Below are 56,492 nucleotides of genomic sequence, written 5' to 3' on the forward strand. Positions count from 1 at the left end.
GCCAACTGGCCGTTGCGTCCGAAGATCTGGCCACCCGCACAGAACGTCAGGCCGCCAACCTCGAGCGGACTGTCCACGAAGCCGACGCGATCGCCCAACAGGTCGCTACCTCCGCCGATGGCGCGCGCCAAACGGCACAGGCTGTGGCCGAAGCCCGCGCCGACGTTCAGGAAACGACCGGCATCGTCTCAAATGCGGTGCAAGCCATCCACGCCATCGCCGACTCGTCTCAAGAGATCGCTCGCTTCACCAGCCTGATCGACGAGATCGCGTTCCAGACCAACCTTCTGGCCCTGAACGCCAGCGTCGAGGCTGCACGCGCAGGCGACGCAGGCCGTGGTTTCTCGGTCGTTGCGCAAGAAGTCCGCGCATTGGCCCAGCGCTCGGCGGCAGCATCGGGCGAAATCCGCGGCTTGATCTCTACGTCGTCGGCACACGTATCGCGCGGCGTTGATCTGGTTGAAAAGACCGGCGAGGCTCTGGAGCGCATCGGTGCCAAAGTCGTCGCCGTCGACGGTCTGGCAGGCAGCATTGCCCAGTCGGCGCAGGAACAGGCCGAAGCGCTCAACCGCGTCCGTCGCGCCATGAGCGAAATGGACGACATCACCCAGCAAAACGCGGCCATGACTGAAGAAGCCACGGCTGCGGCCCGCCAATTGGCTCAGGAAGCCCACGTCCTGACACAGCAGGTCAGCCGCTTCAAACTGGACGGTGGAGCAGTTCCGGTGCGCCTCGCGGTCCACAATAACGCGGCATAACCGCACTCAAAGAACAGGGCTTGGGTTTCGCGCATAGCGCGGGTACCAACCTCCCCTACAATCGTAGGAGAGTGATTTGGCCGACGACCGTTTTACCCCCGCAACGGCAACCCAGCCCGTTCCGACCCAGCCGCGACACGACTGGACGCTGGACGAGGTAGAGGCCCTGTTTGCCCTGCCGTTCATGGATCTGGTCTATCGGGCCGCCAGCGTGCACCGACACTGGTTCGATCCCAGCGAGGTTCAAAAGAGCCAGCTTTTGTCCATCAAGACCGGCGGCTGCGCTGAAAACTGTGGCTATTGCTCGCAATCGGCCAGCTTCAAGACCGGCCTTAAAGCCGAGAAACTGATGGACTCCACCACTGTCATCGCCGAGGCTATGGCCGCCAAGGCAGGCGGTGCGACCCGGTTCTGCATGGGCGCGGCCTGGCGTGAACTAAAGGACCGCGACACCCCGAAACTGGCCGCCATGATTTCGGGCGTGAAAGCACTGGGGCTGGAAACCTGCGCGACCTTGGGGATGCTGAGTGCAGATCAGGCACACCAGCTCAAAGAAGCGGGTCTGGACTACTACAACCACAATCTCGATACCGGCCCTGACTATTACGATCAGGTCGTCACCACCCGCACCTATCAAGACCGGCTGCAGACTTTGGAGCACGTCCGCGAGGCGGGCATGAGCACCTGCTGCGGCGGCATTGTCGGTATGGGCGAAAGCCGCCGAGATCGCGCGGGACTGTTGCACGCTCTGGCCACCTTGCCGGTTCACCCCGACAGTCTTCCCGTAAATGCTCTGGTTCCGGTCAGCGGCACGCCACTGGGCGAAGAGGTGCTCAAGAACGGCGAAATCCACCCGATTGAGTTTGTGCGGACGGTAGCTGTGGCCCGACTGGTTTGCCCCAAATCCATGGTTCGTCTGTCCGCAGGACGCGAAGGCATGAGCGCGGTGATGCAGGCGCTGTGCTTCCTCGCCGGGGCGAACTCTATCTTCGTGGGGGGGCAAGTTGCTGACGACGCCCAATCCCGAAGAGGATCAGGACGCCGCCTTGTTCCGCATGCTGGACCTGAGGCCGATGCCTCTGTCGGCCGAGCGTTAGACGGCGATCAGGCCGCGCGCCCGCGTCGCGTCATGGCCGACGCGGGTGCCAGCTGGATGCCACGCTGGTCCAGACCCGCCACCCAGCGGGCGGCGGTCTCGACCGTAACCGGATAGCTGAAGGCGCTACCGAAGGCCGAGCCATCGGTCTTGGCCTGCACTTCCAGTGCGTGCAGCTGGCGCAAGATGGCAGCCGGCGACTGGTCTTCATCCACGATACGATCCGCTGTCGCCCGAGCGAATGCTCCCGGCTTGCGCTCCAGTGTACCATCATCCAGCAGGGCCAGGCCCCGCTGACGCAGTTGGACCATCAAGGCGTTCGTGGCACCGTCGGAAGTCACAAAGCGATCGCCGAGATAGTTGCCGACCCCGAAATAGCCCACTGCGCGAGACAGCAGCCAATCCAGCTTCACCGACACATCATCGGCCGAACTGCTGGCCAGAAGGGTATAGGGACCGGGATCGTTGTCGGGATAACCGGTCGGCTCCATCGGCAGCTCGAGAATGACCTCATGGCCGTAGGATCGGGCCAGATCGATCCAACGCTGAAGGCCGTCCGCATAGGGAACGAAGCTGAGGGTCACTTCCGGTGGAAGGCGCTCGATAGCCGCACGGGTCGTGACAGCGTTGAGGCCCAGCCCCCCCACCACCAACGCCACTGTTGGCTTGCCATTGGCACGGAATGGTCGGGCATAGACCTGCGCAGGGACGCGTCCATCCGCCGCGATGCGCGGCAGCGGCCCTTCAGGGCCCGGCTGGTGCAGACCTGCAATAGGCGCAGCGGGCAAGGGATTGGGTTGCCGCACGGGAGCGGTAAAGGTGCCCGTCGAGGACACACTTGCACCATCCGGCAGGGTGATGACCGCATCACCGAAGCCCGCAGCCCCTTCGGCGTCGAGGCCTTCGAGCGTGGCGTCCTGATAGAGATCCATACCCGCCAGACCGAAAACTTCCTGGCCGCTGGCAACCTCGATAGGGGATTTGTCGGCAGTCAGGCGCGCACGGGCGGACGGCATACCGGCCTTGGGGTCACCCGTCAGGGCGACGACCAGCGCCACAGCACCGACCACACACAGGCCCGCGGCCCCGGCAATCACTTGCGGGCGGGCCAAAAGGGCTTGGCCGATGCGTTCCATACGCGACTGCGAGGGGTTTCCCGCCGCAGCGGCAAGCGCAGATTGTCGCTTTGCGAACATGGTCACGGCAATGCTCGATCAATCGTGGGGGAGCTACCGCACAGGCGGTAACCTTCACTCTGGATCAAGCCACGTCGGGGTTAAGAAACCCTAACGTTTGTTCACCACGATTGCCAAAAGATCGACCTGTGTTCGTTAGTCTTCAGGCGTGGCCGTCGCTGCAGGCTCTTCACCCGTATGCACGACAATGCCCGCAGGCGGCGCTTTAAGCTTGGAGAGGTCGCCGCCAGCTTTCAGGACATCCTTGGCGCGCTCGAGTTGATAGTCGACGTTCTTGTCGAACTCTGCGCCCGGTGCCTCGTGCGGGGTGTGCGGGCCGCGACGCTCTGCGCCAATGGAGGAATCCAGCGCCGTCGCATAGGCCGCTTCCGAATAAATGAAGCTGGAGCGCGAGATCGCCTTGGCCTCACCCTCGGTGCGGGCGACTTCGAGATCAGGTTCAATGCCGATCTTCTGGATCGAGCGACCCGAAGGCGTGAAGTAGCGCGCCGTCGTGATCGACACAGCGCCATCCTGACCGCCACGCAGCGGAATCACGGTCTGGACCGAACCCTTGCCGAAGGACGTCAGGCCCACAATCGTCGCCCGCTCGTGATCCTTCAGAGCACCGGCCACGATTTCAGATGCCGAGGCCGAGCCGTAGTTGATCAGAACGGCCAGCGGAAGACCGCCAGTCAGATCACCGGCCTTGGCCCACCAGCGCTCAATATTTTCTGGCTTGCGGCCACGCTGGCTGACAATCTCGCCGCGCTCTAGGAAGGCGTCGGACACGGCAACTGCCGCCGTCAGCAAGCCACCACCATTATTGCGCAGATCAAGGATGAAGCCCTTGAGGTTCGGCTTTTCGGCTTTGAGCTTGTTGATGTTCTCGATCAGCTCGCGCTCGGTATTTTCGTTGAAGGTCGAGATACGCAGATAGCCATATTCGCCCTCGAGGCGACCGGTGACCGAGTTCACCTTGATGACTTCACGCGTCAGTTCGACTTCACGGGCATCCTCGCCATCTCGCAGGAAGGTGACCTTGATCGAAGTCCCCGCCGCACCGCGCAGTTTGTCGGAGACGTCGCTGACCGTCAGGCCCGCCGTGCTCTGACCATTGATCGCGCTGATAACGTCGCCGGCCTGCACACCGGCACGCGCGGCAGGGCTCTCGTCCATCGGGGAGATGACCTTGATCAGGGCACCGTCCGCCGAAATGGTCAGACCCACGCCCGAATACTGGCCCTCGGTGCGTTCGCGCAGATCGCCATAGGCCTTGGGAGGCAGATAGTTGGAGTGCGGATCCAGCGCCGTCATCATACCCGACAGCGCCGCCTCGATCAGCTTCTTGTTATCGACCGGAACGACATACACCTGCTCCACGATGCCCAGAACATCGCCGAACAGTTCCAGCATGCGGAATGTCTCGTTGCGCGGGGTCTGGCTGGCCACAGCCGCCGCAGATCCACCCAGAACAAGGGCAGCGCAGCCCACGAGAAGCAGTTTACGCATTCGTCTTCTTTCCTGCGGCCGTCACTGGGGCGGCCGAAAACCATTCAACTTGATCCTGACGCGCATTCCGCCCGCTTACAATCGGTAGTCACCGGAATTTTTCCAGGTTTCGGTTCTTACGAGAACGCAACTCGTCCGGATCAGTCCAGCCAAGGCGCTGGATCGATGGGACGCTCGCCACGACGAAGCTCGAAATAGGCTTCACCATCTTCACCGGTGCGCCCCAGGGTCTGGCCCTCGGCGACCCGCTGGCCCACCTCGACCTCGACCCGGTCCATGCCCGCCACGACGGCGCGCCACCCCGGCCCGAGGTCCAGAATGACGATCTCGCCCCACTCTTTCATCGGTCCGGCGAACAGCACGCGACCGGCCGCAGGAGCCGACACCGCGCTGTTGCTGGCATGCCAGCGCCAGCCCGCAGAGCCCGAGCCATAGGTCTGGGCTGGAACCGCCTGTACTGGACGCACCAACCGGTCGCGTCCGCCCGGATTGCGCGCCACGACTTCGTTGGTGGTTTCTCCCACCGTCGGGACTGCCCCGCCCACTTCGCGTATACGGGCCTCCAGCGCGGAGGTCGCACGTTCGGCGCGCGCGGCCTCGGCGCGCAAGACCGATCGCAGGGCCGTCTTGCGGTTGGTCAAATTTTCGATCTCGGCGCGGCGCTGGTTCTGGGCGCTTTCCACCGTGAACAGGCGCTCGCTCGACAGGGCTGCCAGTCGGCGGATGCGGTTGATCTCTTCCTGACGATCCACCAGCACCTTGGTCCGCTTCTGGATTTCAGGCGTCATAGCGCGGATCATGATGTTGGCCCGCACCGTATCGCGCGCACGCTCGGCCGGTATCAGCAGCGGCGGCGGAGGATTGCGCGACATCATCTGCAAGGCTGACAGCAGCCTGCCTTGCGCTGCGCCTTCACGCGACATCTGGCCCAACAGCACAGCTTCGCGCCCGCCGAGTTCTTTCAGTCGCGCCCGCTGGGCTTCCAATTGGATATCGTCGGCGGCTTCTTCACCGCGCAGTTCATCCAGCTGCGCATCCAGCTCCACCAGATCCTCGGCCGCCTGAGCCGCCTCGGCCCGCAGGCGCCGCGCGCGGGCCAGTTCGTCACGGTATTCGGCAGTAAGACGTGCCAACTCCTCGCTCTGTGGCTGGCGCTGACTATAGGCCACGCCCGCACTGGTCAAAACCAGCGCGCCTACCGTCAGAAAGATGAGCGAGGTTCGGGTCATTAATCCCGATGATAAGGTGATCCGGCCAGGATCGTCACGGCCCTATAAACCTGCTCGGCCAACATGGCGCGTGCGAGAGCATGCGGCCAGGTCTGCGGACCGAACGCCAGCGTCGAGCGGGCCACATCGCGCACCCGTGCGTCGAGGCCGTCTGCACCGCCAATAACGAACACCAGCTTGCGTTCGCCCTGATCGCGCAGAGTGGCAATATGGTCGGCGAAAGCGCGGCTGGAATAGGCCTTGCCACGTTCGTCACACGCAATCAGATGCGCGCCCTCGGCGGCAGCCAACAAAAGGTCGGCTTCCGGTCCCTTGCCCGCTTTACGTGGCTCGAGGTCGATGAGTTCGAGGGGACCTAGTCCCAGCGGGCGCCCTGTAAGGGTCGCCCGCCGGGCATAGCCGTCAGCCAGAGTGGCCTCGGGCCCACGGCCCGGTTTGCCGATGGCGGCAATTGCCAGCTTCATGGCTTATCTTCTCGGTTAGATCAGTTACGGCCAGCGCCGCGGTGGGCGCTGTCGACAGCCCAGATCTTTTCGATGTTGTAGAAGGTGCGAACTTCCGGACGGAACAGGTGAACGATGACGTCACCGGCATCCAGCAGCACCCAGTCACAGTGCGGCAGACCTTCGACCTTTACCTTGCCAAGGCCCATGTCCTTGAACAGGCGCAGCAGGTGGTCGGCCAAGGCACCGACGTGACGGTGCGAGCGGCCCGAAGCCACGATCATGGCGTCGGACATTGGGCTCTTGCCACGCAGGTCGATCAGGACAATGTCCTGCGCCTTGTCGAAATCTAGTTTGGCCAGGATGGCATTTTCCAACTCGGTCGCACCGGTCGGAAGCGGCTGGTTGTCGCCAGCGTCATCCTGAATGGACTCGTCGTCAAACTCGCCCGCGTCCGAATGGAGGGGATCGAGGGCGTCTTCACGCTCTGCCGATTGGGCAGTGACGTCGTGCGCTTCGTGCGCGGGATGGGGGCTCAGCGGAGGGCTCCAATAGGGTTTACCAAACCCTGACTATAGCACACCCCGCGATTGACGTCACCCGTCCTGCGCAGACCGCTTGCGTGAAGCGCGTATCGCGGTCGAGGAACGCGGGTTCAGAGGGGCCACAATATAGGTCCACGCAGGCGCCTGCAGACTAGGCAGCAGACCCGCCTCATTTGACGGGATGCGGTTGCGCCCGAAACGTACCGCTGCGGGCGCAGAACGGCTGTCCAGCAGGCTTCCGGGGCGGGCGATGACTGCCATCGGCATCAGCCGCATGATGTCGGTCCAGCCTCTCCAGCGATGGAAGTCGGCAAGATTGTCGGACCCCATCAACCAGACAAACTTCACCCCTGGGTGACGGGCGACCAAAGTTCTAAGCGTATCGATTGTCCATTGGGTGCCGATACGGGTCTCGACATCCGAAACAATCATGTTCGGGCCGACGGTACGGGCCACCTCACGCGCGGACTGCATCCGTTCGGCGAGAGGGGCCATCTCGTGGCTGGATTTCAGCGGGTTCTGCGGCGAGACCATCCACACCACGCGATCCAGACCCAGGCGGCGCATCGCTGTTTCGGCAACGTGGGCATGTCCGTCGTGGGCTGGATTGAACGACCCGCCAAACAGACCGACCTTCATCCCCGGCGTTAGATGCAGGCCATCGCGCAGCGCGCCCCCTCGGGGACCGCTGCCTTTAGGTGCAGGACCGGCATGGAAAAACGACAAGGGCAGCTCGGCTAAGGGATCGACAGCGGCTTATGCTCAACCGTGCCCTAACATGCAGCATCGGCTATGTCGCGAGATAAAAGCGCGAAAGTTTACCCGAGGGCAGTTAGAATTCGCGCCAGCTTGAGCCCGGATCACGCTCGCCCGGCTGGGCCAGTTGCTGGCCCCACGTGACCATCATCAGCGCCTTGTGGCTGCGGATCTTGTACTGGCCGATCATCGGGGTCACAGCCCCCAGCGGCAAGCCCGTGCGGGTGTCGTAGATAAAGCCCGAGAACTCGGCCACGCCCATACGGTCGCGGTTCGAATAGATCGACACTTCGGGGATGGAGACGACGTTCAGCGCGTCGTTGATCGGCACGCGCATATCCGGAATGCCGAAAACGCGACGCATCTGTTCCAGCGACAGCGCCGTTGCGCGGACCTCAAAGACCGCATCGGACTCGCCGCGCTCGCGCACCAGCGCATAGCCCGCTTCGGACAGGGCCGCGCGGATAGCACTGATGGCGTATTTGGAGTTTTCGGCGACGAAATAGGTTTCATCGACATAGACACGCGCGCCTTGCGGGATCGGCAGGGTCAGGCCCTCGACGGCTCGCTCGGCGGCGCGGTTCACCAACAGCATGTCGGTGGCAGTTCGTGCAGGGTTAGTCTCGGTGACCGAGGCACATGCGGAAAGGCTGGCCACAGCGGCGGCCAGTGCGGACACCACCAGAGCTTTGCGGGCAATCCCATGTGCCATGGTCATTACCAGCTGCCCGTGTTCGGCATAGAGGCCCAAGGCTCGGCCGGAGCGAGGCGTTCGCCCTTTTGCAGCAGTTCAACCGAAATACCGTCAGGCGAACGGATGAAAGCCATCCAGCCATCGCGCGGCGGACGGTTGATGGTCACGCCACCAGCCGCCAGCTTTTCGCAAGCAGCGTAGATGTCGTCGACCTCGAAGGCGAGGTGACCGAAGTTTCGGCCACCGGCGTAATCTTCGGTGTCCCAGTTATAGGTCAGTTCGACTTCCGGCTGCTTTTCGGCGCGGGCGCGGGCCTCGTCTTCCGGCGCGGCCAGATAGATCAGCGAAAAGCGACCTTCTTCGCTGTCCATGCGGCGGGTCTGAACCAGACCCAGCAAGTCGCAGTAGAAACGGAGCGAGGCATCGAGGTCCTTCACGCGGACCATGGTGTGGAGATAACGCATGTTAGGCCTATCGTGAGACGGGGGAGAAATCGAACGACAGCGCTTTAGTGCGCTTCGGGCGGACGGGCCGCCGGATCGAGATACTCGCTCTCGTCGTGATGATGGGCCGACAGCACAAAGCGACGGTCGCAATAGGTGCACTCGACAGAGGTGTCCTCGCCCATTTCCAGATAGACCAGCGGGTGGCCCAGCGCACCGCCGCCGCCATCACAGGCAACGCGCTTTTGCGTGACCAGAATTTCTTCAGCTTGCGGGACGATGGCGTCAGAGTGGCGCGGCGGCATGATGTATCCTCGGGAAGGCGTTTGGGCCTTCCTAAGCTCACACCGCCACAAGGTCAAACCATCGGCAATGGCTCGGCTTTTGACCCCGTGAACCGCAAAGCCCTATCGACCCGAGCGGTTGAATGCCGACTTTGCGCGGCCAAACCAACGCGCAAGCTTTTCTCGACGGCGGGTGTAAAGGCCAAGCCCCAGACAGGCCGCGCCAATCCAGAGCCCCGCCTCGCCGATCACCCCGAAGATGCCCGCCAGCGTGAGGCCGAAGGCGGTGGAGATATATCCGGCTTTGATGGCGAAGAAGGCCCCGACAAAGCCGGCGTAGCCCAGCACGCAAAATCCAAATGCGACCAATCCGATAGTCTTAAGTTTGCGCGAGCGTTGCGGGGTGGCGGTGCCGAGGGCTTGGGTCGAGTGGGTCATGGATATGTCCAGATCGCTTGTCCTAATGTCAATGAACCTTTACACCCCGTGTCGCACGCATGTCAAGCAAGCTTGTCAGAGGTTTTTATGGTGTTCCGGCTTGGCGAGCGGCCCGTTCATCCCTACCTATCGGACCGACCATCATTCTTTTCAGTCAAAGCCGACCGCATGACCGCATCCTCTGCTCTGCCCGATAACGCCATCGAAGTTCGCGGTCTGAAAAAGACCTACAAGGGCAATGGCAAGGCTCCGGCCAAGGTCGCCCTGCGGGGCGTGGATCTGACCGTCAAGCGTGGTTCGATGTTCGGCCTTCTGGGCCCGAATGGCGCGGGCAAGTCCACGCTGATCAACATCATTGCCGGTGTGGTCAACAAATCCGAAGGCTCGGTCAAAATCTGGGATCGGGACATCGATACCGAAGCGCGCGATGCCCGCTCGGCTTTGGGCGTGGTGCCTCAGGAAATCGTCGCAGACGTTTTCTTCACCCCGCGCGAAAGCCTCGAGGTACAGGCCGGTTTCTATGGCGTGCCAGCGAACGAGCGCCGCTCTGACGAACTGCTGGCGGCGCTGGGCCTTTCGGACAAGGCAAATGCCTATGTGCGCCAACTCTCCGGTGGTATGAAGCGTCGCCTGATGGTGGCCAAGGCGCTGGTACATAATCCGCCTGTCCTGATCCTCGACGAGCCGACCGCGGGCGTGGACGTCGAACTGCGCCGCCAGCTTTGGGATTATGTGCGCAAGATCAACGAGGAAGGCGTCACCGTCATCCTGACGACCCACTACCTCGAAGAAGCGCAAGAGCTTTGCGACACGATCGCCATCGTCAATCGCGGCGAGGTCATCACCTGTGAGCCCACCCAGCAACTGCTGCGCCGTTTGGATACCCGCAACGTTGTTGTCGTGCCCGAGAATCCGATCGATGCCCTGCCCGAGCTGACCGGCTTTACGGTCATGCCTCGTCCCAACGGCGCATTCGCTGTGACTTATCGTACGGGCGAGTCCAGCGTCGAGAATGTTCTGGCTGCGGTACGTGCTGCCGGTATCTCGATCCGCGATATCACGACCGAGGACCCCGATCTGGAGGACGTCTTCCTCGCTCTGACCTATGGCGACAACAGCCGTCCGGATCCCACCAAGGACTGATCCGTCAGATCACCATAACGGTGCCCAGCAGCACCCTTGCCCCTGCCCTTCCCAGAACGCGATCCGCAGCCTGCTGAAGGGCGCGGGTCAGGGCGTTCAGGTCAGGCACCGCGTCTGGCAGCATCCGGCTGGCCTCAACACGCACGGCGTCGGCGAAGGCTGCATTCAGGCGCGGCCGTGACAGCTTGGCTCGCTCCAGCAATGCGCCATCTGCAATCACCAAGGTGCTCTCGACCGAGATGATCGCTCTGCGTCCCTGAGGGCGCAGAACCGTGGCGGTCGACAGCGGCATGTCCAACTCCCCTCCCGCAGGTGCGGAGGATTGCCCCTTGGGACTGGCCGCTGCAGGAACAGCCTGAGCCGACAAGCCCAGAGCCGAAAAGCCAAGAGCAGCGAGAATAAAAGCGCGACGTTGCATCGTCCCAGGATGCCGCATTCAGTTTAAGGTTCGGTTACACAGGCACTGGCACTCGCACCATCAGCGGTTTAGCGTTGTCCTATGACGAGAGATATCAACGCCTACCGCCCCAATGTCGGGGTCGTCCTGTTCAACGCCGAGGGCAAGGTCTGGTTGGGACGCAGAGCCCATACACCGGCCCCCTACAACTGGCAGTTTCCTCAAGGCGGGGTGGATGACGGCGAAGATCTAGAAGCGGCCGCACGCCGCGAACTTCGCGAAGAGACCGGCGTCACTTCTGCCGAGCTTCTGGCCCGCACCGACACTTGGGTTTTTTACGACTTCCCCGACCATCTGCAGGGACCCAAAGCGTGGCGCGGCTTCAAGGGGCAGCGCCAGATGTGGTTCGCCTTTCGCCTGACCGGACCCGACAGCGAAATCGATCTGTTCGCCGATGACGAGGTCGAGTTCGAGGAATGGCGCTGGGGCGATCTGGGCGAAGCGCTGGACCTTATCGTGCCCTTCAAGCGCGAAGCCTATGAAGGCGTCGTCAAGGCCTTCAAGCACCTCGCGTCCTGAACGCTCCCTAGCCAACAAAAAGGCCCCCGCCATCAATGACGGGGGCCTTTTCTATTTTAGTCCGGATCGAGCCTTAGGCGACGATTTCCGAAGCCTCTTCAGCGAGGATCGTCAGACCCTCACCGTTGACGTCGGCGAAACCGCCTTTGACGTCGAAGCGACGGCGGGCGTTGCCTTCGTAGATCGTGATCACACCTTCGCGAAGGGTGGTCATGAACGGGGCGTGGCCCGGAAGGACGCCGAAGTCGCCCTCGACACCCGGTGCGTCGACCTGATCGACCTGGCCCGCGACGATTTCGCGTTCCGGAGCGACGAGGGAGAAGTTCAGCTTGCCGGTCATGGATTAGGCCTCAGCAGCCATCTTCTCGGCCTTAGCGACGACTTCGTCGATCGCGCCAACCATGTAGAAAGCAGCTTCCGGCAGGTGGTCGTATTCACCAGCCACGATGCCCTTGAACGAGCGGATCGTGTCAGCCAGTTCAACGAAGGCACCCGGGGTATTCGTGAACTGCTCAGCCACGTGGAACGGCTGCGACAGGAAGCGCTGGATCTTACGAGCGCGGGCAACGACCAGTTTGTCGTCTTCCGACAGTTCGTCCATGCCCAGGATGGCGATGATGTCCTTCAGCGCCTTGTACTGTTGCAGGGTTTCCTGAACCTGACGGGCAACGGTGTAGTGTTCTTCACCGATGACCAGCGGGTCCATGATACGCGAGGTCGAGTCCAGCGGGTCCACGGCCGGGAAGATAGCTTGAGCCGCGATGTCGCGGTTCAGAACGGTCGTCGCGTCCAAGTGGGCGAAGGTACCAGCAGGTGCCGGGTCGGTAAGGTCATCGGCCGGGACGTAGATGGCTTGAACCGAGGTGATCGAGCCCTTCTTGGTCGAGGTGATGCGCTCTTGCAGGTTACCCATTTCGGTCGCCAGCGTCGGCTGATAGCCCACTGCCGAAGGAATACGGCCCAGCAGTGCCGACACTTCCGAACCCGCTTGGGTGAAGCGGAAGATGTTGTCGACGAACAGCAGCACGTCCTTGCCTTCTTCGTCGCGGAAGTATTCAGCGATCGACAGGCCGGTCAGAGCCACACGAGCGCGGGCGCCCGGCGGTTCGTTCATTTGGCCGTAAACGAGGGCGCACTTCGAGCCAACGGTCGAACCGTTGTTTTCCTTCGGGTCGACGTTCACGTTCGACTCGATCATCTCGTGGTACAGGTCGTTACCTTCGCGGGTACGTTCACCCACGCCGGCCAGAACCGAGTAACCGCCGTATGCCTTAGCGATGTTGTTGATCAGCTCTTGCATGGTGACGGTCTTGCCGACGCCAGCGCCGCCGAACAGGCCGATCTTACCACCCTTGGTGTACGGGCAGATCAGGTCGATGACCTTAATGCCGGTGACCAGGATTTCAGCCGAGGTCGACTGTTGGTCGAAGGTCGGCGCGTCCTTGTGGATCGGACGGTATTCGGTGGTTTGCAGCGGACCGGCTTCGTCGATCGGCTGACCGACGACGTTCATGATGCGGCCGAGCGTGCCCGGACCAACCGGAGCCATGATCGACTTGCCGGTGTCAACGACGGCTTGACCACGGGTCAGGCCTTCGGTGGTGTCCATCGAGATGGCGCGAACCATGTTCTCGCCGAGGTGCTGGGCAACCTCGAGGACGAGGGTGAACGGCTCGCCGGTCTTTTGGTCGACGTTCTGGGTTTCCAGAGCGTTCAGGATGGCCGGCAGTTGGCCTTCGAACTGAACGTCGACAACGGCGCCGATGACCTGGGCGATCTTGCCCTGGCCAGCAACGGCGGCGGTAGCAGCGACGGTCTTCTTGGCTGCCGGCTTCTTGGCGGCGGGTTTCTTCGGTGCGGTGGCGTCGGTCATGGGTGTGTCCGGTTCGGAATGGGGTCGTTCGGGATCAGATGGCTTCGGCGCCAGCGATGATCTCGATCAGCTCGGTAGTGATCTGGGCCTGACGTTTACGGTTGTACTGCAGGGTCAAGGCATTGATGAGGTCGCCCGCGTTACGCGTTGCGTTGTCCATCGCTGCCATCTGCGAACCGAAGAAGCCTGCTTGGTTTTCCAGCAGAGCCGCCAGGATCTGGGTGGTCAGGTTGCGCGGCAGCAGCGTCTCGAGGATTTCCTCCTCCGAGGGCTCGTACTCGTACAGAGCCGTGCTGTTGTCCACCGACGAAGCCGTTTGGACTTCAGCCGGAACCAGCTGTGCGCCGGTCGGAACCTGTTGGATCACCGACTTGAACTGGCTGTAGAACAGCTGGACCACATCGGCCTCACCGTTCTCGAACATTTCGGCGATCAGTTCGGCAATCGGCTGGGCCGAGTGCAGACCGACGGTCTTGTGTTCCGACAGTTCGAAGGTGCGAACCAGCTTCTCGCCATAGAGGCGCTGCAGCTGGTCGCGGGATTTGCGGCCAACGGCGATGATCTTAACGTCTTTACCCTGGGCGATCAGGCTGTTGATGCGCTCGCGCGCGGCCTTGATCACGTTCGAGGAGAAGCCGCCTGCCAGACCCTTGTCGGCAGTGGCCACCACGATGAGGTGACGTTGATCTTCACCGGTCCCGGCGAGAAGGCGCGGAGCATCCGCACCTTGCACACCGGCGGCCAGGTTAGCGATCACCGAAGCCATACGCTGGGCGTAAGGACGGGCATTTTCAGCCTGTTCCTGGGAACGCTTCAGCTTGGCCGCGGCGACCATGTTCAGGGCTTTCGTGATCTTCTGCGTCGACTTGACGCTTCCGATCCGATTGCGCATTTCCTTGAGGCTGGCCATCCGGCGTTACTCTCGCTTCGGTTGGTGCTCTTAGGCGAAGGTCTTGAGGAAGGCTTCCAGAACGCCCTTAAGCTCGGTTTCGAGCTCGGCGGTCAGGTCCTTCTTGGTACGGATGCCTTCCAGCAGCGACGCGTTGTTAGCGTGCACGCGGGCCAGCAGTTCCTTCTCGAAGCGACCAACGTCAGCCACTGCGATACCGTCCAGGTAGCCGCGGGTACCGGCGTAAACCGACACAACCTGCTCTTCCATGGTCAGCGGAGCGTACTGCGGCTGCTTCAGCAGCTCGGTGAGACGGGCACCACGGGCCAGCAGCTTCTGGGTCGAGACGTCGAGGTCCGAACCGAACTTAGCGAAGGCAGCCATTTCGCGATATTGAGCCAGCTCGCCCTTAATCGGGCCAGCGACCTTCTTCATCGCCTTGGTTTGAGCCGACGAACCCACGCGCGAAACCGAGATACCGACGTTAACAGCCGGACGGATGCCTTGGTAGAACAGGTCCGATTCCAGGAAGATCTGGCCGTCGGTGATCGAGATCACGTTGGTCGGGATGTAGGCCGACACGTCGTTGGCTTGGGTTTCGATGATCGGCAGAGCGGTCAGCGAGCCCGAACCGTAGTCGCCGTTCAGCTTGGCCGAACGTTCCAGCAGACGCGAGTGCAGGTAGAAAACGTCGCCCGGGTAGGCTTCGCGGCCCGGCGGACGGCGCAGCAGCAGCGACATTTGACGGTAAGCCACAGCTTGCTTCGACAGATCGTCGTAAACGATCAGGCCGTGCATGCCGTTGTCGCGGAAGAACTCGCCCATGGCGGTACCAGCGAACGGAGCCAGGAACTGCAGCGGAGCCGGTTCCGAGGCGGTTGCAGCAACCACGATGGTGTATTCCAGAGCGCCCGACTCTTCGAGGGTCTTAACGATCTGGGCAACGGTCGAACGCTTTTGGCCGATGGCGACGTAGATGCAGTACAGCTTCTGCGACTCGTCGTCCGACTTGTTCAGCGGCTTTTGGTTCAGGATGGTGTCGACGGCGACGGCGGTCTTGCCGACCTGACGGTCACCAATGATCAGCTCTCGCTGGCCACGGCCGATCGGGATCAGGGTGTCGATCGACTTCAGGCCGGTTTGCATCGGCTCGTGAACCGACTTACGCGGGATGATGCCCGGAGCCTTAACGTCAACGCGGCGACGCTCGGTGAACTCGATCGGGCCCTTGCCGTCGATCGGCTCGCCCAGCGGGTTCACAACGCGACCCAGCAGACCCTTGCCAACCGGCACGTCCACGATTTCGCCCAGACGGCGTACATCGTCGCCTTCCGAGATTTCGGCATCGGTGCCGAAGATCACGACGCCGACGTTGTCGCGTTCCAGGTTCAGGGCCATGCCCTTAACGCCAGCCTTGGTGAATTCCACCATTTCGCCGGCTTGGACATTGTCCAGACCGTGAACGCGGGCAATGCCGTCGCCGACCGACAGCACTTGGCCGACGTCGGAGACGTCAGCTTCAACGCCGAAATTGGCGATCTGCGACTTGAGAATGGCCGAAATTTCGGCGGCGCGGATGTCCATGTTGAGCTCTCTGGCTTTCGTACTTCGGTGCGGGCCTTGCGGCCCGGCAAATGTCTTCGGTTTCGGGCTTAGGCGCGCTTCAGCGCAAAGGTCATTTGGTCGAGCTTGGTCTTCAGCGAGGCATCGAACAGCTTCGAACCCACTTTGACCTTAAGCCCACCCAGGATCGACGGATCGACACGGGTAGTCAGTTCCGGATCACGGCCAAGTGCGGCGCGCAGCTCCGATTGAATCTTTTTAGACTGTGCAGCAGTCAGTTCGACCGCCGAAACGATCTCTGCGGCTACGATGCCGGTCTTCTGGGCATACAGAGCCGCGAAGCCAGCGATCACGCCCGGCAGGTCCGCCGCACGGCCATTCTTTGCCAACAGACCCAGCAAATTGCGGGTCACAGCATTGAACTGCGCCTTTTCAGCTACGGCGACCAGGCCCTTGGCTTGATCTTCCGAGCCGATCACCGGCGAGGTTGCGAGACGGCGCAGATCCGCGCTTTCAAGCCAAGCGGCCTTCAGCGACGCCAAATCAGCGCGTACGGCGTCGATGACACCGTTGTCTTCTGCGAGGTCGAACAGTGCCTGAGCATACCGTCCGCCGACTTCCGTCGTCCTGAAATCGTCCGCCACTAAGTTTGATCCGCATATTGAGCGTTTGCATCAAAACCGGCCGCAGTTTCCCACGCCGATCAAGGGCTTGATATGCTTGTAGAAAGCACATTCAGGACGCATCTCGCGATACGCCCTTCTTCAAAGCCGCGCGGCCAATACCACGCAAGGCCGAAAGTCGCAACCAACGGAGTCGGAACGTTCGGTGCAGATACGCACTCTAATCGCTGAATCTTCGCTAAAACCGACAAAAGTCGGGGGCTATGTCTATGACAGCTATGGGTGGGGGTGCGACGTTGCGGCATACTGCCGCCTCTTGATGCACACTCACAGGCCGATTAGGCGTCTCGCCGTATAATTAACCGCAGGACCTGCAATGCTCGAAAGCATAACTCCCCTTTTGACCGATCCGGCCGCCTGGGCGGCCCTTGTGACCCTTGTGGTCATGGAAGTGGTCCTCGGCATCGACAATCTGATCTTTATCTCGATCCTGTCGAACAAACTACCGCCCGAGCACCGTCAGCGCACCCGTCGCATCGGTATCGGCCTTGCACTGATCATGCGTCTGGCACTTCTGGCGACCATCGGCTGGATCGTCGGTCTGACCCAACCTGTGTTCGACCTCGGTTGGTCGGGTGCCGGCTTCGAGACCTCGTTCTCGTGGCGTGACCTGATCCTGATCGCGGGTGGCCTGTTCCTGATCTGGAAGGCGACCAAGGAAATCCACCACTCGGTGGACACCACGCCTTCAGACACCGGCCTGCTTGAGAAAGAAAAGAAGGACGCCGTGATCAACAACGTTGGCTCGGCCATCGTTCAGATCATCCTGCTGGACCTCGTGTTCTCGGTCGACTCGATCCTGACCGCCGTGGGTATGACCGAGCACGTGCCGATCATGATGGTTGCCGTGATTATTGCGGTTCTCACCATGCTGCTGGCCTCGGACCCCCTTGCCAACTTCATCGACAAGAACCCGACCGTCGTCATGCTGGCTCTGGGTTTCCTGCTGATGATCGGTGTGGTTCTGATCGCCGACGGCTTCGGCGCTCACGTGCCGAAGGGCTATATCTATACGGCTATGGCCTTCTCGGCTCTGGTCGAGGGCCTGAACATGTGGTCTCGTAACGCCAAGATTAGAAAAGAGGCGGCCGAGGCTGCTTTGAAGGCGAAACAGACCCCACAGGTCTAAAAGCCTGTAAATATGTCAAAGGGCCCCGTCATCCGGCGGGGCCCTTTTTCTATGTCCTAGAGGAAGCTGTAGGGATCGACATCGACCGTCAGCCGAACAGAGGCGGGAACCTTCACCCGTGATAGCCAAGCCCGCAGGAAAGCCTGAAGGTTTACGTCACGATCAGCACGAACCAGCAGGCGTTTTCGTCGACGCCCCCGCACCAGTGCCAGCGGCGCATCAGCTGGACCGTAAACTTCCAACCGCTCGGCGTTCGGGATGGCGGCTGCCAACTCACGCGCGGTCTTTTCCAGAGCATGGGCGTTTTCGCTAGACAGGATCAGGGCCGTCAGCCTGCCAAACGGCGGCATAGTGCCCAGTTCCCGCTCGCCCATCTCGGCCTCGACAAAGGCATCGCGGTCATTAGCGGCTAAGGCTTCGAGCACCGGATGTTCAGGCGTCCACGTCTGCAACAACGCACGCCCAGGTTTGTCTGCACGGCCGGCGCGGCCCGTGGCCTGCGCCAGCAGTTGATAGGTCCGCTCAGCCGCCCGCAGGTCACCGCCGCGCAAGCCCAGATCGGCATCCACAACGCCTACAAGGGTGAGAAGCGGGAAGTTGTGGCCCTTTGCGGCCGCCTGCGTAGCGACGAGAATATCGATCTCGCCATCGGCCATCGACTGGATCAGCGCCCGCGCCGCCTCGCCGTCCGGCACCGTGTCCGATGAGAACACGGCTGTGCGCGCCTCGGGGAACAATTGGCGCACTTCTTCTTCCACACGCTCGACCCCCGGTCCGACAGACACCAGCGTGTCTTCGGCTCCGCAAGACGGACAGGCCTTGGGCTTGGGCATGGAAAAGCCCGTCAGGTGGCAAACCAGTCGACCTGTGTATCTATGCTCGACCAGCCAGCTATCCGTATCGGGGGCTGTCAGGCGATGTCCGCAAGCACGGCACAGTACCACCGGCGCATAGCCACGACGGTTAAGGAACAGCAGCGTCTGCTCCCCCCGCGCCAAATTGGTGCCGATCTCTTCGCGCAGGGTCTGGGACAGCCACGTCTGGGGATCGGGCGGATTTTGGCGCAGGTCCACCAGCGAAATATCCGGCAGCACCGCCACCCCGTGACGTGACTTCAGCTGAAGCCAGCGATAACGCCCCTGACGGGCATTCCACAGCGTCTCCAGCGACGGGGTCGCCGAAGCCAATACCACCGTCGCACCCTCGATACGCGCCCGTGCCACAGCCAAATCGCGGCCATGATAGACAAGGCCCTCTTCCTGTTTGTAGGACCCGTCGTGCTCTTCATCGACCACGATCATGGCCAGATCGGTGTAGGGCAGGAACAGCGCCGAGCGGGCACCGACGACGATATTACAGCGCCCTGCCCGCACCCCTTCCCACACCTGACGACGGCGCGCAGCTGAAACGCCGGAATGCCATTCCGCCGGAGCAGCGCCGAACCGGCGGGTGATTCGCTCGATCAATGCCTGCGTCAGCGCGATTTCCGGCAGCAGGATCAGAACCTGCGCATCGGGCTTTGCCGCCAACAAATCCGCGGCGGCTTCCAGATAGGTTTCGGTCTTGCCCGAGCCGGTGATGCCATCCAGCAGGAAGGGCGAGAACCCACCCCCGATGGCCGCCGCCGACATGGCCTTGGCCGAGGCCGCCTGATCGGGATTTAGGGTGGCGGGCGCATGCGCAGGGCGTGGCCGGTCAAAGGCTGCCATGGCTTCGACCTCGAAGACCTCCAGCACCCCTTCATCCACCAGCCCTTTGATCACACCGGACGAGACACCTGCCGCGCGCGCCAGATCGGCTGGCGTCATGGCGCGATCGCCCAATGCCTCGATGACCGATGTACGAGCCGTGGTGGTACGCAGCGGCTGGCGCATCTCGACCCGTCGCACCCGTCGCTCAGGACGGGGGCGCGGCGCACGAAGGCCCCGAAGTGCGCGCGATGCCATCTCTCCGGGCGGGTTCAGCGTCCACCGCGCGGCCCACTCGACAAAATCGACGGTCGCCAAAGGCAAGGACGGGTCGCTCGCCTTTTGAACAATCGCCTTCAACTTGCGGTTGGAGCCGGTCGTTTCAAAGACGTCCGAGACGATCCCGCGTAACAGGCGCGGCCCCAGCGGCACATCGACCTGATCGCCGCGCGCCACTTCGATCCCCTCGGGCACCTCATAGTCGAACGCCTCCTGCACAGGCAGGGGCACAAGCACAGACGCCACTTTCACGCGAACACCACCCGCGCTACCTTGGCGGCCATGAAAATCTTCCTCGATACCGCCGACGTCGCCGTCATTAAGGACATCCTGCCCACAGGCATGGTCGATGGCGTCACCACCAATCCTTCTCTGATCGCTAAGTCGGGTCGGAACATTGCTGAGGTCATTGCCGAGATTTGTGCTCTCGTCGAGGGGCCTATTTCGGCAGAGGCTGTTGCTACCGATTATGACACCATGGTCAAGGAAGGCGAGAAGCTGGCTGCGATCCACAAGAATGTGGTCGTTAAACTGCCGCTTACGTGGGATGGCCTGCGCGCCACCCGCACCTTCACCGACCGCGGGATCAAAACCAACGTCACCCTGTGCTTCTCTGCAGCCCAGGCCATGCTGGCGGCCAAGGCTGGCGCGACCTTTATCTCCCCGTTTGTCGGGCGTCTGGACGATCACGGTGCCGACGGTGGCCTCCTGATCGAAGAGATTCGCGCCCTGTACGACATGCAGGGTTTCGAGACGCAAATCCTCGCCGCATCCTTGCGCAACACGGCCCACGTCGAGGCTGCGGCCATCGCCGGTGCGGATGCTGCGACACTTCCGCCTGCGGTTTTGAAGGACTTGGTAAAGCACCCATTAACCGAAAAGGGGCTTGATGCCTTCCTTGCGGACTGGGGCAAGACCGGCCAGTCCATTCTGTAATCTGCGATCATGATGGAGTGGTCCCTTCAATGTCTCAATCTCTGGACACCTCGGCGGACCACTCCGACATGACGAACGACCTGCACTGGCCCCAGGTCCGACTGTGGCTTGAAACCAATGGCCAGCACCTTCTGGAAGACCGCGAGCTTCTGGAACAACTGGGCCTTAGAGCCGAGGGGCGCAATGTCGTCGATTTTGGCCGCGCTGCCCTGCACAAGATGGAAGCCAACGCCCAGCGCGAAGCCGGTGCCCGCCGCCTGATCGAAGAAATCTCGCGCACCAATTTCGCCGCCCAGACCCAGACGCATGTCGCGGCACTGGATCTGATGGAGGCCACCAGCCACATCGAACTGGCTCGCCAACTCGATATGACCACCCAAGCCCGCTTCGGTCTTGCGGGTGCAGCCATCGCGATTGAAAAGCCCGGCATCGTTCCGTTCGGCTGGAAGGCCCTTGAGCAGGGCCGTGTTGACGCGCTTCTGGGCGAAGATGGCCGCAACTGGCTTGGCCCGAACTTTACCGGCCTCGATCTGTTTGGTCCCGCCGATGGCGAGGTCCGTTCGGTGGCACTGGTACGTATGAACATCCGCTTTGCCGACGAGAGCGAGCCGCGCGCCGCCCTGTGCGCCTTCGGGTCGGTCGAGGACGAGGGCTTTACGCCCGCCATGGGCTGCGAACTGATCGCCTTCGTCGCCCGCGTATTCGAACGAATGGCAGGCCGATGGGCGCTGCCGGAAGCCTGACCGCAGACGAGGCGCTGCGCGGGTGGCTGGACCACCTAGTCCATGAACGCCGCCTGTCGCCGCGCACCCTCGAAGCCTATGGCCATATTGGTCGCTTGTATGTGGCGTTCCTCGAACGCCACAGGGGCGAAGCCTTACGCCTAAAGGACCTTGGAACTGTCACCGCTGCCGAACTTCGCGCCCATCTTGCGGAGCGTCGCAGCGGAGATCATCCCCTCAACGCCCGCTCACTCAGCCAGACATTGGCGGCCATTCGCGGCTTTCACAGCTATCTGGACCGCCGCCACGAGGTCGATGCCCCGCAACTGGCACTGGTACGCGGACCGAGGGTCAAGGCCTCTTTGCCGCGTCCCGTCACAGAAGACCAAGCCATCGGGCTGCTACAGGAGCCCGAAGCCGATCCGGACATGGAGCCATGGGAGGCGGCGCGTGATCGCGCGGTTTTGACGCTTCTTTATGGATGCGGTCTTCGTATCTCCGAAGGGCTGTCGCTGCTGCGCAAAGATGCGCCGTTGGGCGACAGTGTGCGTATTGTCGGCAAGGGCTCCAAGACCCGCATCGTTCCTGTCCTGCCACAGGTCTCGAAAGCCGTGGACGACTATATCGACCTGTGCCCTTGGCCGCTTGCCCCCGACGAGCCGCTCTTCAGGGCCAAGCGGGGTGGTCCGCTCTCGCCGCGTCAGGTCCAAGCCACGGTTCAGCGGCTGAGAGGACGATTGGGTCTTCCCGCCTCGGCCACACCCCATGCGCTGCGGCACAGTTTCGCAACCCACCTTCTAGGCGCAGGCGCGGACCTCCGCTCCATTCAGGAACTCCTCGGTCACGCCAGCCTGTCGACGACCCAGAAATACACTCAGGTCGACGCCGCCGCGCTGCTCAAAGCCTATGCTTCGGCGCACCCCCGTCGCTAGCCATTGCCATATAAATAACATCGTTAGACAAGTAACTGATCGGGCTGGAGGATCACTGGCCTATGCAGGAACGGCCATTACGCGCGGATGTCTGTCGACGAACTTGCCTGCGGTTGCTGGCAAGCGCGGCATCGCTTGGCGTAGGCGGTCTCTCCGTTAGCGGGCAGGCACAGGACATCGCGGCTGCACCCGCCGGTCCTGCACCCGTACCGCTCTACACCAATCTGTTCACGCGCCTGGCGGCACCGGTGGAAATAGGACGGCGCAGAAGTCTGTTTGTGCTGGATACAGGCGCCGAGGCGACTGCCATATCGGATCAGTTGGCCGCCGAGTTGCAACTGGTGGCAGGTCCCCGCGTCACTGTGCACAGCGTAACCGCCTCGAGCGTCGTTCCCAGTGTGCGCATTCCGCGCTTCAGGGTCCAATCCGAAACCTTCGAGGACGTTCTAGCTCCGGTATTCCCGCTTGAAGAACTGGGTGCGGAAGGCTTGCTAGGGTTGAACCATCTGCAGGCCTTCAATCTGCTGCTGGACATCCGCAACCGTAGCGCAACGCTGAACCCGAACCAGACACAGGGCGTGCGGTTCGAAATGGGCGCATCGGAGTTGGCGACCCGTATCCAGCGCCGTCTGTCTGCCGTTCCATCTTATCAAAAGAATGGATTGCTGTTCATGGACATCCGTGTGGGCGATGCACCCGTCACCGCCTTTCTGGATACCGGCGCGCAACACTCGGTCGGCAACGAGCAGCTTCTGGCCCAGCTTGGCTATCCCGCCCGCCAGCTACAGACCGTCGCCGTCCATGGCGTCAGCGGTCCCGCGATCGTGGGCCGCTCCGGCCCCACCGTGGATATCGAACTTGGCCCCAAACGGCTGCAGCGGGTGCCCCTGCTGTTCAGTGACCTGCATATTTTCCAGATACTGGGACTGGCCGACCGCCCCGCCCTGCTTATCGGCGCGGACCTGTTGAGCCGGTTTGACCAGGTACGGATCGACTACAAGACAAACCGCATCGCGTTGGGCAGCATTATGCGCGGGAGAGGCGTGCCTCGGAATTCCGTGCGTTGAGGGACAGGTCCCACAGGAAGCTAAGGATAGCTTCGCTCACTGCCTCGGGCGCTTCCTGCTGGACCCAATGGCCTGCCTTTGGAACCACCGTCATACCGCGAAAATCTGTCAGCCAATTCGACAGTTCGCTTTCGAAATGCCCTGGATAGCGCCGCACCGGATCACGCTCGCCGACCAGAAACGCCGATGGCACAGTGATCTTGCGGCCCTGAAGCCAGCGCGTCCGCGCCCAGTTGGAATCGATCATCCGATACCAGTGGACCGCCCTCTCGAAGCCCGATTTCTTGAAAGCCTCGACATAGGCAGCGAAATGATCCGGCGTCAGCCAGACCGGAAGGACGGCCTCGTCGGGGATGATATCGACGAAGTTGCGCCCTTGAGGAATACGCCCGTCTGCCTGATAGACAGGCTGTGTCGCCCCGTCGAAGGCCCAGAACATCTTGCGCAACGCCGTCTCGGGATCGGCATCCATCGGCAAATGGGACTCCGGATGTGCAAACGTAGCCAGATACAGCAGGTCCTCGCCGTTCTTTTCGGCCAGGTATTTCATAACCGCCGTCGGGGGCCCCTGACGTCTGCGCGGCTGGAACGGTACCGCTATGCCCATGACGGCATGGAACATGTCCGGCCTTAGCAGGGCCGCCTGCCAGGCGACGGCGGAGCCCCAGTCATGTCCGACGATGGCCGCCTGCTCGTAACCGAGCGCCTCGACCAGTGCGACCAGATCACCCACCAGCGTATAGATGGAATAGGACGACGCCCCCGGTGGCCCGCCTGTCTCGCCATAGCCGCGCATATAGGGTGCTACGACGCGGTAACCCGCTTGCGACAAGGCCTTGATCTGGTGATGCCAGGAGATGGCGAGATCAGGAAATCCGTGCACCAGAACCACAAGTGGTCCCTCTCCAGCCTCGATGACCTGAATGTTCAACTCGTCGGTCTGGATCCACCCCATATCCACTCCGGCACCCTCACAGAAAAACCTCACCGCAAGGTCCAGAAACGACAGATCGCCCCCGCAGGCAAATCACAAACCTAGGGTATTTTAATTTGATAGTACGATTGTGCAGGGCACCTTTGGGTTTCGCCGCCGAGTTGATTATGTTGGGAGGGTGAGTGCCACCATCGACACCCCTGTAGCCAAGGCCGATATTTCGTTCGACCTGCCGCCCGCGCTGGCGACCCCGCCCGGGGCCGGTGCGGTGTGCGACGACGAGGGCGCACGCAAGATCGGTCGCGGCGCTGCCGAGGGCTATCTGCTGGGGTCGTCGATTATCGTCGCCCACGCCAGCATCACCGCGCGTCGTCTGGGCCTTGAGGCACCCTCCCGCTCACCCCTTATTCTGGATGCGCTGGAGCTGTTCGCCTTTGTGCGGCCCGCCAGGTTCTGTGCTCCTTCGCCGACGGGTCTGGCCCTGTCTCTCGGTCATGCCGAACCCAGGGGACCCGAAGCACAGGCGCAGGCGCTGCGATCAGCCGCGCAGGAACTTTTGTTGGAGCTGGCCGATCCAGCCTATCCCAAGCGCGAAGAGGCCTATGGTGTCGCCCTGACACTGGAGCGCGCGGGCTGGAGTTGGGGCAATCGGGTCATTCAAGCGCTGGAGGCGGGCGGCATCCGCAACCGCACCTCGCGCGGCTCGGGGCTCGATGTCTGGGCACGGCTGCCCGAATGGGAGGATGAACCTCCGCGTGGCGAGGCGGGCTCCGCCCCTGTCGACAGCGAGAGTGCGCGTATCCGGCTGGAGAAATTGCTGCGATCGTCGGGTCTGGATGAGACCCGCCCGGCCCAGTCCGACTATGCCGCCGAAGCGGCCTTTGCTTTTTCTCCCCGCAATGAAGAGGGTCGTCCGCGCGTCCTGCTGGCCGAGGCCGGCACAGGCACGGGCAAGACCATGGGCTATCTGGCCCCTGCTTCCGTCTGGGCCGAACGCAATCATGGTGCGGCATGGATTTCGACCTACACCCGCGCCCTGCAACGTCAGATCGACCGCGAGAGCAAGGCTCTGTGGCCTGACGAGGCCGAGCGTCGCAAAAAGACGGTCGTGCGCAAGGGCCGCGAGAACTACCTGTGCCTGCTGAACCTTCAGGACATGGTTCAGGCGGCACAACTGGGTAATGGCGACCTGATCGGTATGGCACTTGCCACCCGCTGGGCTGCCCATACCCGCTATGGCGACATGACCGGCGGCGACTATCCCGGCTGGCTGTCCGGCCTGTTCGCGGTCCAGCCGGCGCATCAGGCCAGCCCCGCCAATCTGGTTGATCGACGCGGAGAATGCGTTCACGCCGCCTGCCCGCACTATCGTTTGTGCTTTGTTGAAAAGACCATTCGTGCCAGCCGCCGCGCAGACCTTGTGGTCGCCAACCATGCGTTGGTGATGACGCAGGCCGCGTTCGATGGGTCGCGCACGGCGCGTGGCCTGAAACAGGATGGCGAGACAGCGGCCCTGAAACGCATTGTCTTCGACGAAGGACACCACCTGTTCGACGCCGCCGACAGCGCCTTTTCCGCCAGTTTGTCGGGACAGGAAGCGGCAGAGCTTCGCCGTTGGATACGGGGCCCAGAGGGGCGCGGGCGTCGCGGTCGCGGATTGGAAATCCGCCTTGGCGATTTGTGCGCTGACAACGAAGCGGCGAGCAAGGCACTGAAAGATGCCGTCGCTGCCGCAGCCCAACTGCCCGGTGAAGGGGTATCGGGCCGCATCGCCCCGGCTTCGGGTGAAGTGAACCCTATCGGCCCGATCGAACGCTTCTTGGTCGCTGCGCTTGAGCAACTGCGCGCCCGCGCTGCCGAAAGCGGTGGGACCGAGTTCGGGCTGGAGTGCGCCCTGCGTCCCGTGACCGAACCCGTCATCGAAGCTGCCCGCGAGGCAGCACAGGCATTGGCCGCTGTCGAGGCTCCGCTGCTGGCCCTTTCGCGCCATCTCGAAGACATCCTCGACGAGGAAGCCGCCGAACTGGACCCGTCCGCCCGTGCCCGCATCGAAGGGGCGCTGCGCGGAATGGACCGCCGCGCGCGTATGACCTTGCCCGGTTGGCGCTCCATGCTAGCCGCGCTCGATGAAGCCGGAGCCGAGCCCGATCCCGACTATGTCGACTGGCTGTCGGCAGAGGCTGCCTTTGGCCGCATCCACGATGTGGCCCTGCGTCGCCACTGGATCGATCCCACGGTGCCGCTGGAGGCCGCGGTCATCATGCCATCCCACGGCGTGTTGGTGACCAGCGCCACCCTTTCCGACCCCTCGGCCCAAGACCCGTTCGATATGGCCCGCGTACGCTCCGGTGCTGCCCGCCTGATTGATCCTGCCCGCACGCTCAAGGTCGAAAGCCCGTTCGACTATGCGAACAACAGCCGCATCATCGTGGTCAACGATCTGACCAAGGACGAACCGCGCCAGACGGCGGCGGCCATGCGCGAGCTGTTCCTCGCCGCAGGGGGTGGGGGCGTTGGCCTGTTCACCGCTATCCGTCGTCTGAAAGCGGTCTATGAGCGGTTGGGGCCGGACCTCGCCCGCGCCGGTATTCCGCTTTACGCTCAGCATGTCGATCCACTGGAAGTGGGCGCACTGGTTGATGTCTTCCGCGCCGAGAACGATAGCTGTCTGCTGGGCACCGACGCTGTGCGTGACGGGGTGGATGTGCCGGGCCGTTCGCTCCGTATCCTCGCCTTTGACCGTGTGCCGTGGCCACGGCCGGACCTGTTGCACAAGGCCCGCCGCGCACGCTTCGGCTCCGGCCACGGGGGCCGCACCTATGACGATGCTCTGGCACGGGGCCGGATTGCGCAGGCGTTCGGTCGCCTGATCCGCCGCGCCGACGACAAGGGGGTGTTCGTCATGCTGGACGCCGCCTGCCCGACGCGCCTGTTCTCGGGCCTGCCCGAAGGGACCGAGGTGATGCGGATGGGTCTGGCCGATGCGGTGGACCTGACCAAAGAATACCTCAAAGCGGACGAAGCCTGATGGCCAAGACCACGCCTGCCACCGTCGCCCTGTCCAAGGCCGGTGTCACTTTCGACCTGTTCCCGTACGACTATGACCCCGATGCCCCGCGTGTCGGACTTCAGGCCGCAGAGGCGCTGGGCAAAGACCCCGAGCAGGTGTTCAAAAGCCTGATGGTCTTGGTCGATGACAAGCCCGCCTGCGTGGTTCTCCCGTCGGATTGCGAGGTCAGTATGAAAAAGCTGGCCGCGGCGCTGAAGGGGAAACATGCCCAGATGATGAAGCCCGCAGATGCCGAACGTCTGACGGGCTACAAGGTCGGCGGCGTAAGTCCTTTTGGTCAGCGCAAACAGGTGCCGACCGTCATCGATGAAACGGCACAGTTGTTTGATCAGGTGCTGATCAACGCCGGTCAACGCGGGCTTTTGCTGGGTATCGCCCCGCCAGATGCGCTCACTGCCTCGCAAGCGGTCTGGGCCGACATTACCGCCTGAAATCTTCGGGTTGTGCGAGACGCCGACCAAGCCCTGTTCTATAAGCCGCCCATGACCTCTGCCCCCTTGCCTACCGAACGCCACAGCCGCCGCGGCCTGTTCATTCCCTTCATCATCGTCGGGATCGCGCTGGCACTATGGACGGTCTGGTGGTTCTGGCTCGCCAATGAAGCCAAGAGCCAGTTGCAAACCCGTCTGGATCGGCTGCAAGCCTCGGGCTGGAGCGTTGAACATGCCGGAATATCCGCCAGCGGCTGGCCCCTGCATACGCGCCTGACGGTGAAAGAGGGCCAGTTCATCGCCCCGTCCGGTCACGGCATCAAGGCACCGTCCATCGCCGCAGAGGCCAACACCTATAATCCGCTACACTGGGTCGTCGTGGCCGACAAAGGCCTGACGCTCGTGCGGGCTGAAAAGGGCGAGACGCTGGTGGCAGCAAAGGCCATCCGGCTTAGTCTGACCGGCATTCGCCAGCGTTGGCCCAATGTTGCGTTCGAGATCGCCCAGCCGGTCTTCACGCCTGCCGAAGGGGCCGAGCCCTTCCCACTGGCCAATGCCGAACTGATCCAGCTCTACATGCGTCCCCACTTGACCAGCAGCACGACGCCCGGCGATGATGTGGACATCATGTTCCGCCTCATTCAAGCCCACGGCCGCGAAGGTGGTCCGGTGCAGGGCTTTGCGCAGAACGGCGAACTGACCCTTCAGGTCGAAGCCGTGGTCGAGAAGTCCTCGGCTCTGCGCCAGCCTGCGGCCGCCGCCGGCCTGTTGTCGGCATGGACCGCAAACGGTGGCCGCTTCGTCAATGTAAAGGGCGAGATGAAGGCCGGTGAAAGCCAAGCCGTTCTGACCAGTCCCGTCCTCAACGCCGACGACAAGGGCCAACTGGAGGGCGAGGTGCAGTTCAAGGCCGTTAAACCTTTGGCCGCTCTGGTCGGTCTGGCTGGTAGCCATCAGGGACAACCCGCCGAGAGGGCCGCGGCTGCCCGCGCCGCCGCCTCTGCTCCGCAAGGCGGTGAGGGCGAGGCTGCTCAGGACGTCGAGCTTTCGGTCCTGTTCCGCAAGGGCCGCACCTATCTGGGTCCGTTCGCGCTGGCTCCGGCACCGAAACTGTTCTGATGCTGCACGCCCCGGAAGAAGACCCGCAACGCCTCGCATTGGACAAGGCTGTGGCCGACGCCGTGGCCGCGCGTCTGACGGCCGGCCCGCGCGGTCGGCCCGACGCAGATGCCTTGGCCTTGCGCGAACTGCTACGCGGACTGACGCCGCCACAAAGATCGGCTCTGCGCGCCGTCATGGGCCGCATGGAAGCCGGTCATGGCAAACCTCTTCTGGCCTGTGGCGGCATTTCCCAGCTTCTGGCCGCAGATCGCTGGGGGCCGTTTGCCCGTCCGGTAGCAGAGCCGGACCAAGCTCTCGACGCCGCCCGCGCGGGGGCCCGCGCCCTGATTGACATCGGCAACCGTGCATGGTGGGGCAAGCTGCTGGCGGACCCGACGGTGAAGGTCATCGCCGCCCTGCCCGATGACGCACAGGCCCGCCCGCGCGCCTTTATGGTGTCGACGGAAACCAGCGGCCCGACCGGGGATGACCGCACCTTCTGGGTGACAGACAGTCCTCTGCCCGATTTCGAAATCATCGCCCACCTGTCCAACAACGGGCTGGCCGCCAGCTTGATGGCCGAATCCGGTGGCTTGATGCTGTTTACGCTGAGTGGCTATGTGCAGGCCGACGACGGGAGGCTGCAAGGCGCTCCCGGAACCCTGCAAGGCATCATCGGTGCCGCGCCAATATTCTGACTAGAGATCATTCGAGGAAGCGTCATGACCGATCAAAGCGCCAATGCGCCCACCCCCAAGCCGGGTATTCTGGACATTGCCCCCTATGTCGGCGGCAAGGGCGCGCTGGACGGCATCGCCGAACCCATGAAGCTGTCGTCCAACGAGAACCCGCTGGGTGCGGGTCCCAAGGCTCGCGAAGCCTTCGCCTCGGTGCTCGACAAGATCCACATCTATCCCGATGGCCGCGCCGACAAGCTGCGTGCCGCTGTGGCTGCCAAACATGGTCTTGAAGAAGACCGTCTGATCTTCGGCAATGGCTCGGATGAAGTTTTCGCCCTGCTGAACCAGACCTATCTGACGGCAGGCGACAATATCGTCACCGGCCAGTACGGCTTCCTCGCCTATCGCATCTCGGCACTGGGCTGTGAGGCGCAGGTCAAACTCGCCCCGGAGCCGGGGTATAAGGCCGAGGTCGATGCCCTGCTCGAGCAGGTCGATGAGCGGACCAAGATCGTCTACGTCTCCAACCCGTCGAACCCGACCGGCAGCTGGAACACGGCAGAGGAAATCCGCCGCCTGCACGCCGCACTTCCGCCGCACATCCTGCTAGTGGTCGATGAGGCCTATGCCGAATATGTGGTCGAGGCTGAGTACGAGAGCGCATTCGAGCTGGCTCGCACGGCCAACAACATCATCGTCACCCGCACCTTCTCCAAGATCCACGGCCTTGGCGGTCTGCGCATCGGCTTCGGCTACTGCCCTGCTGACGTGATGGGGGCGATGGACCGTATCCGCCTGCCGTTCAACGTCTCGGTTCCGGGTCTGGCAGCGGCGGTGGCAGCCGTGAACGACGAGGAGCACCAGCAGGCTTCGCGTAATCTGGTGCTGGAATGGCGCCCGCGTCTGACGCAGGTCATCAAGGGTTTCGGCTATGAAGTTCTGCCGTCTGTCGGCAACTTCATCCTTGTCCTGTTCAAGGACCCTGCCGAGGCCAATGCCGCCAGTGACTGGCTGAACCAAAAGGGCATTATTGTCCGCGGCGTGGGTGGCTATGGCCTGCCGCAGGGCCTGCGCCTCACCATCGGCACGCCGGACCAGAACCGCGCCGTGGCCGATGCGCTGAGCGAGTTCGCCTCCCGTTAAGGGTTGCTCACCGCCTGATAAAGCAAACGCCGCGCCCCGAAAGGAGCGCGGCGTTTTTCATCACATGCTGCTGAAGCGAACCACGCCGACGAGCCCCGCACGCCAGATGTAGTCGTCTTCGATCAGAGGGCTGTTGGCCGCATCCCCGAGGTACTTTTCATAGTTCACGAAAGTGCCCACGCCATATCGGTCACCGATCGGCACTGCGAGGAAGGCCGACACGCCCGCCGCCGACATGCCGCCATCGCCTTGGAACGACTGGTAGTCGGTCACCGCTGCCTCGGCATCCGTAACACCGAAATAGCGGTTCAGACGGTCATCGTCGCCACCGCGGCCATAGGCCATCACCTGCAAAAGCCCCACCGGCGTCACGCGCTGATGACCAACCTGCGCTTGCCAGGCAAAACCGGCATCATCGCCGGTCACGTCCTGCTGGATCCGGCCACCGACGACGACATTTCCCGGCAGTCGCTTGAAAGCATAGAGCGCCGCATCGGCACCCAGTTCGGGACGGTTGTCGAAGCCTTCGATCTCGCCAGCAGCAAAACGCGGGCGCAGTTGCACACCGGCGCGGAAGTCATCGGTGTTGATGGCATTATAGCCGATACCGTCCAGCCCGTTGGCATAGACGATGTCGCGATAGGAAGCCGAACCCCAGAAGGTCCAGTTAACGTCCTTGGTGCTGGCACCGGTCGCGCTGAAGCCGCGCACGAAACCACCGCCGACGTCGACCTTCCACGTCTTCGGGGCTTCGACCTGTTCATAGGGCTGGGACTGGGCCAGCGCCTGTCCGGAGACAAGCGCCAGTGTTGTCGCGGCAAAGGCCACGGTCACGATACGCATCACAAAGGGCTCCTGAAGGGGGAAGTCCGCGCACGCGCAGACATTCAGTCAGCCACCTTTGAGACTATATTTCGGGCGCCAGAATGCCTTGATCAGGGCTGCAAAAGGGCGGTCGACGCCCTTTCGAGTGAAGCTTCCATACGCTTCATGAACTCGCCGCGTTTCAAGCCCGCTTCGATGGGCGGCAGGAATTCGAAAACCACTGTACCCGGCTTGAACTTGGTCAGGCCCTTGGCGGGCCAATACTGGCCCGAGTTGGTCGCGATCAGATAGCAGGTTGCATCAACATCCCGATAGATAGCGGCTACGCCGGGCTTGTACTCCGGCACCGCGCCCGGTTGGGTTCGCGTGCCTTCCGGGAAGATCATGATCTGGCGTCCTTCGTCCAGACGCGCGCGGGTGTTGCGCACCATGTCCTTCAGTGCCTTGGCGTGGGCTTCGCGGTCCACGGGGATCATCTTGGTCTTCCAAGCGAACCAGCCAATGAAGGGCATGGCCATCAGCTCTTTTTTCAGCACGAAGGCCGGATCCTCGATCACCGTGAACGGCACCACGATATCCAGCATGCTCTGGTGTTTTGCTGCCACCAGGCCCGGACCCGTCGGGCGGTATTCCAGTCCGCGCACCTCGACCTTAATGCCTGCGATCCAGCGCGCGCCGAACAGCACCATACGCGCCCACAGCCGCACCACGCCCATGGCCGCGTTGTGGTTCATCAATAGCGCGGGCGACATGCCGATGGCGCATATCGGCATCGACAGATACAGCCACACAGAAAAGAGCAGCGAGCGGATAAGAGTCATAAAAGTCAGGCCTCGGCGGCAGTCTGGGTCAGGGAAGCCGCGTCGAGCGGGCGCTCCGGATGGAATCCGCGCAGCCTATGCCACGCCTCGCGCCCCAACACGGCTAGGTATTTCATGTATTCCAGCGTCATGCGGCGCGCCGACTTCTCGTTGCGCCACCAGTTCGGCTGATCCAGCGTTGGCGTGGACACCGCATAGGGTATGAGAACCACGCCGGGCAACGCGCTGCGGATTTCGAGCATGCTGCGGGCCATGTGATAGTCAGATGTCACGACAATCAGGCTGCGGTAGTCCTGTTTGCGGGCCCACTCGGCGATCTCGCTGGCGTTGCCTACAGTGTTCTCGGCCTCGAAGCCCAGATCGACACAGCAGTTGAACAGCTTGCTCGAACCGGGGGTGAGGGCACGCAGTTCGCGACGGCGCACTTCGCGGTTCACACCGGAAATCAGCAGCCGCTCGCCCTTGTCCTGTTCCAGCAGTCGGATGGCGGCATTCACGCGCTCGGCCGATGGTCCTGTCAGGGAAACGATAGCATCGGCACGCGCGGGCTCCGGCGCAGGGGTGAAGTCCTGAACCCTGTCTGCAAATACCAGCAGACCGACCAGCCACATCAGAACGATGGCGGCGATAAGCGTAAGGAACTTCATAGTCCCTTCCTACCCACGACCCGCCAGTTTCGCCAGTGCCGTCAAGCGCGCAGCTAGAACCGCTGTCACCGCAGCCAGTATCGGGCAAACCACAATGGCCACCAGATCAAGGAAGCGCACCGGCAAGGCAGGTGTCAGACCGGCCTCCCCGCCGACCATTCTCATGATTGCCATGGCCAGACCTGCGACCACCGATCCAGCCGCACCGGCAACGAGGGCCAGCTTGCCGAACTGGGTCTGGTAAAGTCCTGCGACACTGCGATCGGAGGCCCCGTTAAGGCTCAACGTCTCGATGATATCGGCCTGGGCCGTCATGCCTGATCGTGTGGCATAAGCGATGACCGCTGCTGTCGCGCCGGCGATCAACACAAAGGCGGCTATAGCCAGAGCGGTCACGATGCCGGCAGCTCGCTCGACCTCGCCGCGCCACAGGCTGTGATCATCGACCGACGCATCAAGTCCCGCCTCGGCCAAGGCTCGGCTCAGGGTCGGCGCGCTGGCGGGTGCCTCCGGATTGAGGCGCACCACCACCAGATAGGGCAAAGGTAGGTCGGGCAGTACCGCCTCGCCCACCCACGGGGCCAGCAGGCGCTCCGAGGCCTTGCGATCCAGCGCATAGGCTTCATCGACGCCCTTAACCCCAGACAAGGCTTCTGCAGCGCGGCTCGCGGCGGTAGGGCCGGTTTCGTCGACACGCGGACGGACCTGAACCGTGGCCTCGCCACGCAGTTCGCGGGCCCAGCCGTGGGCGGCGCGATCTGCAGCCAAAGCCCCTATCGCGGCCAGCGAGGCAAGGAAGCACAGCACCGCAATCACCGCCGCCAGCCATCGCTCTCCAGAACGTTCGCGCGGCAAAAGCGAGCCGGGAACCGGCAACGGTTTTCGAACTACAGGCTGAGCGTCCGTCATACCGCCTCCACCACGGGAGCTTGGGGACGGGGCTGGGGCTCTATCGACTGCAATTGGCCATTCTCGAGGTGAAGCAGGCCAGCACCATACTGATGCGCCAGTTCTTCGTCATGAGTGGCGATCAGGACCGTCGCACCCAGTTTGTTCAGCGACTGGAACAGTCGCATCAGCTTGTCGCCCATGGCGCGGTCAACGCTGCCGGTCGGCTCGTCCGCCAGTATCAGGCGCGGACGGGTTATCACCGCACGCGCAATCGCCAGTCGTTGCTTCTCCCCGCCCGACAATGATGGGGGAAGAGCATCAAAGCGTCCGCCCAGGCCCACCCAGCGCAGCATTTCGGCCACGTCCTGAGCATAGTCGCGCGGCTTTTCACCGTTCAGACGCAGCGGCAGAGCCACATTGTCGAAGGCCGACAGGTGCTCCAGCAGCCGGAAGTCCTGAAACACCATGCCGATGCGACGGCGCATTCGGGGAATCGCGGCGCGCGGGATCTGCGTAACATCCTGACCAAACAGGCCAATTCGACCGGCACTGGGTCGCTCGCTTAGCGTCAGCAAACGCAGCAGGGTCGACTTTCCTGCACCGGACGGTCCGGTAAGGAAATGGAAAGAGCCCTGAGGCAAAATAAGGTTAACGTCGCGCAGAACCGAAGGACGGCCGGAATAGCCGAACCCCACGTTTCTGAGGCGCACGATATCGGTCTCGTTTTTTAGCGCGCTGGGGCGACGTTCTTGAGTTGGCATAAGGTGTTTTCATTTTGGACCGGGGCGAGTGCGCCCTCGACAGGAGGGGGCCAAACGCCTCTTAGCCGCCGCCTATGATACTAACCTGCCCCGCCTGCGCCACCAGCTATTTTGTGCCCGATAACGCCATCGGTGCGTCTGGACGTCGCGTCCGCTGCAAATCGTGCCGTAATGACTGGCGCGCAACCAACGAGGATGCCCCGCTAGACCTCGGCGAGGTCGCTGCGGCCACGTCTCCCGGACTGGGCAAGGCCGACGATACAGTGCAGGTTGAGGAGGAACAGATTCCCCCTCCCCTGCCGCAAGCCTTCCGCGCGCGCGCAGAGCAGAAACGCCGCACCCAACAAGCCATCCGGCAGGGCCTGGCCTGGGGCCTGACTGTTGTACTGGTGCTGCTGGGTCTTCTGGTCGCCTATCTGTGGCGCGACAGCGTGGTCGCCCGCGTGCCCAAACTGGCCAGCGCCTATAGCGCATTCGGGATCGAGACGAATCCCTTCGGTCTGGAGTTCGAGGCGGTCTCGACCGGTTTTGCCCGCAATGATGTGAGCCAGATTTACGTCTCGGGAGCGTTACGCAACATCCGCGACCGCGAGATTATGCCGCCTGCCATTCGTGTGGGGATTCTGGATGCAAAGGGTGTCGAGATCGGCCACCGCATCATCAATCTGGACACGGCACCGGTGTTGCCCGGCGGTGTTCAGGGCTTTGCCGTCGTCTTGCCCAACGCCGACGGGCGGTTCGCCGAGGCCGCTTTGAGCTTTGTTCTTTCCGAAGCCACGCCCCAGCCCAAACCCGCTGGCACTTCCTCTGACGCGCCCGCGCAAGCCCCTGCTGTCGTTGAGCCACAGCCGGCGGCGAAAGCTGCGCCCGCAGCCGCTCCAGCGCCGGCAGCACCGCCGGCCAAGTCCGAGCCCAAACCCAGCGCCGGGCAAAGCCAATCCGATGACGGCCTTCGCCGCATAAGCGAACTTGCCCCCCACCCTATTGGTCGAACTGATCTCGACATGCAGCAGCGGGTCGGGGTATCGGCAGGTCATGGCTGACACTCCCCCGAACACGCCGACCGTCCTTCTGGCCCAGAGCGAGATCGACCGTATCAATGCCGAACTGGCTCGTCGGATCGCTCCGGTGATTGATGACGACACGGTCGCCGCTGTGTTGCTGACCGGCGGCCTGTGGTTCGGATCGGACCTGACCCGCGCCCTGTACCGCGAAGGCCGCAACGTGAAGTTCGACGCAGTTTGGATGTCGTCCTACGGTGATGAGAAGCAAAGCCGTGGCAAGGTCACGGTACGCGCGCCCTTCCAGCGCTCAATGGAGGGCAAGACCGTCCTTTTGATCGACGACGTTCTGGACAGCGGCCTTTCGTTGATCGAAGCCATCCGGATCACCAAGGAAGCCGGAGCCGCCCGCGTCCTGACCTGTGTCTTTGCCCGCAAGCCTTGCGAGCATGAGCGGATTGAGCCTGACTTCGTGGGTTGGGAAGCCCCTGCCCGCTTCCTCGTCGGATACGGCCTTGATCACCAAGGCGGCATGCGCGGCCTGCCTGACATCTGCGCTCTGGACTGATCCACTAAAAAAGCCTCCGTATACGACGGAGGCTTTTTCGTATTTAGAGCCAGTCGGCGATGGGCTCTCTGGCGAAGATCTCGTCATAGGTCGGGCGCGGTTTGATGACGGCCCATTTGTCGCCATCAACCAAGACCTCAGCCGCCATCGGACGGGTGTTGTACTCGCTGCCCATCACTGCGCCATAGGCACCGGCCGACATGAACACCACCAAATCGCCCGCCTTGAGCGGAGCCAGTTCGCGGTCTCGGGCAAAGGTGTCACCTGTCTCGCAAACCGGACCGACGATGTCGTGGGGCAGTCCCTCGCCCTTAACGGGACGGACCGGCTTCACATCATGGAACGCGTCATAGAGCGCCGGACGCATCAGATCATTCATCGCCGCATCCAGCACGAGGAAGCGACGTCCATCGGTGCGCTCGTTTACGTGAACCACGCGGCTCAGCAAAATGCCTGCATTGGCCGCCATCAGGCGTCCCGGCTCGAACGCCGCTTCGACATTCAGGCCATCCAGAACACGCGCCACCATGGCGATATATTCTGACGGCGGCGGGGTGTCGGTTTCCCCGTAGTACGGCACACCCAGACCACCGCCCAGATCGAGGCGGGTCACAGTATGGCCCTGCGAGCGCAGCGTCTCGGTCATACTGCGCAGGACTTTGAAGGCCGCTTCCATCGGGGTCATGTCGGTGATCTGGCTACCGATATGGCAGGCCAGACCGACCGGATTAACGTGGTCCGATGCCGAAGCGACAGCATAGAGGTCGAGCGCTTCCTCGACAGGAACGCCGAACTTGTCGCCCGCGCCGCCCGTGGTGATCTTGGCGTGACCGCCTGCACCGATCTTTGGGTTCACGCGAATAGCGATATCAGGCTTGGCCCCCATTGACGCCGCCACCGAGATCAGGCGCTGAAGCTCCGTCGAGCTTTCCACGTTGATCTGTCGAACGCCTTCGCGCATGGCGAATGCCAATTCGCTGTCGGTCTTGCCGACGCCCGAGAAAATGATTTTGGCCGCGGGAATACCGGCTTTGAGCGCGCGGCGGATTTCCCCCTCCGACACCGTATCGGCACCGCATCCCAAACGCGCCAGCGTTGCCAGCACAGAAAGGTTGGAGTTGGCCTTGACCGCAAATGCGATCAGCGCCTCGCCCAGCGCGCCCGTGTGGGCATCGCATGCCTCACGCAGCAGGCCGTAGTGGCGGCGCAGTGTTCCGGCCGAATAGACATAGGTGGGCGTGCCCACCTGCTCGGCGACAGTCTCCAGATTGACGCCCTCCGCATGGAGGACGCCATCCTTCAGTTCGAAATAATGCATGCCGCCCCCTCAGGTGGCTGGAAGTCAGTACTGCGGGCGACGGCCCGTCGGATCGGCCGGACCACCGTCAATCGGGTTCTGGCTGTTGGGGCTCAGAACCGTAGCGGGTTCACGATTGCGTTCGGTCCATCGCGAGTTGGTAGTCGGACGTGCACCCGGAGCTTCCAGATCGGCCATCTTACCGCAAGCCGACAGGGTAAGGGCCGCTAGGGCAGCTGCAGCTAGGATCAGGGATTTCTTCACAGGCGCGTTCTCCAGTCGGCGATACGGGCGCGGACCTGATCCGGTGCCGTGCCACCATACGACTGGCGGCTGGCACACGAGGCCTGCGGGGTCAGGACAGCATAGACGCCATCGTGAATGCGGTCATCCAGCGACTTCAGTTCTTCAATCGGCAGTTGGCCAAGATCGAGACCCAGTTGCTCGGCGCGCTTCACGGCGGCACCGGTCACGTGGTGGGCCTGACGGAACGGCAGGTTCAGCTCACGCACCAGCCAGTCGGCCAGATCGGTCGCAGTCGAGAAGCCGGCACCGGCAGCAGCGGCCATCTTCTCGGTGTTCGGACGGAAGGCCGAAATCATGGCCGTCATCGACGACAGGGCCAGGTTCAGGGCGTCAAACGCCTCAAACACCGGTGGCTTGTCTTCCTGCATGTCCTTCGAATAGGCCAGCGGCAGGCCCTTCATGACGGTCGTCAGGGCAATGAAGGCACCGTTGATGCGACCGGTCTTGGCGCGAACTAGCTCGGCCGCGTCCGGATTGCGCTTTTGGGGCATGATCGACGAACCGGTCGTCAGATCGTCCGGCAGGGTGATGAAGCCGAACATTGGCGTCATCCAGACCACGATCTCTTCAGCCAGACGCGACAGGTGACCACCGGCAATCGACGCAGCAGCAAGGCATTCAAGTGCAAAGTCACGGTCCGAAACGGCATCCAGCGAGTTGGCCATCGGACGGTCAAAGCCCAGAGCCTCAGCCGTCGCATGACGGTCGATCGGGAACGGCGAGCCAGCCAGAGCGGCCGCGCCCAGCGGGTTCTCGTTCATGCGGGTGCGGGCGTCCGAGAAACGCGAGGCGTCGCGGCCGAACATCTCGACATAGGCCATCAGGTGGTGGCCCAGCGTCACCGGCTGTGCGGTTTGCAGGTGGGTGAAGCCCGGCATCAGGTCGCCGGAGTGCTGCTCGGCACGATCCAGCAGCGCACGTTGCAGGTCTTTCAGTTGCTCGACGGTGCGGTCTGCGGCATCGCGGACCCACAGGCGGAAATCGGTCGCCACCTGATCGTTGCGCGAACGGGCGGTGTGCAGACGGCCCGACGGCTCGCCGATCAGCTCGCTCAGGCGCGCTTCCACGTTCATGTGGATGTCTTCATAGGCGTCGCGGAACGGGAAGGTGCCGTCCTTCATCTCGCCTTCGATCACATCCAGACCGCCGAGGATGGCGTCGGCGTCGGCCTGCTGGATGATGCCCTGTTTGGCTAGCATGCGGCAATGTGCGCGCGAGCCTGCGAGGTCCTGCGCCCACAAACGTTTGTCAACGCCGATGGAGACGTTAATAGCCTGCATGATGTCGGCAGGTTTGGCGCTAAAGCGGCCACCCCACATCGACTGGCTTTGTGGCTTGGCGGAAGACGTATCGGACATGAGCGGCTCTAAACGGACAAAGGCGATCGGATTTTTGATCGGGGCCGTGATCCTCGGGATCGCGGGCGCAGGGCTGCTATACGTCAAAGGGGACGGCCGGATCAAAGGTTCTGATGCAGGCTCGACGAATGTTTCGTCACTACAGGCCTATGCGACGGGCGGACTGTCCAAGATGATCCTGCCCGATCCCGCCCCAGCACCCGATCTGCCGTTCCAGAACGCGGCGGGTGAAGCGCTCCAGTTCAGCGACTTCAAGGGCAAGGTCACGGTCGTGAACCTGTGGGCCACGTGGTGCGCGCCGTGCAAGATCGAGATGCCAACGCTAGCGGCCTTGGCCAAGCGGTACGAGGGAAGCGACGATGTGGCGGTTGCGGTTATCAGCATGGATACGGACCGCGCTCAGGAGGCAGCCAAGGCGTTCATCGCCGAGCATGCCCCACTGGCATATTACGCCGATCCCAAATTCCGCATGGCCTTCGAGTTTCCGGGCAAGGGAGCAATGCCGCAGACGATCATCCTTGATCGTGAAGGGCGCGTTCGCGCCGTCATGATCGGCGAGGCCGACTGGAACGGGCCGGAAGCCGTCGCCCTGATCGAGGCCCTGATCAAGGAATAGTGCGTAAAGAATAAGGGCCGCTCTTTCGAGCGGCCCCCGGATGCCTTGGCATCAAACCCGTTGGACTTAGTTGCCTTCGAGCTTAGCGCGGGCGTCGGCTGCAGCCTGTTCGGTCGTGGCAGCAGCAGCAACGGCACCATCCTTGATGGTTTCACCGGCCTTGTCGGCGGCAGCAGCGGTCGAAGCGGCAGCGTCCGAAGCCGCAGCCTTGGTGGCGTCGGCAGCGCTGTCAGCAGCGGTTGCAGCGGCGTCGCCAGCGTGTTCGGCAGCGGCAGCAGCGTCAGCAGCAGCGGCGTTTGCGTCGGCAGCGGCCTTGTCTTGCTCGGGTTGGGTGCAAGCAGCAGCGCCAAGAGCCAGAACGGCAGCAGCGGCGATGGAAAGCGAACGAATACGCATGGGATCAATCCCCCTTCGAAAAGGCCGCCTAATGCGGTCCGAGGGTGATAACGTTCTCGTGATAGTCCGGTTGCAAAAACGTGATCGAATTTCAGAACAGCTCGCCCTGGGGCGGCGGCGCTTTCGTCTCGCGCGGCTTTTTTGTGCCTGTACGCGGGGCTTGAACAGCAACCAGCGTGCCTGTCGGTGGCGGTAACAGGACGTTTTCGGAAGGCGCGCGGTCGAATAGCCAGTCAGCCCAACACGCAGCCGGCAACGGCAGGACGCCGCGGGTGTGGAACGGCGCGACATCGGCTCCGGGCTCTGCGGTGAGCAATGAGAAGCGGACGTCGTCTCCGGTGGCTCTCCAAAGCGCAGCGAGCATCAGCAAGCTTTCGTCCGGCGCATACAATCGCCAGCGGGTTTTTGGTGTGGCTTCGCCTGTAAACTCGTAGAAGCCGGACACCGGTACCAGTGCTCGCCCGCTGGCTTCCTTATTGGTGAAGTGACGGCCTTCGGTGCGGAAGTTGATTATGGGCCCCGCCTTTTTGCCATCGGCGCGGGTCGGGGCATCGAACCCGAAGCCACCCATCAGCGCTTCGGCCTGCTCGCCCTCACCCGCCCTTACCAACACCGAGCGGTGGGTGGGGCGCACCTCCTCGCGAGGTTCCAGATTGGGGATGCCCCCGCGAAAGACGAGGCCGATCCCCGTCTCGGAAAAGGTCTCGACCAATTGGGTCACGGAGAATTTGGCTTCGTAGGAGGCGCACATGCTTGATCGTCCCTTCACAGCCACCATCCGGTGAAAATGCGAGCCGTTCAAGCGCCGGACGGAACGACACCCGCCAACAAAAATGCGAGCCTCACTCATCCGCCCACGGACACGCTTCGTAGATAGCTCAGTTGGCGAGATGCCGACACTTCCGGGCGAGGCTGGCGGGACGTCGGCTGCTTCGTCAGGGGCGACAGCGACCATGGGGTGTGCCGGTGCGCGCCATGGTCCTGCGCATCCAATCCCTGTCTTCTCAGCTCTTTTCAGGATCATCGTATGTTCAAGACGTTTTTGATCACATCGGTCGCGACCCTCGCGGTTGCCGGTAGCGTGCAGGCACAGACGGCTCCCGGCCGCTGGTCGGTGAGCCTCGAGGCAGGTGCCGAGTTCCCCGTCGACGGAGACGTACATGGCGGCGCGACCGCTCGCGTGCCGGATCTTGGGCCGCTCAATCCGGCTCTGGCGGGGGTCGATGCCGAGCTTCGCATCCAGCCTCGCAGCTTTGATGACATCTATGGCGAGGGCATGAGCATCGGTGCCCAGTTCGCCTATGGGATGATGGAGAACGGCGAAGCGTTCGGCACCGTCCGCTATATGAAGGCCGACGAGGGCCGCGTTCAGGTCGGTGGCGCATTCGTGCCTGCCCTCAACGCTACTTTGCCGGTCTATGGCATTTTCAGCGATTATGAATCTTGGGCCATCGAGGCAGGCTATCGCCAGTATTTCGGCAACGGCCCGCTGAAGCCTTATGTGGCCGGCCGTCTGGGGGCGGTCTTCACCGACAAGATCAGCGCCACTTTCGAAATCCCTGACGGCGGCATCACCATCGCCGATGCGCCGTTCTATGACAGCTCCACCAGCTTCACAGCAGGACTGGATGTGGGCGTGTCCTACGCCGTCAGCGACATGGTCACGCTGCAGGCTGAAACCGGTATCCGCCACATCACCAAGCTGGAAGACGACGACAGCGCGATTGGCGGTCTTGGGCTCGCGTCGATCAACAATGTGGGCGAACGCACGTACATGCCTTTGACGGTACGTGCCCGGTTCGCGTTCTAGGTCCGGCGCTGAAAGGTCGCTGCGGGAGCAACCCCGAACTCGCAGTGGCCCTAAGCAAGATGTGCCGCAGGAAGGTCCTCTCTCTGTCCCTTGGCACAACCGGACTTAGGGCGTGGCGAACGACCGGCCCGCCCCTTGTTGTTTCCGTGAGGCGGAGGTGCGCTCAATGCGCGCCTCCGCTCTTTTTATACGGAATGAAAAGGGCGGCTCGTGGAGCCGCCCTTCTGCGTTAGTGGACTTGGGGTTTGCCGATTTGGAGGCCGTCTTCGGCTGCAGAGACGTGGACCACCGAGCCGTCGGTGAACTCGCCTTGCAGGAGTTTGCGGGCCATCGGGTCGACCAGTTGTTTCTGGATGACGCGTTTCAGCGGGCGGGCGCCGTAGACGGGGTCGTAGCCCTTGTCGGCGAGCCAGTTGAGGGCGCTGTCGTCCAGAGCCAGCGTCAGGCGGCGCTCGGCCATCAGGGCTTCCAGTCGCTTGAGCTGGATGCGGACGATGCCGCCCATCTGTTCGCGGCCGAGGCGTTTGAACAGGATGATCTCGTCGATCCGGTTCAGGAACTCGGGGCGGAAGTGGGCGCGGACCTGCTCCATCACCATCGGGCGCACGGCCTCGACATCATCGCCCTCGCCCTGATTGGCGAGGAACTCCGACCCCATGTTGGAGGTCATGATGATGAGGGTGTTTTTGAAGTCGATGGTGCGGCCCTGACCGTCGGTCAGGCGACCGTCGTCCAGCACCTGAAGCAGGATGTTGAAGACGTCTGGGTGGGCCTTTTCGACCTCGTCAAACAGGATGACCTGGTAAGGGCGACGGCGCACAGCCTCGGTCAGGGCACCGCCCTCGTCGTAGCCGACATAGCCCGGAGGGGCACCGATCAGGCGGCTGACCGAGTGTTTCTCCATGTATTCGGACATGTCGATGCGGGTGATGGCGCTGTCGTCATCGAACAGGAACTCGGCCAGAGCCTTGGTCAGCTCGGTCTTGCCCACGCCCGTCGGGCCAAGGAAGAGGAAGGAGCCGATGGGCTTGTTCGGGTCGTTCAGGCCCGCACGCGCACGGCGCACGGCGTCGGACACGGCGGCCAGCGCGTCATCCTGACCGACCACGCGGTTGCGTAGGGCGTCCTCCATCACCAGCAATTTTTCGCGCTCGCCTTCCAGCATCTTGTCGACGGGGACGCCGGTCCAACGGGAGACGACGGCGGCGATTTGCTCGGCGTCGACCACCTCGGCGGCGAGGCTGGATGCCTTTTCTTCCTCGTTGGCTTGCGCCTCTTCGAGCTGGCGTTCCAGTTGCGGGATCTGGCCGTAGGCAATTTCAGACGCGCGGGCGAGGTCACCCGAGCGCTGGGCGTTAGTCAGTTCAAGACGCAGGCGGTCCAGCGTCTCGCGCAGTTGGGCGGACTGCCCGACCTTGTCCTTGGCGGCCTTCCACGCCGTGGTCATGTCCTCGGACTGAGCTTCCAGATCAGCGATTTCGTCCTCGAGCTTTTCAAGGCGCAGGCGCGAGGCGTCGTCGTCTTCTTTCTTTAGGGCTTCGCGTTCGATCTTGAGCTGGACGAGGCGGCGGTCGATTTCGTCCAGAGCCTCGGGCTTGGAGTCCACGGCCATGCGCACGCGGGAGGCAGCTTCGTCCACGAGGTCGATGGCCTTGTCCGGCAAGAATCGGTCGGTGATGTAGCGGTTCGACAGGGTCGCTGCGGCCACGATGGCGCTGTCGGAGATACGGACGCCGTGGTGGACTTCGTACTTCTCCTTCAGGCCCCGCAGGATGGAGACAGTGTCTTCGACCGTCGGCTCCTCGACCATGACCGGCTGGAAGCGACGGGCCAGAGCGGCGTCTTTTTCAACGTGCTTGCGGTATTCATCGAGCGTGGTGGCACCGACGCAGTGCAGTTCGCCGCGGGCAAGGGCGGGCTTGAGCAGGTTCGACGCGTCCATCGCGCCGTCGCCCTTACCGGCACCGACCAGCGTGTGCATTTCGTCGATGAAGAGGATGATACCGCCCTCGGCAGCGGCGACCTCGTTGAGGACGGCCTTCAGGCGTTCTTCGAACTCGCCACGGTATTTGGCACCGGCGATGAGGCTGCCCATGTCGAGGGACAGGACCTTCTTGTCGCGCAGGCTCTCGGGCACGTCGCCGTTAACGATGCGTAGCGCCAAGCCTTCGACAATGGCGGTCTTACCCACGCCCGGTTCACCGATCAGGACGGGGTTGTTCTTGGTGCGGCGGGCGAGGACCTGAATGGTACGGCGGATTTCTTCGTCGCGGCCGATGACCGGATCGATCTTGCCGTCAGCGGCGGCTAGCGTCAGATCGCGGGCATAGCGTTTCAGGGCGTCATAGCCGTCTTCGGCGCTGGCGCTGTCGGCGGTCTGGCCCTTGCGGATTTCGGTGATGGCGGCGTCCATCTTGGCGGGGGTTACGCCCACGGCCTTGAGCACATTGGCCGCTACGCCGCCTTCGTGGGCAAGGGCGGAGAGAAGGCGCTCGGTCGTGACGAAGGCGTCGCCTGCGGCCTTGGCGTCGTCCTCGGCCTTGGCAAAGACGCGGGCGGTGTCGCCGTCCATATAGAGCTGGCCGTTGCCGCCGGTGACCTGCGGGCGCTTCTTCAGCGCGGTCTCGATGTCGGCAATGGCGCGGTTGGCGTCACCGCCAGCCTTGGTGATCAGATTGCGGGCAAGGCCGTCGCGTTCTTCGAGCAGGACTTTGAGCAGGTGCTCGGGTGCGAACTGTTGGTGGCGGCGGGCGAGCGCCAGCGACTGGGCCGACTGGATAGCCTGTTTGGCGCGGTCGGAATATTGTTCAATGTTCATTCTGGGCATCCCCTGAGAGGCGGATTAGTGGGCCGCGCCCCGCATTTGCAGCGACGCGGCCCCGATGAGTCTCAGGTGGGAAACCCGCTGTTTTTGCGCAAGGGGATTTCCCTGCAAAAACAGTGGCGGTCGATCAGGTGCCGGTTGGACCCGTCGAGAAGTCAAACTGCTCGGGCTGGCGACGCGGGCTGGAACCCAGTTGCCAGCTCAGGCCGATGTAGAAGGCCCGCAGGTTGATGTGCTGGTCGCTGACCTCGCGGAAGGCCGGCGTGTCGTAACGGGTGGTGTTCTTGAAGCTGTTGAACAGGTCGCGTCCCGTGACGTTCAGCGACAGCTTGTCGTTCAGCTTGCGACGGTAGCCGAGGTTGACCATGCCGCCCGCTTCGCGCGTGCCCTGGGCCAGAAGGCTTTCGCCCTGCCAGAAGCCCGACACCTGGACGAAGTCCTTGTCCGTCGGCTGCCAGTTCAGGCTGAGGCGACCGCTGACCATGGTGCCTTCGCGGTCCTTGCCGCCGACGATACCCGCTGCGTCGATCTGTTGGTGGAAGACGTTGGCGCTGGCGTTGTAGCGCAGGGTCGAGTGCAGACGACCTGCTGCCGTCAGCTCAAGTCCCGTGTCGGTGCGGCCGCCGAGGTTTTCCGGACGGGTCAGGATAATGCCGTCTTCGATCTGGGTGGCGACGTCGGTGAAGGCCTTGTCGGTGTTCCGGTAGTAGAGCGTGGCCTGATAGAAGTTCTGGCCCTTGCGGACCTGCCACATACCTTCGAAGGCGTCGGTTTCCTGCGGACGCAGGTTCGGATTACCCGAGGTGCGGTGCAGCGGGCTCTGATACGAAACGAACGGGTTCAACTGGGTCAGTTGCGGACGCTGGATGCGGCGCGAATAGCTGGCACGCAGGGTCTGGGTTTCCGACAGTTGATACTGCAGGTGGCCGGTCGGATAGGCACGGAAATAGTCCTGCTCGGCCTTTTGACCCCCGGTGATGTCGTTCATCTCCAGATCGGCCTGCTCAAGGCGCAGGCCCGCCTGCGCCGACAGCTTGTCGGTCAGGGCACGCTCGTAGGTACCGTAGAAGGCGTGGACGGTCTGGGTGCCTTCAAACTGGTTGCTCAGGCTGGGCACGAGTTCCAATGCGTCCGGACGGGGGCCGCGCTTGAAGGTGGTGTCGAGTTCAGGAGCCAGATAGGTCAGTTCATAGCCAAGGCGCAGCTTCTCGCCTTCCGCCATCGGGCGGGTATAGGCGCTGGTGAAGCCGAGGATGTCGGTCGTGTTGTCCTGACCGTAGCGGTCGAAACGCACAGGAGCGACGGGCTGGGTAAAGCGGTTCTCAAGCAGGAACTGGGTATCGCTCTCATGCTGGTCAAAGCGCAGTTCGTTCGACCATTCGTGGCCGTCGTCGCTGAAGCGTTTGATCACGCGGGCCGTGGCACCCACGTTGGTTATTTCCATGCCGCCCTGATTGGCGACCTGATAGGCATCGGTCACCACCCCCGCGCCATCGCGGATTTCATAGAAGCCGACGTTTTGAGGATCGATGTCGAAGGCCATCAGGCGCACTTCGCCGCTGATCGTGGTGGTGTTGTCCAGCTTGTACTCTGCCGAACCGCGACCAAAGCCGCCGCGCTGGCTGGTGTTGGATTCCTGATAGACGCGGGTGGTGCTGGTCACGCGCCCTGCGCCGTCCAGCGTTTCCCGCTCGGTCGGGAACTCGAAGTCATTCGCGTCGTAGCGATAGCTGAGGTCGCCCGACAGGGTCAGCTTGTCCATCTGGCGCGAACCGCTGATGCCCGCGTTCCAGCGCCCGTTGTCGCCGACATTGGCGCGGATCGAGCCGGTGGTCTGAACGCCCGGACGCGGAGCCGAGGGCTTAGTGATCAGGTTGATCACGCCGCCGCCGCCCTCTGGCGTATAGGCCGCCGACGGGTTGGTCATGACCTCGATACGCGCATACTGGTCGGCAGGCAGTTGCAGGATAGCCTGGGCCCGGCCCTCACCGCTCAGGATACCGGAGGGGCGGCCATCAACCAGAATGGTGACGTTCGAGTTGCCGCGAAGCGAGACATTACCCTGCGGGTCCACGTCGACCGACGGGACATTGCGCAAGGCGTCAGCCAGCGCGCCGGTCGTGGCCTGTAGATCGTTGGCAAGGCTGTAGCTGACGGAGTCGATAGAGGTACGGATTCCGTCATTGCGTGCGGCCACCACCACGTCCCCGACGCGGGCAGGCTCTTCCTGATCGGCGGGCTTGGCCGCGACTTGCGGTGCAGCGGCCCGCTCCGGCTCCGTCTGGGCCCATGCGGATGAGGCCATCACAGAGAGCGCGGCACCGGTCAATAGTGCGATCTTCAGTCGGGTCATGAATTATGTCCATGGAGCAGGTTAGAGCTCCCGATAGACGTCACTTTATTCGTTTCCAAGTTAACATTAAGACATGTATCGAGCTCTTATATTACAGTCTCGAAATGATTTAGACATATTTGTGGTATTTAAAAATACCAATAGTATATAGTTAAAGCGATAGTTAATACTGAAATATCTAATCCCACAATCACAGCGTGCTGCAAGGCGTTTAGGCACAAAATTGGAACCTAAGACGATCGATTCGGTTGGGTTCCCTATGATTTCCTCAATGAATGTTCGCACCTTTTGCGGTGCAAGCGCGATCATACTTCTGTTGGCCGTATTCACGATCGTGATGCCGCAGACCGCGTCAACAGTCTTCGCCCTGGCACAAAATTGGACCATCGAGAATTTCGGCTGGTTTTATGTCACCGCCGTCGTGGTGTTCTTCGTTCTGATGGTCTGTCTGGCCATCGGCCCCATGGGAAGGCTGAAACTGGGTCCGGACGATTCCGAACCCGATTTTCCGTTTATCTCGTGGGTGGCCATGTTGTTCGCGGCCGGCATGGGTATCGGCCTGATGTATTTCGGGGTTGCCGAGCCGGTCCAGCACTACATCACCCCGCCGGAGGCCGAGCCCGGCACCCTGTCCGCGGCTCGCGAAGCCATGGCGATCACCTATACCCACTGGGGCTTCCACGGCTGGGCCATCTATGGGCTGGTCGGCCTGGCGCTGGGATATTTCGCCCATCGCAAGGGATTGCCGCTGGCCATGCGGTCGGTATTTCACCCGCTGATCGGCGACCGGATCTACGGCCCGTGGGGCGATCTGATCGACATCTTCGCCATCTGCGGCACCCTGTTCGGTATCTCGACATCGCTAGGTCTGGGGGTCAGCCAGATTGTCGTCGGCCTCAACGTCCTGTTCGGGCTTCCCGCGACGCCTTGGATGCAGGTGCTGCTGATCGGCATCGTCGTGGGACTGGCCACGATTTCTGTCCTGTCGGGCGTCGGTAAGGGCGTGCGCCGCCTGTCCGAGCTTAATCTGGTCATCGCCGTCTGCCTGATGCTGTTCATCCTACTGGCCGGACCGACGCTGTTTCTAATCCGCGCCTACGTCCAAAATTTCGGCCTTTATCTGGATCACTTCGTCCTGCGCAGTTTCCAGCTCTATGCCTATGAGCCGCGGGCATGGCTGGCCGACTGGACCCTGTTCTACTGGGCGTGGTGGATTTCGTGGTCACCGTTTGTGGGCATGTTCATCGCCCGCATCTCGCGCGGTCGGACTGTGCGCCAGTTCATCATCAGCGTGCTGACCGTACCCACCGCCTTCACCTTCCTCTGGATGACCGTCTTCGGGAACTCGGCCATGGCACTGGATATGGGCGCGGCCCAGGGCGCGATTGCGGATGCGGTGCAGACCGATCTCTCGACAGCCTTGTTCAAATTCCTCGAATACTTCCCGCTGCCTATGGTGACTTCGGGCCTCGCCATCGCTCTAGTAATGGTGTTCTTCGTGACGTCGGCAGACTCCGGTGCGCTGATCCTGGCCAATCTATCGGCGCGCAGTACCGAGGACGATGATGCGCCAGGCTGGATGAGGGTCTATTGGGCTGTGCTGCTGGCGGTGGTTTCGGCAGCCTTGCTGGTTGCCGGGGGTCTGTCCGCTCTGCAAACAGCCACACTCATCGCCGCCCTGCCCTTCACCGTCATCCTGCTGCTGACGGGCGTCGGACTGGTGCGACAGATGAATGCGGACCTGACAGGTGAGGTCATCGAGCAGGCCGCCCCGCATCTGGGCGCACGCCTTCGCTACATCCTTGCCCCTGCCACGCGCGAGCAGATCGGTCGTCAGATTGACCGGACCGCCCGCCCCGCACTGGAAGAGCTACATCAGGCCTTGAGTACCGACGCCGAGATCGCGCGTCTGGAGACCGAGGGAGACACCGTCACCCTCTGGATCGACAACGAAAAGGGTCGCTCGTTCCACTATTCCACCAGTCCCCACTCGCGGCCGCGTCCGGCATTGACCGCCGCCGATGCCAAAGAGAATCGTCGTGCGATCGAGTGGCGAATGATGGCCAGCAGCAGTGACGGCAAGCGCCCGCGCGACATCACCGGCTTTACCCGAGAACAGGTGGTGTCCGATGTGCTGGAACATCTGCATCGCTGGCGGGCAGCATTGTAGCGGCTGGTTATGGCGCGACGGCGAGAAGGACGTTAGCGTGCGGGCAGGTTCATACCGGAGTTGCCATGACCCTTCGCCTTTCCCGTCGCGCCGCCTTGCTGAGCGGCGGCGCTGTCGCCCTTGGTTCGCAATCCGCCTTTGCCCGCACGGCGACCAATGACGATGCGTCTCTGGCTGACGCCGTTGATGCCTATGTGAAGCGCTGTCTGGCCGCGTGGCCTGACCAACCCGCCGTGGGCGTGGCGCTGGTCAAGGACGGTGAAACCCTCCTCGCCAAGAGCTATGGGACGCGCATCAGGGGCGGTAATGCTCCGGCAGACGAGACCACCCTGTTCGCCATCGCCTCCAATTCCAAGAATGTCACCGCCGCCTGCCTTGGTATGTTGGCGGACGAAGGCAAGGTGAAGTGGGACGAGCCGGTCAAGACCTATATCCCCGAGTTCACTCTGTCCGATCCGGTGATCGCCGAGCGCATTACCGTTCGCGATACCCTGTCGCATCGTGCAGGGTTCGGCCTCGGGGCCGGTGATCTTCTGTTCTGGCCCAATAGCGACCGCACGCGCGCCGATGTGCTGCGTCAGGCGGCCTTTGTGCCGATCGAGGACGGGTTCCGCGCCAACTATCATTACTGCAACCTGATGTTTGTAGTCGCCGGTGCCATCATCGAGCGCGTGTCGGGTAAGACGTGGGAGGACTTTGTCCAGACTCGCGTGTTCAACCCACTGGGCATGACCGACAGTGTGCCGTTGGCGCGTCTGGCCGATCCAGCCAAGTCCGCCCTGCCGCATGGCCGCGTGGGCCCGCCGCTGCGCTATCAGGGTGAGATGACCCAGCTCGCACAGTCGATTGCCGAGGTCTGGAACTGGGACAATGCTGCTGCGGCCGGTGGTATCTGCGCCAGCCCGCGCGACTGGGCCAAATGGATGGCCTTGCGCTTGAACAACGGGGCCCTGCCCGACGGCACCCGTCTGTTCTCCGAGGCCGTGGCTCGCGAGATGTATAAGCCGAACATCCTCGTCTCGAACTCCGAAGGGCCGACGGCGGCCCTGCCGAACCGCGCCATAGCCTCGACCTATGCCATGGGCCTGCAGGTTCAGGACTATCGCGGCGAGCGGGTCGCCACTCATGGCGGCGGCTCGCCGGGCGGTATCTCGTCGACCGTACTGATCACGGCGCGCAAGATCGGCATTTCGATCTTCACCAATGCCGAGGAAAGCGCTCTTCTGCGGGCGCTGCGCTCGGGCCTGACCGATATCGCCATGGGTAAGGTCGACATCGACTGGATAGCCGATTCCAAGCGGATCGAGGCCGAGGGCATCGAAAAATCCCTCAAGGCTGCCGTTGAAATCGACGCCAAACAGGCAGCCGGTGCGAAGCCTTCACTAGCGCTGGACGCCTACGGGGGGACGTGGCGTGATCCGTGGTACGGCGACATCGTCATTGCGCCCAAGACCGAGGGTCGTGGCCGTAACCGCAAGTCGGGCCTATGGGTCAGCTTCACCCATACCCCGGCCCTGAAGGGCTGGTTGGAGCCTTACGACGGCGAGACCTTCCGCACACGCTTCCCTGACAAGCGCGAGGAAGATGCCTTCTTCACCTTCGAGATCGAGAACGGCCAGCCCGTCCGCGCCACGCTCAAAGGCGTGTCGCCGGATATCGACTTCTCCTACGACTATCAAAACTTGCGCCTGACGAAAGTGAACTGATCATGATGACCGGCCTGGCCCTTTTGGCGACACTCGTACTCGGTAGCGCGTCAGTTCAGGAGGGCCAGCCGGCTGTGCCTGCATCGTGCCAACAGCCGATGGACAGGATCGACTTTCGCGCGTGCGCGAATGACGCATCGGTGGGATCGGCGGCTCGCAGCTGGGCTTTGATCAACCTAGGGACCAGAGCCTTCCTCACTGGTGACATGGCGGCCGCCGTGAGCTTCTACGACGAGGCCCGTCCTACCGACGGGAACCAGATCTATTCCGACCCGCTATTCCACGCGTTCCGAGGTGCGTCCTATGATCACGTCGGCCGTACCGAAGAGGGACTGAGCGACGCCCGCACCAGCTGGGAGATACTCAGTGGAGCCCGCGTCGTGGATCCCAACTACCCTCCCCCGACCAACGACGAATACCGCAGCCTCGTGTTGATGGTGATCCTGCCGATACTCAAGGCAGCAAACGATCCTGCATTCGAGCCCGGGTTCGCGGCGTACAAGAGCATTCCGGCCAATGACACCGATGCCTTGATGAAGCGGGCATCACTGTTGGAAAAGGTCGGGGACTTCGCCGGAGCTCTGGCCGCCAGTGAGCAGGTTTTGACGCAGCTGCCCGACGATCCGGCGGTCCAGAACAATCACTGCTACACGCTGGTTCGGGCCGGGCGTGCGTCAGAGGGTCTGCCCTACTGCGAAAAGGCGGTGGCCAGCCTGCCCGAAATCGCGCCGATCCGACACAGCTATGCGTCCGCTCTGGCACAGCTTGGTCGTTGCGACGAAGCCGAACGCCAAATGGCCGAGGCCCGACGACTTGATCCCGCAGGCACGCTCTATCGACAAGCTCTGACTTGCGGGGCGGCGGCGAACTAAATCACTGGGCCGATGCGCGGCGTCCTGCTTCGAGGATGGGCATACCGGCTTCGGTCGGAATGTAGATGACCTGACGGTCGCCCTTGCCAGCGGTCTCTTGCAGCATGTTGATGTAGGACCAGCGCAGATAGTTTTCCGGCCCGCCCAGCGACTGGGCCATGATGCGGTTGGCTTCGTTCGTGCCCTTGGCCCGTTCGATTTCGGCCTGCGCCGTCAGCTTTGCGGAATCGAGCGCAGCTTGGGCTTCAAGCACGCGGATGCGGCGGTTCTGCACGGCCTCTTCGTAGGCGGCGCGGCCCTGCATCTGTTTGGAATAGACGTTGTAGCTCGGCAGCCCCACCAGCACGATGGCCAGCGCGGCGATCACGAGAATGATCACACCGAAAGTTAAACCGGGCGAACGCATGGCTAAATTCCTAAATCAAGTGTGGGCCACTAGAGCGGGATTAAGCCGCCGGAACAAGCTCTAGAATATCGAGGTTGGATTCGACCTGCGGCCAAGGCGTCACGACACGCCAGCGACGCTCGCCGATCCGCTCCAGCGTAGCAACCACATCGCGATCCTCGCGCTGCCCGTATTTGGGCGCGCGGGCTTCATTGGCTAGTGCCATGGCCCCCAGAAGCACCATGTGGGTTTCGCTTTCAGGATAGAAGACGCCGCGCACCCGCTGCGAGCCCGTCAGCTTGGTCAGGGTCAGCCCTTCGTCGGTGCGCGTGATCCGGCAGGCGAACCAGCCGTAAACGACATAGCCAAGGTCCTCGTCGTCGCCGGTATTGCCCAGTTTCACCGTGCGGCAACGATAGCGCCCCTCTGGAACCACCGGATCGTTCAGCGTGGCCTGAGGGTCGATCAATGCGCCCAGAGCCTCCAGATCGCCGCTGCCGCCCAGACGGCGCGCCTGTTCGAGAGCCACGGTCCATGCTGCCTCGCGTCGCTGATAGCGGTCACGGTCGGCCGGAGTGATCACGCCGCGCCAGTCAGCCAGCATTGTGACGTTGGGGGGTGGAGGCGCAGGCGGCGCAGGCGGTTCTTCGTCGAGAGCAGGCGATCTGGACAGTCCCGTGGCGCAAGCCGACAGCATTCCTGCTGCCGTCAGCACGGCAACGCCGCGCCAGCCTTGTCGTAAAAGGGCACCTAGTAATCGCAAGCCTATACTCCCTCGGCGAGACAGGGTCTCGCGGCCTATTCGAAAGCCTGAGCCGCACCACGTCAACCCAACGCGTTCAATCAACCGTCTTTAGGGACATTTGCGCCGGCCAGGCGGAGGTTTGTGGTCATTGGCGGCCAAACTGCACGGTAAGGCCACGGCGCGCTCGATACACATGTCCGGCGGAAACAGTATTTCCACCACCACGCCTTCGTCCGGATGGCAGGCTACGATCATTGTGCCCCCCCATAGTATCCACTTCCACCGCCAGATGCCGGAGGATCTGGAAACGGCTGGAACCGTCCCACCACAGGATCTGCTGGGGGCTCTGTCCGCTGCTATCCGAGACGCAGACCCGCAGACCATGACGATCGCGATAGAGGTGGCAAACAACAGCGCCCTTATTGGCTGTGGCCTCGATTGCCGAACGCAAAAGTTCGCTGATCACCGCCGTGAGAGCGACCTCATCCACGTCCAGCAAAGGCATGAACAGGGTATGGGGGCGTAGAACATCGACGTGATGGAAGAAGGCATAGTCTGCGACATGCCAAGCGGCTGCCTTCAGGCACAGCGCAGGATCGGCCAACCGATCCGGCTCATTCAGCAGATGCCCGGGCGCAGGCCCTCGCACCAGCGTGGAGAGCTTCGCCAGGTGTCCGAGCAGATCGGTCAGGTGATGGGTAAAGCCGGGGGTAGCCATGACATCGTCTCTGAAATCCACGACCGTCATCGCTGTTGAAACAGAAGTTTCAGTTACCAACCGACCACGCAAAACCCCGCGGTAGTCACTTACCGCGGGGTTCGCATGGTTCTGGTCTGACTGAAGATCAGTCTTCGCTGCTGGCCGCTTCCGGTTTGCGGCGCGGGGCGCGGCGGCGCGGAGCCGGAGCGTCCTCGGCACTCTCTTCGATCGCAACCGGACGGGTCACAAAGCCCGGCAGGGAGGCCGCGTCACGCGACAGTGCGTCGGCATCGCCGGAGGCTTCTGCCGGTGCTTCGTTGCGTGGACGGCGGCTGCGCGACGGGCGCGGTGCGGGCGCATCCTCGTTACGGACATTCTCCTGAGCCGGAGCGTCGGTGCCCGATGCCTCAACCGGTGCGGGGGCGTCGCCCTCGGCGGTTGCGTTATCTTCGCCGTTGTTTTCCTGGGCTTCGCCGTTGTCGTAGCGGCGGCCGCGTTCGTCACGGCGACGCTCCCAGCGTTCGCGACGGCTTTCACGACGGCTACCATCGCGGTTTTCGCCTTCGGCTTCGGTCTCGCCACGTTCCGCACGCTCGGCACGTTCGCGTTCGCGCTGGGCTTCGCGTTCGGCGCGTTCGGCCTGACGGCGGGCTTCTTCTTCGGCGCGACGCTCTTCGGCTTGCTGGGCGGCGATGATGGCAGCAGCTTGTGCGCCGGATTCATCTTCGAAGTCGATGTCGAATCCTTGGCCAGCCTGTTCGCGCTGGGCGATCTCGCTTACCGAGCGCAGCGGCTGAAGCGCGCGCAGGACGCGGAAATAGTGCTCGGCGTGTTGAGTGTAGTTTTCGGCCAGAACGCGGTCACCAGCGGCAGACGCATCGCGGGCCAGCTGCATATAGCGTTCGTAGACGGTCTGGGCGTTGCCCCGGACCTTGATGTTCTCGGGACCTTGCGAGTCCCACGAACGGTTCGGGTTAGTTGCATTCGCGTTATTGCCACCGCTCGGTTTCCGATTGCGGCCGCGTTGGCGCTTCATGCCCTTGAAATCTCTCATCGAGGATACCGTGCTGGTGCGGGTGACTGCCTTCGGCGGCAGCCGGAGCCCAAATCTTTGTTCCGCGCTTAGGGGCCAATCCCCATCGCGTTTTGTTCGGAAAAGCGTATGTCGCCCTGTGGTCCGCCGCGCCTCGGTGGCCCGACCATCACATTCCCAGCCACACATACGCAGGACGTCTTGGGGTCCGGCTCTGTTGTGTTTGAGTGGGAGACAGCAAGGACTTAGCGCGTCAATGCGGTCTTTGCCAAGCCCATTATTGAAAGGGGGCAGCGAACCCTTCGGTTCACTGCCCCTCAATTCGTCTATCAAGCGCGCCGTTTAGGCCGCATCCGGGCGCGGCGTGGTGCGCGGATCGGGGCCATTGGTGACCACGCGGTCACGGTCTCCCAGATCCTTAACCACCTTTACGTCGCTAAAGCCGGCGGCTTCGAACAGCGCCTTGACCTGTTCGCCCTGATCCCAGCCGATTTCGACAGCGAAGATGCCGTTCGGGCGCAGGACACGCTTAATCTCGGGGGCCAGATCGCGGTACGGATCAAGGCCGTCCTCGCCGCCGTCAAGTGCGATATGCGGGTCGTGGTCACGCACTTCGGGGTCCAGCGTTGCGATATGGGCGGTCGGGATATAGGGCGGGTTGGACACCACCAGATCGAAGCTGTTGTCGGCAAAGCCGGTGGCCCATTCCGTGCGCAGGAAGGTGCAGCGGTTGTTGAGGTCCAGATTGGCGGCGTTCTCGCGGGCCACGGCGATGGCTTCGCTCGAAATGTCGGTGCCGACACCGCGGGCGCCTGCGCGCTCCGCCAGCGTCGCCAGCAGAATAGCGCCCGAGCCCGTGCCCAGATCGGCCATTTCAAAGCTTTGGTTGGCATCGAAGGCCAAGGTCACGATGTCGAGGATGACTTCGGTATCGGGGCGCGGGCTAAGCACGTCTGGGGTGACGTTCAGCATGATCTTCCAGAAACCCTTCTTGCCGAGGATTTTGGAAACTGGCTCGCGGCGCAGACGTCGATCCAGCAGGCTTTCCATCTGGGCGCTCTGCTCGGGGGTGACTGCGCGGTACGGATCGTTCAGGATATCAACACGACCAGCACCCGTCGCCGCTTCCAGCAGGATGCGGGCGTCGATGGAGGGGCTGTCGATACCTGCAGCCTTGAGGCGCGCCTGAGCGTCCTTCCAGGTTGTCAGAAGGGTGGCACCGGTGGTCGAGTTGGAGGAGGTCGAGTTCATGCGGATTGATTGGGGGCTCTTGCCCAAGATTTCAAGGCGGAACAGGTCCGGCGCAGGATCGTTCTGAACCGCCATGGGTCGAAAAAAATCATCCGCCAAGCCCGTCACGGCTTTGGCAAGTGTGTTCGGGGCGCTTTCTCGCGCAGCTGCTGCTTCGGGTCGGCACAGTCGGGCCGCCAGTGTTCTGAAGTATGTGGGCGCAGCGGGCGGCGGCTTGATGGCCGGTGCGACGGCCGCCCACCTGCTCTACACCCAAGGCCACAGGGTTGGCATTGATCTGAGGCAGTACCGCCCCGCCGAAGTGGACGAGACCAATACGCCGGAAAGCTATGACCGCGCCGAACCGGGGCGGGGTCGACTGGCTACAAGCCCCCTGAAAATCCCCTTCAAAGGCTGGATCGACATCCTGTGGCGGACGGCTATGGGCTTCTTCGGGGACCGTGTGTCTTTCGTAGCGGGTGGCATCACCTTCTTCATGCTGCTGGCACTGTTTCCCGCGATCGGTGCTTTCGTCACCATCTACGGTCTGTTCGCCAATCCGTCG

At 62.7% G+C, this 56,492-nt stretch carries 56 protein-coding genes and 1 pseudogene (1 of these 57 running past the window's edge); 22 read left to right on the forward strand and 35 right to left on the reverse strand.

Annotated elements, in window-relative coordinates; all coding sequences use genetic code 11:
* The coding region (locus tag OB03_RS09865) for a methyl-accepting chemotaxis protein (protein WP_461344025.1) at positions 1-758 on the forward strand (758 nt) is incomplete at its 5' end.
* A 76-nt stretch (positions 759-834) separates the two neighbouring features.
* A pseudogene (bioB, locus tag OB03_RS09870) lies at positions 835-1,855 on the forward strand (biotin synthase BioB).
* A 7-nt stretch (positions 1,856-1,862) separates the two neighbouring features.
* On the opposite strand, the gene OB03_RS09875 reads toward bioB, so the two are convergent.
* The 10 genes from OB03_RS09875 to OB03_RS09920 all read right to left on the reverse strand — a co-directional run bounded on the left by OB03_RS09875 (position 1,863) and on the right by OB03_RS09920 (position 9,373).
* A complete protein-coding gene (locus OB03_RS09875; RefSeq protein ID WP_242913081.1) occupies positions 1,863-3,050 on the reverse strand; it encodes a divergent polysaccharide deacetylase family protein in 1,188 nt (395 codons plus the stop codon).
* 135 nt (positions 3,051-3,185) lie between these two features.
* Positions 3,186-4,541, reverse strand: coding sequence for a S41 family peptidase (locus OB03_RS09880; RefSeq protein ID WP_242912325.1), 1,356 nt, complete (start codon positions 4,539-4,541; stop codon positions 3,186-3,188).
* Positions 4,542-4,681: 140 nt separating this feature from the next.
* Entirely contained in the window at positions 4,682-5,770 is a 1,089-nt protein-coding gene (locus tag OB03_RS09885) for a murein hydrolase activator EnvC family protein (protein WP_242912326.1), read from the reverse strand.
* Complete coding sequence (gene rlmH, locus OB03_RS09890) at positions 5,770-6,234, reverse strand: 23S rRNA (pseudouridine(1915)-N(3))-methyltransferase RlmH (protein WP_461344026.1); 465 nt, start codon at positions 6,232-6,234, stop codon at positions 5,770-5,772. The genes OB03_RS09885 and rlmH overlap by 1 nt, the downstream gene beginning before the upstream one ends.
* Before the next feature lie 20 nt (positions 6,235-6,254).
* Positions 6,255-6,641, reverse strand: coding sequence for a ribosome silencing factor (gene rsfS, locus OB03_RS09895; protein ID WP_242913082.1), 387 nt, complete (start codon positions 6,639-6,641; stop codon positions 6,255-6,257).
* Positions 6,642-6,809: 168 nt separating this feature from the next.
* Positions 6,810-7,484 (reverse strand): nicotinate-nucleotide adenylyltransferase, encoded by a 675-nt coding sequence (locus OB03_RS09900; protein WP_282452561.1) that lies wholly within the window; start codon positions 7,482-7,484, stop codon positions 6,810-6,812.
* A 106-nt stretch (positions 7,485-7,590) separates the two neighbouring features.
* Positions 7,591-8,232, reverse strand: a complete 642-nt coding sequence (locus tag OB03_RS09905; protein WP_242912328.1) for a DUF6655 family protein — start codon at positions 8,230-8,232, stop codon at positions 7,591-7,593.
* Positions 8,232-8,672 carry a lactoylglutathione lyase gene (gene gloA / locus OB03_RS09910; RefSeq protein ID WP_242912329.1) on the reverse strand — a complete coding sequence of 147 codons (441 nt, stop codon included), beginning with the start codon at positions 8,670-8,672 and terminating at the stop codon, positions 8,232-8,234. Before gloA ends, OB03_RS09905 begins: the two co-directional genes overlap by 1 nt.
* Before the next feature lie 44 nt (positions 8,673-8,716).
* Positions 8,717-8,956, reverse strand: coding sequence for a zinc-finger domain-containing protein (locus OB03_RS09915; RefSeq protein ID WP_242912330.1), 240 nt, complete (start codon positions 8,954-8,956; stop codon positions 8,717-8,719).
* 102 nt (positions 8,957-9,058) lie between these two features.
* Positions 9,059-9,373, reverse strand: coding sequence for a hypothetical protein (locus OB03_RS09920; protein WP_242912331.1), 315 nt, complete (start codon positions 9,371-9,373; stop codon positions 9,059-9,061).
* Between the two features lie 168 nt (positions 9,374-9,541).
* Between OB03_RS09920 and OB03_RS09925 the strand changes: the two genes are divergently transcribed.
* Positions 9,542-10,516 (forward strand): ABC transporter ATP-binding protein, encoded by a 975-nt coding sequence (locus tag OB03_RS09925; RefSeq protein WP_242912332.1) that lies wholly within the window; start codon positions 9,542-9,544, stop codon positions 10,514-10,516.
* Between the two features lie 4 nt (positions 10,517-10,520).
* Here the strand turns inward: OB03_RS09925 and OB03_RS09930 are convergent, their stop codons facing one another.
* Positions 10,521-10,934, reverse strand: a complete 414-nt coding sequence (locus OB03_RS09930) for a Tat pathway signal protein (protein ID WP_242912333.1) — start codon at positions 10,932-10,934, stop codon at positions 10,521-10,523.
* Between the two features lie 81 nt (positions 10,935-11,015).
* Here OB03_RS09930 and OB03_RS09935 point away from each other — a divergent pair, with 81 nt between their 5' ends.
* Positions 11,016-11,492, forward strand: a complete 477-nt coding sequence (locus OB03_RS09935; protein ID WP_461344027.1) for an RNA pyrophosphohydrolase — start codon at positions 11,016-11,018, stop codon at positions 11,490-11,492.
* A 73-nt stretch (positions 11,493-11,565) separates the two neighbouring features.
* On the opposite strand, the gene OB03_RS09940 is transcribed toward OB03_RS09935, so the two are convergent.
* The 5 genes from OB03_RS09940 to OB03_RS09960 form a co-directional block, all read right to left on the reverse strand.
* Positions 11,566-11,832 carry an ATP synthase F1 subunit epsilon gene (locus OB03_RS09940; RefSeq protein WP_461344028.1) on the reverse strand — a complete coding sequence of 89 codons (267 nt, stop codon included), beginning with the start codon at positions 11,830-11,832 and terminating at the stop codon, positions 11,566-11,568.
* A 3-nt stretch (positions 11,833-11,835) separates the two neighbouring features.
* On the reverse strand, positions 11,836-13,365 hold the full coding sequence (gene atpD, locus OB03_RS09945; RefSeq protein WP_242912336.1) for a F0F1 ATP synthase subunit beta: 1,530 nt from the start codon (positions 13,363-13,365) through the stop codon (positions 11,836-11,838).
* Positions 13,366-13,399: 34 nt separating this feature from the next.
* Entirely contained in the window at positions 13,400-14,275 is an 876-nt protein-coding gene (locus tag OB03_RS09950; protein WP_461344029.1) for a F0F1 ATP synthase subunit gamma, read from the reverse strand.
* 30 nt (positions 14,276-14,305) lie between these two features.
* Entirely contained in the window at positions 14,306-15,838 is a 1,533-nt protein-coding gene (atpA, locus tag OB03_RS09955; RefSeq protein ID WP_242912338.1) for a F0F1 ATP synthase subunit alpha, read from the reverse strand.
* A 68-nt stretch (positions 15,839-15,906) separates the two neighbouring features.
* The gene (locus OB03_RS09960) at positions 15,907-16,461 is read right to left on the reverse strand and encodes a F0F1 ATP synthase subunit delta (RefSeq protein ID WP_242912339.1); all 555 of its coding nucleotides are present in this window, start codon (positions 16,459-16,461) and stop codon (positions 15,907-15,909) included.
* A 355-nt stretch (positions 16,462-16,816) separates the two neighbouring features.
* Between OB03_RS09960 and OB03_RS09965 the strand changes: the two genes are divergently transcribed.
* Positions 16,817-17,629: a TerC family protein gene (locus OB03_RS09965; RefSeq protein ID WP_242912340.1), complete on the forward strand. Its 813-nt coding sequence runs from the start codon at positions 16,817-16,819 to the stop codon at positions 17,627-17,629.
* A 56-nt stretch (positions 17,630-17,685) separates the two neighbouring features.
* Here OB03_RS09965 and OB03_RS09970 read toward each other — a convergent pair whose 3' ends face one another.
* The gene (locus tag OB03_RS09970; protein ID WP_242912341.1) at positions 17,686-19,848 is read right to left on the reverse strand and encodes a primosomal protein N'; all 2,163 of its coding nucleotides are present in this window, start codon (positions 19,846-19,848) and stop codon (positions 17,686-17,688) included.
* Positions 19,849-19,878: 30 nt separating this feature from the next.
* Here OB03_RS09970 and fsa point away from each other — a divergent pair, with 30 nt between their 5' ends.
* The 4 genes from fsa (at position 19,879) to OB03_RS09990 (ending at position 23,253) form a co-directional block, all read left to right on the forward strand.
* Entirely contained in the window at positions 19,879-20,532 is a 654-nt protein-coding gene (gene fsa / locus OB03_RS09975; protein WP_242912342.1) for a fructose-6-phosphate aldolase, read from the forward strand.
* A gap of 29 nt (positions 20,533-20,561) precedes the next feature.
* On the forward strand, positions 20,562-21,275 hold the full coding sequence (locus tag OB03_RS09980; RefSeq protein ID WP_242912343.1) for a DUF484 family protein: 714 nt from the start codon (positions 20,562-20,564) through the stop codon (positions 21,273-21,275).
* Positions 21,254-22,186, forward strand: a complete 933-nt coding sequence (locus tag OB03_RS09985) for a tyrosine recombinase XerC (protein WP_461344030.1) — start codon at positions 21,254-21,256, stop codon at positions 22,184-22,186. The genes OB03_RS09980 and OB03_RS09985 overlap by 22 nt, the downstream gene beginning before the upstream one ends.
* A gap of 113 nt (positions 22,187-22,299) precedes the next feature.
* Positions 22,300-23,253: a retroviral-like aspartic protease family protein gene (locus OB03_RS09990; protein WP_461344031.1), complete on the forward strand. Its 954-nt coding sequence runs from the start codon at positions 22,300-22,302 to the stop codon at positions 23,251-23,253.
* On the opposite strand, the gene OB03_RS09995 is transcribed toward OB03_RS09990, so the two are convergent.
* On the reverse strand, positions 23,213-24,208 hold the full coding sequence (locus tag OB03_RS09995) for an alpha/beta fold hydrolase (protein WP_461344032.1): 996 nt from the start codon (positions 24,206-24,208) through the stop codon (positions 23,213-23,215). The genes OB03_RS09990 and OB03_RS09995 overlap by 41 nt on opposite strands.
* A 157-nt stretch (positions 24,209-24,365) precedes the next feature.
* Between OB03_RS09995 and OB03_RS10000 the strand changes: the two genes are divergently transcribed.
* Genes OB03_RS10000 through hisC form a run of 5 tightly spaced genes read left to right on the forward strand, consistent with a single transcriptional unit; the run spans position 24,366 to position 30,612 of the window.
* The gene (locus tag OB03_RS10000) at positions 24,366-27,215 is read left to right on the forward strand and encodes an ATP-dependent DNA helicase (RefSeq protein ID WP_461344033.1); all 2,850 of its coding nucleotides are present in this window, start codon (positions 24,366-24,368) and stop codon (positions 27,213-27,215) included.
* The gene (ybaK, locus tag OB03_RS10005; RefSeq protein ID WP_242912348.1) at positions 27,215-27,688 is read left to right on the forward strand and encodes a Cys-tRNA(Pro) deacylase; all 474 of its coding nucleotides are present in this window, start codon (positions 27,215-27,217) and stop codon (positions 27,686-27,688) included. Before OB03_RS10000 ends, ybaK begins: the two co-directional genes overlap by 1 nt.
* Positions 27,689-27,739: 51 nt before the next feature.
* On the forward strand, positions 27,740-28,807 hold the full coding sequence (locus tag OB03_RS10010; protein WP_242912349.1) for a DUF2125 domain-containing protein: 1,068 nt from the start codon (positions 27,740-27,742) through the stop codon (positions 28,805-28,807).
* Entirely contained in the window at positions 28,807-29,487 is a 681-nt protein-coding gene (locus OB03_RS10015; protein WP_242912350.1) for a hypothetical protein, read from the forward strand. The genes OB03_RS10010 and OB03_RS10015 overlap by 1 nt, the downstream gene beginning before the upstream one ends.
* A gap of 24 nt (positions 29,488-29,511) precedes the next feature.
* Positions 29,512-30,612, forward strand: a complete 1,101-nt coding sequence (gene hisC / locus OB03_RS10020) for a histidinol-phosphate transaminase (RefSeq protein WP_461344034.1) — start codon at positions 29,512-29,514, stop codon at positions 30,610-30,612.
* Between the two features lie 60 nt (positions 30,613-30,672).
* On the opposite strand, the gene OB03_RS10025 is transcribed toward hisC, so the two are convergent.
* The 5 genes from OB03_RS10025 to OB03_RS10045 all read right to left on the reverse strand — a co-directional run bounded on the left by OB03_RS10025 (position 30,673) and on the right by OB03_RS10045 (position 34,557).
* Positions 30,673-31,455 (reverse strand): MipA/OmpV family protein, encoded by a 783-nt coding sequence (locus OB03_RS10025; RefSeq protein WP_461344035.1) that lies wholly within the window; start codon positions 31,453-31,455, stop codon positions 30,673-30,675.
* A 92-nt stretch (positions 31,456-31,547) separates the two neighbouring features.
* Positions 31,548-32,258, reverse strand: coding sequence for a lysophospholipid acyltransferase family protein (locus OB03_RS10030; protein WP_242912353.1), 711 nt, complete (start codon positions 32,256-32,258; stop codon positions 31,548-31,550).
* 5 nt (positions 32,259-32,263) lie between these two features.
* Complete coding sequence (locus OB03_RS10035) at positions 32,264-32,905, reverse strand: YdcF family protein (RefSeq protein WP_461344036.1); 642 nt, start codon at positions 32,903-32,905, stop codon at positions 32,264-32,266.
* A gap of 9 nt (positions 32,906-32,914) precedes the next feature.
* Positions 32,915-33,814, reverse strand: coding sequence for a cell division protein FtsX (locus OB03_RS10040; RefSeq protein ID WP_461344037.1), 900 nt, complete (start codon positions 33,812-33,814; stop codon positions 32,915-32,917).
* Complete coding sequence (locus tag OB03_RS10045) at positions 33,811-34,557, reverse strand: cell division ATP-binding protein FtsE (RefSeq protein WP_461344038.1); 747 nt, start codon at positions 34,555-34,557, stop codon at positions 33,811-33,813. Before OB03_RS10045 ends, OB03_RS10040 begins: the two co-directional genes overlap by 4 nt.
* Before the next feature lie 74 nt (positions 34,558-34,631).
* Between OB03_RS10045 and OB03_RS10050 the strand changes: the two genes are divergently transcribed.
* Together OB03_RS10050 and OB03_RS10055 are read left to right on the forward strand one after the other, a co-directional pair.
* Complete coding sequence (locus OB03_RS10050) at positions 34,632-35,600, forward strand: MJ0042-type zinc finger domain-containing protein (protein ID WP_461344039.1); 969 nt, start codon at positions 34,632-34,634, stop codon at positions 35,598-35,600.
* Positions 35,593-36,126 carry a phosphoribosyltransferase gene (locus tag OB03_RS10055; RefSeq protein WP_242912358.1) on the forward strand — a complete coding sequence of 178 codons (534 nt, stop codon included), beginning with the start codon at positions 35,593-35,595 and terminating at the stop codon, positions 36,124-36,126. The genes OB03_RS10050 and OB03_RS10055 overlap by 8 nt, the downstream gene beginning before the upstream one ends.
* 43 nt (positions 36,127-36,169) lie before the next feature.
* Here OB03_RS10055 and lysA read toward each other — a convergent pair whose 3' ends face one another.
* From lysA to argH, 3 genes are read right to left on the reverse strand one after another with little or no spacing between them, the layout of a single operon-like run.
* On the reverse strand, positions 36,170-37,444 hold the full coding sequence (gene lysA / locus OB03_RS10060) for a diaminopimelate decarboxylase (protein WP_242912359.1): 1,275 nt from the start codon (positions 37,442-37,444) through the stop codon (positions 36,170-36,172).
* Positions 37,445-37,468: 24 nt separating this feature from the next.
* Positions 37,469-37,687 carry a hypothetical protein gene (locus OB03_RS10065; protein ID WP_461344040.1) on the reverse strand — a complete coding sequence of 73 codons (219 nt, stop codon included), beginning with the start codon at positions 37,685-37,687 and terminating at the stop codon, positions 37,469-37,471.
* Complete coding sequence (gene argH / locus OB03_RS10070) at positions 37,684-39,048, reverse strand: argininosuccinate lyase (RefSeq protein WP_242913084.1); 1,365 nt, start codon at positions 39,046-39,048, stop codon at positions 37,684-37,686. Before argH ends, OB03_RS10065 begins: the two co-directional genes overlap by 4 nt.
* A gap of 37 nt (positions 39,049-39,085) precedes the next feature.
* On the opposite strand from argH, the gene OB03_RS10075 reads away from it, so the two are divergent.
* On the forward strand, positions 39,086-39,703 hold the full coding sequence (locus OB03_RS10075) for a TlpA family protein disulfide reductase (protein WP_461344041.1): 618 nt from the start codon (positions 39,086-39,088) through the stop codon (positions 39,701-39,703).
* A 66-nt stretch (positions 39,704-39,769) separates the two neighbouring features.
* Here OB03_RS10075 and OB03_RS10080 read toward each other — a convergent pair whose 3' ends face one another.
* Positions 39,770-40,099 carry a hypothetical protein gene (locus OB03_RS10080; RefSeq protein ID WP_242912362.1) on the reverse strand — a complete coding sequence of 110 codons (330 nt, stop codon included), beginning with the start codon at positions 40,097-40,099 and terminating at the stop codon, positions 39,770-39,772.
* A 91-nt stretch (positions 40,100-40,190) separates the two neighbouring features.
* On the reverse strand, positions 40,191-40,850 hold the full coding sequence (locus OB03_RS10085) for an SOS response-associated peptidase family protein (RefSeq protein WP_461344042.1): 660 nt from the start codon (positions 40,848-40,850) through the stop codon (positions 40,191-40,193).
* A 276-nt stretch (positions 40,851-41,126) separates the two neighbouring features.
* Between OB03_RS10085 and OB03_RS10090 the strand changes: the two genes are divergently transcribed.
* Positions 41,127-41,909, forward strand: a complete 783-nt coding sequence (locus OB03_RS10090) for a hypothetical protein (protein WP_461344043.1) — start codon at positions 41,127-41,129, stop codon at positions 41,907-41,909.
* A gap of 229 nt (positions 41,910-42,138) precedes the next feature.
* Here OB03_RS10090 and clpB read toward each other — a convergent pair whose 3' ends face one another.
* Entirely contained in the window at positions 42,139-44,727 is a 2,589-nt protein-coding gene (clpB, locus tag OB03_RS10095; protein WP_461344044.1) for an ATP-dependent chaperone ClpB, read from the reverse strand.
* Between the two features lie 133 nt (positions 44,728-44,860).
* Positions 44,861-47,086 (reverse strand): TonB-dependent receptor domain-containing protein, encoded by a 2,226-nt coding sequence (locus OB03_RS10100; protein WP_461344045.1) that lies wholly within the window; start codon positions 47,084-47,086, stop codon positions 44,861-44,863.
* Between the two features lie 271 nt (positions 47,087-47,357).
* Between OB03_RS10100 and OB03_RS10105 the strand changes: the two genes are divergently transcribed.
* From OB03_RS10105 to OB03_RS10115, 3 genes are all read left to right on the forward strand, one after another.
* Positions 47,358-49,256 carry a BCCT family transporter gene (locus OB03_RS10105; RefSeq protein ID WP_461344046.1) on the forward strand — a complete coding sequence of 633 codons (1,899 nt, stop codon included), beginning with the start codon at positions 47,358-47,360 and terminating at the stop codon, positions 49,254-49,256.
* Between the two features lie 65 nt (positions 49,257-49,321).
* Complete coding sequence (locus OB03_RS10110) at positions 49,322-50,962, forward strand: serine hydrolase (protein WP_461344047.1); 1,641 nt, start codon at positions 49,322-49,324, stop codon at positions 50,960-50,962.
* A 206-nt stretch (positions 50,963-51,168) separates the two neighbouring features.
* Entirely contained in the window at positions 51,169-51,834 is a 666-nt protein-coding gene (locus OB03_RS10115) for a hypothetical protein (RefSeq protein ID WP_461344048.1), read from the forward strand.
* Between the two features lies 1 nt (position 51,835).
* Here the strand turns inward: OB03_RS10115 and OB03_RS10120 are convergent, their stop codons facing one another.
* From OB03_RS10120 to prmC, 5 genes are all read right to left on the reverse strand, one after another.
* On the reverse strand, positions 51,836-52,240 hold the full coding sequence (locus tag OB03_RS10120) for an SPFH domain-containing protein (protein WP_242912371.1): 405 nt from the start codon (positions 52,238-52,240) through the stop codon (positions 51,836-51,838).
* A 40-nt stretch (positions 52,241-52,280) separates the two neighbouring features.
* Positions 52,281-52,982 (reverse strand): DUF4893 domain-containing protein, encoded by a 702-nt coding sequence (locus OB03_RS10125; protein WP_461344049.1) that lies wholly within the window; start codon positions 52,980-52,982, stop codon positions 52,281-52,283.
* 127 nt (positions 52,983-53,109) lie between these two features.
* Positions 53,110-53,682 carry an ATP-binding protein gene (locus OB03_RS10130; RefSeq protein WP_461344050.1) on the reverse strand — a complete coding sequence of 191 codons (573 nt, stop codon included), beginning with the start codon at positions 53,680-53,682 and terminating at the stop codon, positions 53,110-53,112.
* A gap of 127 nt (positions 53,683-53,809) precedes the next feature.
* Complete coding sequence (locus OB03_RS10135) at positions 53,810-54,700, reverse strand: DUF4167 domain-containing protein (protein ID WP_242912374.1); 891 nt, start codon at positions 54,698-54,700, stop codon at positions 53,810-53,812.
* Between the two features lie 339 nt (positions 54,701-55,039).
* Positions 55,040-55,948 (reverse strand): peptide chain release factor N(5)-glutamine methyltransferase, encoded by a 909-nt coding sequence (gene prmC, locus OB03_RS10140; protein WP_461344074.1) that lies wholly within the window; start codon positions 55,946-55,948, stop codon positions 55,040-55,042.
* A gap of 73 nt (positions 55,949-56,021) precedes the next feature.
* Between prmC and OB03_RS10145 the strand changes: the two genes are divergently transcribed.
* A protein-coding gene (locus OB03_RS10145) for a YihY/virulence factor BrkB family protein (RefSeq protein WP_461344051.1) crosses the window boundary here: on the forward strand, positions 56,022-56,492 show its 5' end (the start). It continues 825 nt past the right edge of the window; the window shows 471 of its 1,296 coding nt (coding positions 1-471); it begins with the start codon at positions 56,022-56,024; its stop codon lies beyond the right edge, outside the window.

Source organism: Brevundimonas sp. GN22, from assembly GCF_054824005.1.

Coding starts and splice junctions, on each gene's coding strand:
- OB03_RS09875 (WP_242913081.1), bottom strand. CDS start 3,050: ATGTTCGCAAAGCGACAATCTGCGCTTGCCGCTGCGGCGGGAAACCCC.
- OB03_RS09880 (WP_242912325.1), bottom strand. CDS start 4,541: ATGCGTAAACTGCTTCTCGTGGGCTGCGCTGCCCTTGTTCTGGGTGGA.
- OB03_RS09885 (WP_242912326.1), bottom strand. CDS start 5,770: ATGACCCGAACCTCGCTCATCTTTCTGACGGTAGGCGCGCTGGTTTTG.
- rlmH (WP_461344026.1), bottom strand. CDS start 6,234: ATGAAGCTGGCAATTGCCGCCATCGGCAAACCGGGCCGTGGGCCCGAG.
- OB03_RS09905 (WP_242912328.1), bottom strand. CDS start 8,232: ATGACCATGGCACATGGGATTGCCCGCAAAGCTCTGGTGGTGTCCGCA.
- gloA (WP_242912329.1), bottom strand. CDS start 8,672: ATGCGTTATCTCCACACCATGGTCCGCGTGAAGGACCTCGATGCCTCG.
- OB03_RS09915 (WP_242912330.1), bottom strand. CDS start 8,956: ATGCCGCCGCGCCACTCTGACGCCATCGTCCCGCAAGCTGAAGAAATT.
- OB03_RS09920 (WP_242912331.1), bottom strand. CDS start 9,373: ATGACCCACTCGACCCAAGCCCTCGGCACCGCCACCCCGCAACGCTCG.
- OB03_RS09925 (WP_242912332.1), top strand. CDS start 9,542: ATGACCGCATCCTCTGCTCTGCCCGATAACGCCATCGAAGTTCGCGGT.
- OB03_RS09930 (WP_242912333.1), bottom strand. CDS start 10,934: ATGCAACGTCGCGCTTTTATTCTCGCTGCTCTTGGCTTTTCGGCTCTG.
- OB03_RS09935 (WP_461344027.1), top strand. CDS start 11,016: ATGACGAGAGATATCAACGCCTACCGCCCCAATGTCGGGGTCGTCCTG.
- OB03_RS09940 (WP_461344028.1), bottom strand. CDS start 11,832: ATGACCGGCAAGCTGAACTTCTCCCTCGTCGCTCCGGAACGCGAAATC.
- atpD (WP_242912336.1), bottom strand. CDS start 13,365: ATGACCGACGCCACCGCACCGAAGAAACCCGCCGCCAAGAAGCCGGCA.
- OB03_RS09950 (WP_461344029.1), bottom strand. CDS start 14,275: ATGGCCAGCCTCAAGGAAATGCGCAATCGGATCGGAAGCGTCAAGTCG.
- atpA (WP_242912338.1), bottom strand. CDS start 15,838: ATGGACATCCGCGCCGCCGAAATTTCGGCCATTCTCAAGTCGCAGATC.
- OB03_RS09965 (WP_242912340.1), top strand. CDS start 16,817: ATGCTCGAAAGCATAACTCCCCTTTTGACCGATCCGGCCGCCTGGGCG.
- fsa (WP_242912342.1), top strand. CDS start 19,879: ATGAAAATCTTCCTCGATACCGCCGACGTCGCCGTCATTAAGGACATC.
- OB03_RS09980 (WP_242912343.1), top strand. CDS start 20,562: ATGTCTCAATCTCTGGACACCTCGGCGGACCACTCCGACATGACGAAC.
- OB03_RS09985 (WP_461344030.1), top strand. CDS start 21,254: ATGGGCGCTGCCGGAAGCCTGACCGCAGACGAGGCGCTGCGCGGGTGG.
- OB03_RS09995 (WP_461344032.1), bottom strand. CDS start 24,208: ATGGGGTGGATCCAGACCGACGAGTTGAACATTCAGGTCATCGAGGCT.
- ybaK (WP_242912348.1), top strand. CDS start 27,215: ATGGCCAAGACCACGCCTGCCACCGTCGCCCTGTCCAAGGCCGGTGTC.
- OB03_RS10010 (WP_242912349.1), top strand. CDS start 27,740: ATGACCTCTGCCCCCTTGCCTACCGAACGCCACAGCCGCCGCGGCCTG.
- OB03_RS10015 (WP_242912350.1), top strand. CDS start 28,807: ATGCTGCACGCCCCGGAAGAAGACCCGCAACGCCTCGCATTGGACAAG.
- hisC (WP_461344034.1), top strand. CDS start 29,512: ATGACCGATCAAAGCGCCAATGCGCCCACCCCCAAGCCGGGTATTCTG.
- OB03_RS10025 (WP_461344035.1), bottom strand. CDS start 31,455: ATGCGTATCGTGACCGTGGCCTTTGCCGCGACAACACTGGCGCTTGTC.
- OB03_RS10030 (WP_242912353.1), bottom strand. CDS start 32,258: ATGACTCTTATCCGCTCGCTGCTCTTTTCTGTGTGGCTGTATCTGTCG.
- OB03_RS10035 (WP_461344036.1), bottom strand. CDS start 32,905: ATGAAGTTCCTTACGCTTATCGCCGCCATCGTTCTGATGTGGCTGGTC.
- OB03_RS10040 (WP_461344037.1), bottom strand. CDS start 33,814: ATGACGGACGCTCAGCCTGTAGTTCGAAAACCGTTGCCGGTTCCCGGC.
- OB03_RS10045 (WP_461344038.1), bottom strand. CDS start 34,557: ATGCCAACTCAAGAACGTCGCCCCAGCGCGCTAAAAAACGAGACCGAT.
- OB03_RS10050 (WP_461344039.1), top strand. CDS start 34,632: ATGATACTAACCTGCCCCGCCTGCGCCACCAGCTATTTTGTGCCCGAT.
- OB03_RS10055 (WP_242912358.1), top strand. CDS start 35,593: ATGGCTGACACTCCCCCGAACACGCCGACCGTCCTTCTGGCCCAGAGC.
- lysA (WP_242912359.1), bottom strand. CDS start 37,444: ATGCATTATTTCGAACTGAAGGATGGCGTCCTCCATGCGGAGGGCGTC.
- argH (WP_242913084.1), bottom strand. CDS start 39,048: ATGTGGGGTGGCCGCTTTAGCGCCAAACCTGCCGACATCATGCAGGCT.
- OB03_RS10075 (WP_461344041.1), top strand. CDS start 39,086: ATGAGCGGCTCTAAACGGACAAAGGCGATCGGATTTTTGATCGGGGCC.
- OB03_RS10080 (WP_242912362.1), bottom strand. CDS start 40,099: ATGCGTATTCGTTCGCTTTCCATCGCCGCTGCTGCCGTTCTGGCTCTT.
- OB03_RS10085 (WP_461344042.1), bottom strand. CDS start 40,850: ATGTGCGCCTCCTACGAAGCCAAATTCTCCGTGACCCAATTGGTCGAG.
- OB03_RS10090 (WP_461344043.1), top strand. CDS start 41,127: ATGTTCAAGACGTTTTTGATCACATCGGTCGCGACCCTCGCGGTTGCC.
- clpB (WP_461344044.1), bottom strand. CDS start 44,727: ATGAACATTGAACAATATTCCGACCGCGCCAAACAGGCTATCCAGTCG.
- OB03_RS10100 (WP_461344045.1), bottom strand. CDS start 47,086: ATGACCCGACTGAAGATCGCACTATTGACCGGTGCCGCGCTCTCTGTG.
- OB03_RS10105 (WP_461344046.1), top strand. CDS start 47,358: ATGAATGTTCGCACCTTTTGCGGTGCAAGCGCGATCATACTTCTGTTG.
- OB03_RS10110 (WP_461344047.1), top strand. CDS start 49,322: ATGACCCTTCGCCTTTCCCGTCGCGCCGCCTTGCTGAGCGGCGGCGCT.
- OB03_RS10115 (WP_461344048.1), top strand. CDS start 51,169: ATGGCGGCCGCCGTGAGCTTCTACGACGAGGCCCGTCCTACCGACGGG.
- OB03_RS10120 (WP_242912371.1), bottom strand. CDS start 52,240: ATGCGTTCGCCCGGTTTAACTTTCGGTGTGATCATTCTCGTGATCGCC.
- OB03_RS10130 (WP_461344050.1), bottom strand. CDS start 53,682: ATGGCTACCCCCGGCTTTACCCATCACCTGACCGATCTGCTCGGACAC.
- OB03_RS10135 (WP_242912374.1), bottom strand. CDS start 54,700: ATGAAGCGCCAACGCGGCCGCAATCGGAAACCGAGCGGTGGCAATAAC.
- prmC (WP_461344074.1), bottom strand. CDS start 55,948: ATGAACTCGACCTCCTCCAACTCGACCACCGGTGCCACCCTTCTGACA.